57 protein-coding genes and 1 pseudogene (1 of these 58 running past the window's edge) are annotated in these 57,671 nt (G+C 38.8%); 11 read left to right on the top strand and 47 right to left on the bottom strand.

The genetic code is table 11. From position 1 onward, the window contains the following. Both AC1Q59_RS08760 and AC1Q59_RS08755 read right to left on the bottom strand, forming a co-directional pair. A protein-coding gene (locus AC1Q59_RS08760; protein ID WP_492365433.1) for a DNA-binding protein crosses the window boundary here: on the bottom strand, positions 1 to 444 show its 5' portion. Its footprint begins 126 nt before the window's first position; only the first 444 of its 570 coding nucleotides appear in the window; its start codon is at positions 442 to 444; the stop codon falls past the left edge of the window. A gap of 27 nt (positions 445 to 471) precedes the next feature. Continuing rightward, on the bottom strand, positions 472 to 2,193 hold the full coding sequence (locus AC1Q59_RS08755; protein WP_492365432.1) for a methyl-accepting chemotaxis protein: 1,722 nt from the start codon (positions 2,191 to 2,193) through the stop codon (positions 472 to 474). 266 nt (positions 2,194 to 2,459) lie between these two features. Between AC1Q59_RS08755 and AC1Q59_RS08750 the strand changes: the two genes are divergently transcribed. The 3 genes from AC1Q59_RS08750 to AC1Q59_RS08740 all read left to right on the top strand — a co-directional run bounded on the left by AC1Q59_RS08750 (position 2,460) and on the right by AC1Q59_RS08740 (position 4,826). After that, positions 2,460 to 3,119, top strand: a complete 660-nt coding sequence (locus AC1Q59_RS08750; RefSeq protein WP_492365431.1) for a response regulator — start codon at positions 2,460 to 2,462, stop codon at positions 3,117 to 3,119. A gap of 1 nt (position 3,120) precedes the next feature. Beyond that, positions 3,121 to 3,771 carry a sensor histidine kinase gene (locus AC1Q59_RS08745; protein ID WP_492365430.1) on the top strand — a complete coding sequence of 217 codons (651 nt, stop codon included), beginning with the start codon at positions 3,121 to 3,123 and terminating at the stop codon, positions 3,769 to 3,771. Between the two features lie 86 nt (positions 3,772 to 3,857). Beyond that, positions 3,858 to 4,826 (top strand): L-lactate dehydrogenase, encoded by a 969-nt coding sequence (locus tag AC1Q59_RS08740; RefSeq protein WP_492365429.1) that lies wholly within the window; start codon positions 3,858 to 3,860, stop codon positions 4,824 to 4,826. Positions 4,827 to 5,406: 580 nt separating this feature from the next. Here AC1Q59_RS08740 and AC1Q59_RS08735 read toward each other — a convergent pair. Beyond that, a complete protein-coding gene (locus AC1Q59_RS08735) occupies positions 5,407 to 6,825 on the bottom strand; it encodes a vWA domain-containing protein (protein WP_492365428.1) in 1,419 nt (472 codons plus the stop codon). 219 nt (positions 6,826 to 7,044) lie between these two features. Between AC1Q59_RS08735 and AC1Q59_RS08730 the strand changes: the two genes are divergently transcribed. Then, positions 7,045 to 7,722 (top strand): response regulator transcription factor, encoded by a 678-nt coding sequence (locus AC1Q59_RS08730; protein ID WP_492365427.1) that lies wholly within the window; start codon positions 7,045 to 7,047, stop codon positions 7,720 to 7,722. After that, a complete protein-coding gene (locus AC1Q59_RS08725) occupies positions 7,715 to 8,953 on the top strand; it encodes a sensor histidine kinase (RefSeq protein ID WP_492365426.1) in 1,239 nt (412 codons plus the stop codon). The genes AC1Q59_RS08730 and AC1Q59_RS08725 overlap by 8 nt, the downstream gene beginning before the upstream one ends. Positions 8,954 to 9,011: 58 nt before the next feature. On the opposite strand, the gene AC1Q59_RS08720 is transcribed toward AC1Q59_RS08725, so the two are convergent. From AC1Q59_RS08720 to AC1Q59_RS08645, 16 genes are all read right to left on the bottom strand, one after another. Beyond that, the gene (locus AC1Q59_RS08720) at positions 9,012 to 9,605 is read right to left on the bottom strand and encodes a ferric reductase-like transmembrane domain-containing protein (RefSeq protein WP_492365425.1); all 594 of its coding nucleotides are present in this window, start codon (positions 9,603 to 9,605) and stop codon (positions 9,012 to 9,014) included. Further along, complete coding sequence (locus tag AC1Q59_RS08715) at positions 9,592 to 10,512, bottom strand: FAD:protein FMN transferase (RefSeq protein ID WP_492365424.1); 921 nt, start codon at positions 10,510 to 10,512, stop codon at positions 9,592 to 9,594. Before AC1Q59_RS08715 ends, AC1Q59_RS08720 begins: the two co-directional genes overlap by 14 nt. 18 nt (positions 10,513 to 10,530) lie before the next feature. Next, positions 10,531 to 10,776, bottom strand: coding sequence for a hypothetical protein (locus tag AC1Q59_RS08710; RefSeq protein WP_492365423.1), 246 nt, complete (start codon positions 10,774 to 10,776; stop codon positions 10,531 to 10,533). Positions 10,777 to 10,789: 13 nt separating this feature from the next. Then, on the bottom strand, positions 10,790 to 11,434 hold the full coding sequence (locus tag AC1Q59_RS08705) for a copper amine oxidase N-terminal domain-containing protein (protein WP_492365422.1): 645 nt from the start codon (positions 11,432 to 11,434) through the stop codon (positions 10,790 to 10,792). A gap of 151 nt (positions 11,435 to 11,585) precedes the next feature. Beyond that, complete coding sequence (locus tag AC1Q59_RS08700) at positions 11,586 to 12,029, bottom strand: hypothetical protein (protein ID WP_492365421.1); 444 nt, start codon at positions 12,027 to 12,029, stop codon at positions 11,586 to 11,588. Positions 12,030 to 12,230: 201 nt separating this feature from the next. After that, positions 12,231 to 12,950, bottom strand: a complete 720-nt coding sequence (locus AC1Q59_RS08695; RefSeq protein WP_492365420.1) for a LutC/YkgG family protein — start codon at positions 12,948 to 12,950, stop codon at positions 12,231 to 12,233. Then, a complete protein-coding gene (locus tag AC1Q59_RS08690) occupies positions 12,947 to 14,374 on the bottom strand; it encodes a LutB/LldF family L-lactate oxidation iron-sulfur protein (RefSeq protein WP_492365419.1) in 1,428 nt (475 codons plus the stop codon). The genes AC1Q59_RS08695 and AC1Q59_RS08690 overlap by 4 nt, the downstream gene beginning before the upstream one ends. 1 nt (position 14,375) lies before the next feature. Next, on the bottom strand, positions 14,376 to 15,107 hold the full coding sequence (locus AC1Q59_RS08685) for a (Fe-S)-binding protein (protein ID WP_492365418.1): 732 nt from the start codon (positions 15,105 to 15,107) through the stop codon (positions 14,376 to 14,378). 264 nt (positions 15,108 to 15,371) lie between these two features. Continuing rightward, positions 15,372 to 17,003: an L-glutamate gamma-semialdehyde dehydrogenase gene (gene pruA / locus AC1Q59_RS08680; protein ID WP_492365417.1), complete on the bottom strand. Its 1,632-nt coding sequence runs from the start codon at positions 17,001 to 17,003 to the stop codon at positions 15,372 to 15,374. Positions 17,004 to 17,119: 116 nt separating this feature from the next. Continuing rightward, the gene (locus tag AC1Q59_RS08675) at positions 17,120 to 17,893 is read right to left on the bottom strand and encodes a class I SAM-dependent methyltransferase (protein WP_492365416.1); all 774 of its coding nucleotides are present in this window, start codon (positions 17,891 to 17,893) and stop codon (positions 17,120 to 17,122) included. Positions 17,894 to 18,057: 164 nt separating this feature from the next. Further along, positions 18,058 to 18,759: a GNAT family N-acetyltransferase gene (locus AC1Q59_RS08670; protein WP_492365415.1), complete on the bottom strand. Its 702-nt coding sequence runs from the start codon at positions 18,757 to 18,759 to the stop codon at positions 18,058 to 18,060. A gap of 13 nt (positions 18,760 to 18,772) precedes the next feature. Next, the gene (locus AC1Q59_RS08665) at positions 18,773 to 19,882 is read right to left on the bottom strand and encodes a mandelate racemase/muconate lactonizing enzyme family protein (protein ID WP_492365414.1); all 1,110 of its coding nucleotides are present in this window, start codon (positions 19,880 to 19,882) and stop codon (positions 18,773 to 18,775) included. A gap of 56 nt (positions 19,883 to 19,938) precedes the next feature. Continuing rightward, the gene (nhaC, locus tag AC1Q59_RS08660) at positions 19,939 to 21,345 is read right to left on the bottom strand and encodes a Na+/H+ antiporter NhaC (protein ID WP_492365731.1); all 1,407 of its coding nucleotides are present in this window, start codon (positions 21,343 to 21,345) and stop codon (positions 19,939 to 19,941) included. A 208-nt stretch (positions 21,346 to 21,553) separates the two neighbouring features. Next, complete coding sequence (locus tag AC1Q59_RS08655; RefSeq protein WP_492365413.1) at positions 21,554 to 22,651, bottom strand: amidohydrolase; 1,098 nt, start codon at positions 22,649 to 22,651, stop codon at positions 21,554 to 21,556. Positions 22,652 to 22,765: 114 nt separating this feature from the next. Then, positions 22,766 to 24,010, bottom strand: coding sequence for a Glu/Leu/Phe/Val family dehydrogenase (locus tag AC1Q59_RS08650; RefSeq protein ID WP_492365730.1), 1,245 nt, complete (start codon positions 24,008 to 24,010; stop codon positions 22,766 to 22,768). A 94-nt stretch (positions 24,011 to 24,104) separates the two neighbouring features. Beyond that, on the bottom strand, positions 24,105 to 25,304 hold the full coding sequence (locus AC1Q59_RS08645) for an ornithine--oxo-acid transaminase (RefSeq protein ID WP_492365729.1): 1,200 nt from the start codon (positions 25,302 to 25,304) through the stop codon (positions 24,105 to 24,107). A 256-nt stretch (positions 25,305 to 25,560) separates the two neighbouring features. Here AC1Q59_RS08645 and AC1Q59_RS08640 point away from each other — a divergent pair, with 256 nt between their 5' ends. Then, a complete protein-coding gene (locus AC1Q59_RS08640) occupies positions 25,561 to 26,976 on the top strand; it encodes a sigma-54 interaction domain-containing protein (protein WP_492365412.1) in 1,416 nt (471 codons plus the stop codon). Between the two features lie 146 nt (positions 26,977 to 27,122). Here the strand turns inward: AC1Q59_RS08640 and AC1Q59_RS08635 are convergent, their stop codons facing one another. From AC1Q59_RS08635 to AC1Q59_RS08620, 4 genes are all read right to left on the bottom strand, one after another. Continuing rightward, positions 27,123 to 27,248 carry an anti-repressor SinI family protein gene (locus tag AC1Q59_RS08635; RefSeq protein WP_492365411.1) on the bottom strand — a complete coding sequence of 42 codons (126 nt, stop codon included), beginning with the start codon at positions 27,246 to 27,248 and terminating at the stop codon, positions 27,123 to 27,125. Positions 27,249 to 27,271: 23 nt separating this feature from the next. Continuing rightward, positions 27,272 to 27,868, bottom strand: coding sequence for a TetR/AcrR family transcriptional regulator (locus AC1Q59_RS08630; protein WP_492365410.1), 597 nt, complete (start codon positions 27,866 to 27,868; stop codon positions 27,272 to 27,274). A 144-nt stretch (positions 27,869 to 28,012) separates the two neighbouring features. Beyond that, positions 28,013 to 28,624, bottom strand: coding sequence for an MOSC domain-containing protein (locus AC1Q59_RS08625; RefSeq protein ID WP_492365728.1), 612 nt, complete (start codon positions 28,622 to 28,624; stop codon positions 28,013 to 28,015). Between the two features lie 137 nt (positions 28,625 to 28,761). Further along, entirely contained in the window at positions 28,762 to 29,523 is a 762-nt protein-coding gene (locus AC1Q59_RS08620; RefSeq protein WP_492365409.1) for an SDR family oxidoreductase, read from the bottom strand. A 194-nt stretch (positions 29,524 to 29,717) separates the two neighbouring features. On the opposite strand from AC1Q59_RS08620, the gene AC1Q59_RS08615 reads away from it, so the two are divergent. After that, positions 29,718 to 30,002 carry a hypothetical protein gene (locus AC1Q59_RS08615; RefSeq protein ID WP_492365408.1) on the top strand — a complete coding sequence of 95 codons (285 nt, stop codon included), beginning with the start codon at positions 29,718 to 29,720 and terminating at the stop codon, positions 30,000 to 30,002. Then, positions 29,941 to 31,752: a hypothetical protein gene (locus AC1Q59_RS08610; RefSeq protein WP_492365407.1), complete on the top strand. Its 1,812-nt coding sequence runs from the start codon at positions 29,941 to 29,943 to the stop codon at positions 31,750 to 31,752. The genes AC1Q59_RS08615 and AC1Q59_RS08610 overlap by 62 nt, the downstream gene beginning before the upstream one ends. 116 nt (positions 31,753 to 31,868) lie before the next feature. Here the strand turns inward: AC1Q59_RS08610 and AC1Q59_RS08605 are convergent, their stop codons facing one another. The 5 genes from AC1Q59_RS08605 to AC1Q59_RS08585 form a co-directional block, all read right to left on the bottom strand. Next, on the bottom strand, positions 31,869 to 32,519 hold the full coding sequence (locus tag AC1Q59_RS08605; protein ID WP_492365406.1) for a FusB/FusC family EF-G-binding protein: 651 nt from the start codon (positions 32,517 to 32,519) through the stop codon (positions 31,869 to 31,871). 140 nt (positions 32,520 to 32,659) lie between these two features. After that, entirely contained in the window at positions 32,660 to 32,929 is a 270-nt protein-coding gene (locus tag AC1Q59_RS08600) for a CD3324 family protein (RefSeq protein ID WP_492365405.1), read from the bottom strand. Between the two features lie 284 nt (positions 32,930 to 33,213). Next, positions 33,214 to 33,594 carry a YkvA family protein gene (locus tag AC1Q59_RS08595; RefSeq protein WP_492365404.1) on the bottom strand — a complete coding sequence of 127 codons (381 nt, stop codon included), beginning with the start codon at positions 33,592 to 33,594 and terminating at the stop codon, positions 33,214 to 33,216. A 220-nt stretch (positions 33,595 to 33,814) separates the two neighbouring features. Next, entirely contained in the window at positions 33,815 to 33,997 is a 183-nt protein-coding gene (locus AC1Q59_RS08590; RefSeq protein WP_492365403.1) for a hypothetical protein, read from the bottom strand. 20 nt (positions 33,998 to 34,017) lie between these two features. After that, positions 34,018 to 34,914: a helix-turn-helix domain-containing protein gene (locus AC1Q59_RS08585; protein ID WP_492365402.1), complete on the bottom strand. Its 897-nt coding sequence runs from the start codon at positions 34,912 to 34,914 to the stop codon at positions 34,018 to 34,020. Positions 34,915 to 35,248: 334 nt separating this feature from the next. Here AC1Q59_RS08585 and AC1Q59_RS08580 point away from each other — a divergent pair, with 334 nt between their 5' ends. Next, positions 35,249 to 36,238, top strand: a complete 990-nt coding sequence (locus tag AC1Q59_RS08580; RefSeq protein ID WP_492365401.1) for a DUF3231 family protein — start codon at positions 35,249 to 35,251, stop codon at positions 36,236 to 36,238. 107 nt (positions 36,239 to 36,345) lie between these two features. Here the strand turns inward: AC1Q59_RS08580 and AC1Q59_RS08575 are convergent, their stop codons facing one another. From AC1Q59_RS08575 to AC1Q59_RS08525, 11 genes are all read right to left on the bottom strand, one after another. After that, entirely contained in the window at positions 36,346 to 37,014 is a 669-nt protein-coding gene (locus AC1Q59_RS08575) for an ABC transporter ATP-binding protein (RefSeq protein ID WP_492365400.1), read from the bottom strand. Beyond that, a complete protein-coding gene (locus tag AC1Q59_RS08570; RefSeq protein WP_492365399.1) occupies positions 37,014 to 38,657 on the bottom strand; it encodes an ABC transporter permease in 1,644 nt (547 codons plus the stop codon). The genes AC1Q59_RS08575 and AC1Q59_RS08570 overlap by 1 nt, the downstream gene beginning before the upstream one ends. A 4-nt stretch (positions 38,658 to 38,661) precedes the next feature. Then, positions 38,662 to 39,738, bottom strand: coding sequence for a Fe(3+) ABC transporter substrate-binding protein (locus AC1Q59_RS08565; RefSeq protein ID WP_492365398.1), 1,077 nt, complete (start codon positions 39,736 to 39,738; stop codon positions 38,662 to 38,664). Positions 39,739 to 40,004: 266 nt separating this feature from the next. After that, positions 40,005 to 40,940, bottom strand: a complete 936-nt coding sequence (locus AC1Q59_RS08560) for a phosphate ABC transporter substrate-binding protein (protein ID WP_492365397.1) — start codon at positions 40,938 to 40,940, stop codon at positions 40,005 to 40,007. A 180-nt stretch (positions 40,941 to 41,120) separates the two neighbouring features. Next, a complete protein-coding gene (locus AC1Q59_RS08555) occupies positions 41,121 to 41,846 on the bottom strand; it encodes a response regulator transcription factor (RefSeq protein ID WP_492365396.1) in 726 nt (241 codons plus the stop codon). Between the two features lie 72 nt (positions 41,847 to 41,918). Next, a complete protein-coding gene (phoU, locus tag AC1Q59_RS08550; protein ID WP_492365395.1) occupies positions 41,919 to 42,578 on the bottom strand; it encodes a phosphate signaling complex protein PhoU in 660 nt (219 codons plus the stop codon). Positions 42,579 to 42,596: 18 nt separating this feature from the next. Continuing rightward, positions 42,597 to 43,367, bottom strand: coding sequence for a phosphate ABC transporter ATP-binding protein PstB (gene pstB / locus AC1Q59_RS08545; protein WP_492365394.1), 771 nt, complete (start codon positions 43,365 to 43,367; stop codon positions 42,597 to 42,599). A 15-nt stretch (positions 43,368 to 43,382) separates the two neighbouring features. Further along, positions 43,383 to 44,183, bottom strand: a complete 801-nt coding sequence (gene pstB, locus AC1Q59_RS08540) for a phosphate ABC transporter ATP-binding protein PstB (protein ID WP_492365393.1) — start codon at positions 44,181 to 44,183, stop codon at positions 43,383 to 43,385. Positions 44,184 to 44,204: 21 nt separating this feature from the next. After that, positions 44,205 to 45,092, bottom strand: a complete 888-nt coding sequence (pstA, locus tag AC1Q59_RS08535; protein WP_492365392.1) for a phosphate ABC transporter permease PstA — start codon at positions 45,090 to 45,092, stop codon at positions 44,205 to 44,207. Continuing rightward, positions 45,093 to 46,016, bottom strand: a complete 924-nt coding sequence (pstC, locus tag AC1Q59_RS08530; RefSeq protein WP_492365391.1) for a phosphate ABC transporter permease subunit PstC — start codon at positions 46,014 to 46,016, stop codon at positions 45,093 to 45,095. A 90-nt stretch (positions 46,017 to 46,106) separates the two neighbouring features. Continuing rightward, positions 46,107 to 47,015, bottom strand: a complete 909-nt coding sequence (locus AC1Q59_RS08525) for a phosphate ABC transporter substrate-binding protein PstS family protein (RefSeq protein ID WP_492365390.1) — start codon at positions 47,013 to 47,015, stop codon at positions 46,107 to 46,109. Between the two features lie 233 nt (positions 47,016 to 47,248). Between AC1Q59_RS08525 and AC1Q59_RS08520 the strand changes: the two genes are divergently transcribed. Together AC1Q59_RS08520 and AC1Q59_RS08515 are read left to right on the top strand one after the other, a co-directional pair. Continuing rightward, positions 47,249 to 48,079, top strand: a complete 831-nt coding sequence (locus AC1Q59_RS08520; protein WP_492365389.1) for a protein-glutamine gamma-glutamyltransferase — start codon at positions 47,249 to 47,251, stop codon at positions 48,077 to 48,079. A gap of 113 nt (positions 48,080 to 48,192) precedes the next feature. Continuing rightward, complete coding sequence (locus tag AC1Q59_RS08515; protein ID WP_492365388.1) at positions 48,193 to 48,441, top strand: YjcZ family sporulation protein; 249 nt, start codon at positions 48,193 to 48,195, stop codon at positions 48,439 to 48,441. 141 nt (positions 48,442 to 48,582) lie between these two features. Here the strand turns inward: AC1Q59_RS08515 and AC1Q59_RS08510 are convergent, their stop codons facing one another. From AC1Q59_RS08510 to AC1Q59_RS08475, 8 genes and pseudogenes are all read right to left on the bottom strand, one after another. Next, complete coding sequence (locus AC1Q59_RS08510) at positions 48,583 to 50,097, bottom strand: serine hydrolase domain-containing protein (RefSeq protein ID WP_492365387.1); 1,515 nt, start codon at positions 50,095 to 50,097, stop codon at positions 48,583 to 48,585. 25 nt (positions 50,098 to 50,122) lie between these two features. Next, positions 50,123 to 51,247 (bottom strand): serine hydrolase domain-containing protein, encoded by a 1,125-nt coding sequence (locus AC1Q59_RS08505; protein WP_492365386.1) that lies wholly within the window; start codon positions 51,245 to 51,247, stop codon positions 50,123 to 50,125. A 160-nt stretch (positions 51,248 to 51,407) separates the two neighbouring features. Further along, positions 51,408 to 52,070, bottom strand: coding sequence for a response regulator transcription factor (locus AC1Q59_RS08500; protein WP_492365385.1), 663 nt, complete (start codon positions 52,068 to 52,070; stop codon positions 51,408 to 51,410). 211 nt (positions 52,071 to 52,281) lie between these two features. Next, a complete protein-coding gene (locus AC1Q59_RS08495) occupies positions 52,282 to 53,913 on the bottom strand; it encodes a sensor histidine kinase (protein WP_492365384.1) in 1,632 nt (543 codons plus the stop codon). A 210-nt stretch (positions 53,914 to 54,123) separates the two neighbouring features. Then, complete coding sequence (locus AC1Q59_RS08490; RefSeq protein WP_492365383.1) at positions 54,124 to 54,969, bottom strand: CPBP family intramembrane glutamic endopeptidase; 846 nt, start codon at positions 54,967 to 54,969, stop codon at positions 54,124 to 54,126. Between the two features lie 214 nt (positions 54,970 to 55,183). Next, positions 55,184 to 56,491, bottom strand: a complete 1,308-nt coding sequence (locus tag AC1Q59_RS08485) for an ammonium transporter (RefSeq protein WP_492365382.1) — start codon at positions 56,489 to 56,491, stop codon at positions 55,184 to 55,186. 14 nt (positions 56,492 to 56,505) lie between these two features. Further along, on the bottom strand, positions 56,506 to 56,856 hold the full coding sequence (locus tag AC1Q59_RS08480; RefSeq protein ID WP_492365381.1) for a P-II family nitrogen regulator: 351 nt from the start codon (positions 56,854 to 56,856) through the stop codon (positions 56,506 to 56,508). 561 nt (positions 56,857 to 57,417) lie between these two features. Then, a pseudogene (locus AC1Q59_RS08475) lies at positions 57,418 to 57,671 on the bottom strand (IS110 family transposase); the annotation flags it as partial.

Below are 57,671 nucleotides of genomic sequence, written 5' to 3'. Positions count from 1 at the left end.
CTCAAGGGTTGTCCAAGCTCGATAATTACTGACCTTCTTATTTTTCTTACGTTCCTCCTTTACCCATGCTGGCTCAGGAGGAAGAGAATGGGGTTCAATCGAAGAAAAATTGATTTTCTCTTTATTCCAATAAGCCCATTCCCAAAAATCAGAAATTTTTATAAAGGTAAAGAGCTTTTTATATCTTGTTTTTCTCCGATGACAACGCAAGCCGTGCCGTTCAATCCACCCAACTACCGTGTTTCGGTCAATATCTATTAATTTAGCTAACTCTCCCGCAGTAATCATTCCATTTTGCTGTTTCGTATTTGAGGTTCCTTTTTTCCTTATTAGGGCAATCTCTAATGATTTGGGAGATTTACCTAAGTCATTTGCTATTTTTTCTAATGAATATCTTCCAATATTTTCATCAATATAGCGCATGTCCTTTTCGGTATAACACATTTGATTCTTCTTTTCCTCCCTGATTAATTAGTTAATCCTAAACTTACTAATGTAATCTTGCAGCTCCTTGGCCATTGAGGCTAAAGCTTCTGATACTGATGTAATCTCTTGGGCACTGGCGGTTTGTTCCTCTGCTGCTGCCGCTACAGAGGAACTGTGCTCCGCTGTCTTGATTGCTATTTCCTCTGCTTCGGAAATCGTTTCAACAAGCTCATTGCTTCCTGCGTTGATTTCCTGGATAGAGGCATTAATAGCAGTAATCATTTCTGATACGACTTCTATATCATTTTTAATTAAGAAAAAGGATTGGCTGGCGGAGTCTACCAATTTTCTGCCCTCTTCAACCTCCCCTTCACTTTCCTTCATAACTTGCAGGGTTTGCTCTACCTTTGTTTGAATATCATTAATTAACTGGCTTACCTGATTTGTTGCCTTTTGTGACTGCTCAGAAAGCTTTCTCACTTCATCTGCTACAACAGCAAAGCCTTTTCCATGTTCACCCGCACGGGCAGCTTCAATGGCCGCATTTAAAGCAAGCAGGTTTGTCTGGTCAGATATACTTTCAATTAATGAGATAATTTGTACGATTTCCTTTGATGTTGCGCCTAGTGAAAAAGTAACGTTTGACATATCATTGCTAGCTTTTTGAATGGTATTCATTTGACTTTGTACTAGATGGAGCATTTCAAACCCTTTTGTTGCGTTTCCTGTCGTATTAGCTGCCGCATTGGACAAATCTTCAACATTGCTTGTTATTAGATGAATGCCTCGATCGATTTCCTTTACTGTCTCTGTTGCATGCTTTGTCCCGTCTAGCGAACTGGCGGAGTCTTCAGAGACCATTTGTATGGAGGAAGCAACTTGCTGGCTGGCACTGCTTGCCTGTTCAGCACTTGCACTTAATTGTTCCGAAGTCGCAGCCACCCGTTCGGCATTTAATTGTATATTTGTGACCATTTCTTTTATGTTTTGAAGCATGACATTAAACCCGGCTGCTAAATCTCCAATTTCATCCTTCTGTGTAACTTGAAGCTCTGCAACTGTTAAATCTCCATTGGAAAGCTGCAGCATTTTATTCCGCACGTTTAGAATTGGGTTAGTTATCCGTGAAACAATTAATAAAATAAAAGTTAATCCAATAATTGAAACGGCAATTATTGAGATTAATAGATATTGAAGTATTTTTGCTGCTGGGGCGTTAAAGTCCTTATAATAGGCGCTTCCGCTTATCACCCATCCCCATTTATTATGGTAGGCAGAGTATGCAATCTTTTCTTTACCCTCCCAAATGTATTCCGTATATCCCCCGCTGCTTTGATGCGATTTTTCAATAAAATCCTGAACATATCTTACCCCGTTGCTATCTTTAGCTTCGAATAGATTTTGTCCTTCTACGGTAGGATGGCCAACAACATATCCTGTGTCATCTAAAATAGTAATATAGCCATCCTTGCCAAAACGGAAGGAAGACTCAATAGTTCGTTTTCCTTCATCGGCTGCTTGGCCAATAAGTTCTTGTTTTGCTTGTTCTTGAGCTTCTTCCAGCGTAATCTTCCCATTTTCAACTTCCTTTTCTAGAAGATTTATAGTAGAGATTGCAATTGAAACCTTATCTTTGATTCCTTCTTTTCCTAAGTCATTTAGGGAATTACTGGCATTATGGTATTCTAGTAAGCCTATAACTAGACATGGGATTAATGTAAGCATCCCTGTCAACGCAATAAGCTTTGTTTTTAGTGACCTCATCATCGTTGAGCACACACTCCTAGCAAAAGTTTAAACACACTTCTTTCCTCCTATGTATAATTGCCTTCTAGTTTTCAATATTTTACCTTTTACATATTATTACTTGATTTACAATCACACTATAGGGAAAAACCCTATTTCGACAAAAAATTTACCCTATATTGACAAAATTCAGCATGTTTCGTAACAAACTTGTAAAAATCATGTCAGTTTATAGGGCAAATCGTGATTTATACTTTATTTAAATGTCTTATAATGGGGGTCTTATAGTGATTTCTGTCCTCATAGCCGATGACCACTCAATTGTTCGTTCAGGAATTAAACTAATGATTAATAAACAGCATGATATGAAGGTAATAGATGAAGCTCAAAATGGTGAAGAAGTTGTTTATAAAGCTCTTGAGAAATGCCCCGATATTGTCATCATGGATTTAAATATGCCCAAAAAAAGTGGACTTCTTGCCACTAAACAAATTAATGAAGAAAACAAACTAATAAAGATTATTGTTTTAACCATGCACGATGACAAGGAATATCTATTCCGTGTTTTACAAGCTGGGGCATCCGGTTATCTTCTGAAAAGCCATGACGAAGAAGATTTACTCGAGGCGATTCGTGCAGTCCATCACGGGGAAGCCTTCCTTTACCCAAATGCAACCAAGCTTTTATTGGAAGAATATATAAAAATACGTCCGGCTGAAGAGGACGATCGTCAAAAGCTAACAGGGCGGGAACAAGAGGTTCTTTCCTATCTGGCTAAAGGATTCACTAATCGGGAAATTGCTGATACTATGTATCTTTCTATAAAAACAATAGAAGCTTATCGGTCAAAAATCATGGATAAATTAAAGATGAATACACGTCAAGACCTTATTAAATTTGCAATAACGAGTGGTATCATTGACTATACTTCATGGGGAGAAGATTAGATTGGAAGAAAAGGTCTTTTCAAATAAGATATTTGAGATGTATGAAGAGGAAAAAAGGCATATATCGAGGGAACTGCATGATGGAGCTGGCCAATATTTATATGCCATTCTTATAACAATTAATTCCTTGGAAAAAGAAACTGCGACAGACAAAATTGATGCAGGCCTTAAAACAATAAAAATGTTAACAAAAAATGCCATGCACGAGATCAAAGATATTGCCCAGACGCTGCGCCCCAGAACATTAGATGATTTAGGCCTTATTCCCGCTCTTCGTTCCTACCTTGAAACATACAAACAAGTTTACGGTATCCCAGTTACATTTGAAATTTCCGGCGAGGTCGGAAGACTATCTCCTGAGATAGAAACATCCCTTTATCGTATTAGCCAGGAAGCCTTAACCAATTCAGCAAAATATGCCAAAGCAAGCCTCATCCAAGTTTCTATTATGATAGAAGAGGACACTATTCTCCTAATGCTCAAGGATAACGGAACAGGCTTTAACATAGAAGATTATGAAACGACCAGAACAAAAAAGGGGATTGGTTTATTTAGTATTAAGGAACGAGCTGAGGGCCTTGGAGGGTCCGCCTGTATTAATTCGGAGACCAGTTTAGGAACGACTATTAGAATTCAAATTCCAAGACATTAGCATGGATTATTCAAACAACCGTAAAAAATAACTCTTTTCTGAATTAACGTGGTAATATAATTATGTATATTGATAGGAGGTATAACATGAAAAGAAATAAATTAGCAGTTGTCGGAGTCGGCCATGTTGGCTCGTACGTGCTTGCAGATGCTATGAAATTAGGGCTTTTTGCGGAAATTGCTGTGATTGATGCTGACAAGGATGTTGCTTATGGTGAAGCTCTTGACCAAGCACACGCTACCGCTCTTACATATATGTCGAATACTTCGGTGCGTGCCGGGGATTATTCTGAATGTGCGGATGCAGATGTGATCATTTGTGCCGCTGGTCCAAGCATGACAAAAAGTGAAGCAGATAAGACACCAGACCGCGCAAAATTAGCTGCTGTCAATGCGGAGGTCATTCGTGAGGTAATGGCCGGCATTACTAAATACACAAAAGATGCCATCCTTATTATGATTACAAATCCTCTAGATACGATGTTATATATCGCAGAAAATGAATTCGACTATACCAAAGGACGCGTATTTGGAACAGGGACGATGCTTGATTCCGCACGCCTACGCAAGGTAATTGCCGATAATTATGACATCGATCCCAAAAGCGTTACTGGTTATATGATGGGCGAACATGGACATACTGCTTTTCCAGTGTTAAGCCGTTTAAGTGTACAGGGATTTGGCGAAAAAGAATTAGATCAAGTTTTTAAAGGAAAAGAACCTTTAAGCCGTGAAGGCATCAAGGATCAGGTAGTCAAAGCAGCCTTTAACGTGCTTAATGGCAAAGGCTGGACAAACGCCGGCATTGCCCAAGCTGCCGTTACATTAGCAAAAGCAGTGTTGCTTGATGAACGAAGTGTTTATCCGGTTTCCACCACACTGCACGGTCAATACGGATATGATGGAGATGTGGCATTAAGCATGCCTTGCATTATTGGAAGAAATGGCGTTGAGCAGCAGCTGGAAATTGAGCTTGATGAACAGGAGCTGGAATGGCTACATCAATCGGCAGACTATATTAAAGAAGCGATGAAGGTTGCAAATACAGGTAAGTAATATTGGGCAAACTGTTCGCTTTCGAAAGACAAACATGACCTTTCAGACAAGTCATGGCATAAAAAAAGCAGAGCGAATTTCAACCGAAATTGCGCTCTGCTTTTTTTCATGGGAATCCAGGGCGGGATTCTGACTGCTATAGGTAACTATTCCGGTTAGAGTGTCAGAATCAGGGTAGCTTTCTGACTCCCTTTGCCGATTTCCCCGATTGAGCTGCCAGAATCAGCGCTCCTTTCTGACTCCCTTTGCCGATTTCCTGATTGAGCTGTCAGAATCGGTACTCCTTTCTGACTCCCTTTGCTGATTTCCCGATTGAGCTGTCAGAATCGGTGCTCCTTTCTGACTCCCTTTGCCGATTTCCCGATTGAGCTGTCAGAATCAGCGCTCCTTTCTGACTCCCTTTGCCGATTTCCTGATTGAGCTGTCAGAATCAGCGCTCCTTTCTGACTCCCTTTGCCGATTTTCCCGATTGAGCTGTCAGAATCAGCGCTCCTTTCTGACTCCCTTGATTGCGATTTATTTTCTGAGCATAATAGCCTTTTATTAGCGCTATTGCATGAGTAAGATGGTAATGGCTGTATTAGTTCTTGTCAAGCTCCTTATACCATTTATCCTTCCACTCTTGAACTTTGGCTTCAATCTCGTCGTGGGCTTGTTTTGCTTCCTCGTCTTTTTGGTCCCTTACTGCTTTAAAGTGTTCATTGCGCAAATCGCGCATTTCCTTTGCCTTTTCCCTAACGGCTGCTCCTGCCTCATCGCTAATAAGCTTTTGATCTTCTAAAAAATAGGAAGCAGATATGATTCGATTAGCTTCCCGCTCCGAAGCATTATATAACGGACTATGAATATCTAACAGTCTTTGTTTTTGCTCCACAAATTCATGAAGCATGACACCCTGCTGGCTGATGAGCTGAAAAATGCTTGGCTGCCACTTTTTCAAAATAACATCTTCGAATTCTGACTGATCCCGGACAGTCGCATAATCTCCGCCGCCGGCCTCTGCCGCTTGCTTCAGCTGCTTTTGACCCTCGTCATCCACATCGAAGCCAATGATATTTACTTTAGCCTGAATATTACTTTCGTGCAGCTTTTTAGCTGCTTCGATAGGGCTGCCATCACAAGTTTCGATTCCATCGCTTACGATATAGACAATATTCTTATATTCATCACTGGAATAGGCTGATAGAAGTTCATTCGCCCTCTCCATCGCTCCCGCTAAAGGGGTCCAGCCGCTAGCCTGAAAAGAATTCATTGCTTTATTGAACTGCCCCTCATCATAGGATCCTAGCGGATAAAGGGTTTCAATAGCTTTGCATGATTTCTCCTTATCAGAATCCTTCCCAGTCCCTTTGTGGCCATAGGCAAGAAGTGAAACATTTATATCACCCTCAAGCTGGTCTGTAAATTGTTTAATCGTCTCTTTGGCAAGATCCATTTTCACTCCACCTGTGACACTTGCCTTCATGCTTCCGCTCGCATCCATTAAAATCACGACATTTGTTTTCTGTTTCTTAGCTAATTCGATTTCATCCTCTCCGTCTGGGAGATCTGGCATCACATAGCCATGGTCGTAAGAGATTAATTTATCATAATATGATTGATATTGTCCGGAAGCAAGCTGATAGACAAGATAATCATAGATTTGATCACTCGTTAAATCCTTGTGTTTCTCAAAATAATTCTGCAGCTCCTTGTTTGCGATCGGGGTAAACGTTTTATCGATAAATTTACTGTATTTAAAATAATCGATGGCCCCAACTGTCTCAAGCTTTGGATCTATATATTCCTCAACAAGTTTGCCCGGGCTTTGGGCAATCATTTCTTCCAGCCCTGCGGGTGCTTTTGGAATCTCTTCACTCGCCTTTTCTTCCTCTATCTTCTTTTCAGCACCTATTTCATCCTTTACATTGGAAGATGGTTTCGCCTGGTCAGCGCATCCAGTTAATAAGAGAAAACACAAAAAACAGCTAACTAGTTTAGCAGTATGGTTATTAAACACGTCTAAATTCCTCCATTAATATATACTTCACCATTGATTAAGTTCTTCTGAGATGATTTTACAGTATTTTCAATCTTCCTCTTAAGGGAAAAATAAAAACAGGAAATAAGTAATGGGATTAAAAAAGCAAATTTGAGAGGAGTAGTAACAAAGTTTCATAAAAATTTCAGATAACTTTTATAAAATACGTGGTAATTTGATTATAAGGGGGTCATGTATATGAAAATACTATTAGCTGAAGATGACCAAAGGCTCGGCAAGGTGCTTTATCATATGCTTAAGAAGCAAAGTCATCAGGCAGATTATGTGGAAAATGGCCAAGATGCGTTAGATTATGCAGCCATCACAACGTATGATGTCATTATTCTTGACTGGATGATGCCTGTAATGGATGGGCTGAAGGCCTGTGCAAACCTTCGCCAAAATGGGTTTCAAGGCGGCATTATTATGCTAACAGCTAAAGATGAGCCCGAAAACATTGTTACTGGTTTGGATCATGGAGCAGATGATTATCTTGTAAAGCCTTTTAAAATGGAGGAATTACTGGCAAGAATACGGGCTTTGTCCAGGAGAAGAGACAAACCCTTTGAACAAGAACTAACTGCTGGGAACATGCAATTAGATTTAGCATCACACAGGCTGCTTCGCAGCAATGAAAAAATTGAGTTAACCAAAAATGAATTTCAATTTCTCGAATACTTATTTCGCAATAAAGGCCGGGTGCTCACCCGTGAACAGATAATCGACCGAATTTGGGGGTATGACAGTGACGTTACCGATAATGCCCTCGATGCTCTCGTGAAGCTGGTGCGTAAAAAAATTGATCTGAAAGGGAAGCCCTCTTTTATTCAGAATGTAAGAGGAATTGGATATAAAATGAGAGATGAAGATGTTTAATCCGATACGCAGAAATTTAACCATTTTATTTACCGCTTCCTTTTTTCTATTTTTACTCGTGATATTAATCTTGATTTACACCTTAATGTTTAATGCCATGGAACAGCAGCAAAGGGAGGAACTGGAGGAACATTACTCCACACAGCAGCATGATTTAATGGAACACACGGATGATGAAAACCAAACAATCTCCTACGATCCCAATCGTTCCTACTTCTATTATGTATTCAATGTGGAAAAGGAGATTATCCATGGTGATGAACAATTCAAGGGATTTTTTAACACCCTTAAAAGCCGTTTTCCGGAAACACTTGAAAAGTCTAGGATGGCAAAGATTGAGTGGCAGCAAGAACATTTATTGCTTCTTTATAAGCCAGTAAAATCAATGGAACAACCGCTTGGTTTTATCGTCGTTGGACAATCAATCACAGACCAATACCACTTTTTTCAGAGAATCCTATGGATATTTATCATCATGCTCCTCATCGCAACTGTACTGTTATCGGTTTTAAGTTATTATTTAGCAGGAAAAGCGATGAAGCCGATCGAAGCATCTTTTACTAAGCAAAAAAGATTTGTTTCAGATGCCTCACATGAGCTGCGAACACCGTTAAGCATCTTTTTCAGTTCATTGGAGCTGCTGGAATCCGAAGACAAAGAACATCTGAGCCCACTCAACCAAGAGGTTTTGGATGACTTAAAATCAGAAGCCTTATCGATGAAGGAATTATTGGAGGATTTATTATTTTTAGCGAGGAATGACCAAAAGGAGTTTTCTTTAAAAAGGGAACATTTCTCCCTAACGGATTTAGTCTTATCAATCACAAGAAAGTTTTCCCGTATCCTTCCAGCTGCCATTCAATTGAATACTAACATTGAGCAAAACATACAAATGTATGGGGATAAAAATAGAATACAAGAGCTTATCTATATTTTATTAGATAATGCTATAAGGTATACGAAAGATGGCACGATCTCGCTTTCCCTGGAGAAAGCCGGAAATAATATGATCATTACCGTTCAGGATAGCGGTGTTGGCATCAATGAAAAGGACCTTCAGCGTATTTTCGAACGCTTTTATCGCGGCGATGCCGCTCGAGCTGGATCAGGTACAGGATTGGGACTTTCCATTGCAAAGTCTATTGTCGATTTGCACCATGGAACCATTAAGGTTAAAAGCGAAATAGGCAAAGGGACGAACTTTTACATTACATTCCCAATGGAAAAATAGAAACATTCGTCTGCTTTTCCATTGGGCTATTTTTTTCTTATAGTCGTCCGTCTTTTCTTCATCCTTTTCTAATACTCTGCAGCTTTGCTGAGGTGCGGTCTTTCTGCTGCGCTGTTTTCTTATTTTGCTCATTCAGCAAAGCCAATAGAAGGACCGCCATCACTATGATAATCGAAGCCATGTAGAACGAGTAAACACCAATGTTTGCCGAATCAGTACCCAGAAATAAACCATGTACTACCATTCCAAGCCAGGAAGGAAAGACAAGAGTATGAATCTTTTTCCACAGCGGACGTCCAAGCACTTTCATCATGACATCCGATGTAAATATAACAATTAAGAACAATAGGAAAGCGATTGTTCCAATTCCGGATAAAATCGGACTGTAGGAAGATGCAAAAGGAATGAGGATCTCCCCTAACCCATACGGCTGATAGGAGTCAATCAATAATAGCAGCATATGAACAAGAACAGTTACCAGCCCTGCCCACGCGGAAGACAGGTGAACCTGAAACAAGATGGCTTTTTTATGTTTGAAGAAGGCAAACTGACCTAACATTCCAAAGATAACGGATAAGGTAAAGAAAAGGTAGGCCAGCAATCCAAATAGGCGAATCAGAACCCATGTATTCACTAACTCAAAAAACTCCATCTGTTATCTCCTCCTTTTCAAGTTTAATTCGGTCACTTTCCCTTAATAGAATGTAACGGCATTGCGGATAATGATCTGTAAACCACTGTTCCCGTTCCTTTTCAGGAAGTAAAAAGCACATTTTTGCAAGTACTTCTCCGTCGAGCAGATGTCCGGTCACCGCTGTAGCCTGCACAACATCAGTCCTTATTGGTGAGCCTGTTCTGCCATTTAACAGATGATGTTTTCTTTCACCTGCTTGCATCCAGCTTCTGTACAGCACATTTGATGTAGCGATCGCCCCATTTTTCATTGTGATAAGCCCTATTTCTTCCCCTTCCTTAAAGGGATTGGCTATCCCAATCTTCCACTCCTTTATGCCATCTGACCACATGGTTATATCTCCGCCGCCATCAACAATTCCATACTTGGCACCTGCTGTTTTTCTTAACCATTTGGCTGCGCTTTCCATCGCATACCCTTTGGCAATCCCGCCAAGATCCACTTCCTGATTGGTGTTTTTAACGATGGTGCTGGCATCTAGAAAAAGAATGGGCTTTGACTCATTCGCCACATGTTCATGGAGCTGTGCGTTGGAGGTTCCTGGTGCTTTGGAAAAAGGAAACGATTTAACATACCCGCTTCGTTCCATTTGTTTTTTTAAGTAAGGGGAAAAGAGCCCCGCTGTTTTTTCATAGTATTCATTGGCACGATATAAAACTTCATATAAGGGAGCCGGCAGCACAATCTTTTCACCCTTTGGTATGTTGTTTAGCATAGCCAATTCATTATCATCACGGAATCGCGACCATTCTTGATTGACATATAAAAACCATTGCTTTATTTCATCTTTCCAGCTGCTTCTTTGGCTATTGGAAATTTCAATGTAGACATTTGTATTCATTACATCCATTGAAAAGGTTTCCATTATTTCACCATCCCCGCATTAAGTCCTTCTTGTCGCTCGGTCACTGCGTTCCCTTTCATACGGCTGAACTTGAGTGATTTCGAAATTCGTCCAGTCTAACGAAAGCAACTCTTTTTCCCGGTCGGACATCGATTCATCCATGACAATGCCCGGCTGTATAGGGTCTTCCCCTTTACCCAGGGTATCTATTTGTGTAAGTAAAAAGGCTGAAAAAGTCACACCAGCTGCTCCGATGATCCACTTTGCTTTCTTATCTGCTTTCATGAGTAATCCTCCTCTATTGAATTAGCTTTGAAAAAAGAAACACTTGCTGTTGTTCATCCCATTCCACCGAAAAGCCTAAACCATTTGCCACGACACTAATTGGCAAGTAAACATCACCATTAAAAAACATCGCTGCTGCCGGAATCGGCGTTTTTACTTTATCTTCATAAGATACATTTGTGTCTGCACGAAAAATAAGTTCCGTGTCATCCATGCTGATTTCGAGGATACGGCTAGCAGGGTAGAATACGGCTTTTGCACCTAAAAATTCACTTACCCTTTTGCCTGGTATAAAAATTTCTCCCTTAGATGGGATACTGTAAATAGACAGCTGTTCACCCGATACGCTATTTTGATAGGCAACATTTTTCGGCTCAGAAAATGGCAATTCCCCCTTTACTGATTCCACTGTTCTCGTCCATAAATACCAATGGGAACCGCTGCTGCCGATGTCATTCATTTGTTCATTATCATAGTAATACTCATCATCCTCGTCATCGTCATACTCCTCATCGTCATCCTCACCCCTCCAATCCTCCTTGTAATATTCATACTCCTCATAGTCGTCATCATCGTCATGACGGTCATCCGCCTTAACGGTAAAATTGACGATGTTTAATAAAAACAACACGGACAAAAGGATAAAAAACTTTTTCATGCTGCTTCCTCCCTTCTCATCTTGTAGATAACTATAAATAGGAAGTCTGAAAGAAATCTGAAATTCATTCAATAAAAAAAGCTTCTCAAAAGTTTTGGTTACTTTTGAGAAGCTCCAGTTAAGATCGTGGATATCCACTTGAATGTGGGTGTTATTTCTTTGCTTTCGTTTCATCCTTTGAAAATACAGCATTATAATTTTTGACGGAAGAGGATTCCAAAAAGGTCTTTTTCTTTTTTAGGTACTTCTGGTTCAGTACCACCACTTTTTTATTCTCTCCAGGCGTGTATTTTCGGTAAACGGTTTTGTATTTTTCAAAAGCCCAGTTTCCCAGCAAATAAAGGGGTAAGGTCATGAAAATGAGAATGACTAACTGCAGGGCCATGTTCAATTTGTTCTCAAAGACATAGTAAGTCAGGCAAGCGTTTGCTCCAAGGGAAACCATCAAGATAATAACTACATTGCAGATATGAAAAGGGAGAACATCTTCTTTTTCCCGAAACATCCGCTCAAGCTCAGACTTGAAATAAAGCGTAACAAACACTGCTATGACTATGACAATAAGGGTAATCAAATATGTAAGAATATAGTCCATTTCTACGAACCCCTCACTCTCACAAATTTCGGACTGCGTATGATAACTTCATTGTAGCATAAGTCCGTATTAGAGCGGGCTTTTGGACAGTATTAACTCATTTTCCGTAAAAGCTGTCAGAATCAGGATACCTTTCTGACAGCTTCTACTTTTTTCCCACTCCCTTGTGTCCGTATCTCCAGGGATTTACACAGGGTAATCTTACAAATCCTCAATAACAATATAAGTCATATAATTAGGTCCGTGCACGCCAACGACAAGAATCAGCTCGATATCAGCTGAGTTGCTTGGGCCGGATATGAAGTTGATGCATGGCGGCACCTTTTCTCCCTGCAATACACGCTTACGCAGGGAAGCAGCTGCCTGTGTCATCCTCGGCACAATCATGCTCTTCGGTATTAAAATAATAGACTTCTCCGGTAAAAAGTTCACTGCGCGGCCATGATTTTTATAACTAAAAAGGACAGCTGTTCCCGATTCAGCAAGCATCTGCTCGGCAATCGTAATGCCTACATTAGCCTTTTCGGCAAGCGAGACGTTTTCACGCCCTTTGGCAGGATCCCAAGTGTTGACAGGTACCTGTTCTTTAGGCAGACGTTCATTGAAAAGTTCAGTTAATCCGTAATGCCCGAAGCGCTCATCCTGCCAAGCTATGACCGGACCGCCTCCGTATGATTGAATCGTCTCATAGACAGCCCCTGGTAAGTCAGCAAGCTTAGTAACCACACAGCTTGTATTGATCAATTGACATTGTTTCTGCAGCACCTCAAGCAATTCATCCTGTGTTTTATCCTTCAATACTTGATACTGCGGTGCATATGACCACTGTGGCGGCTCAATAGCGGATGGGACTTCGCTGCGCTTAAGCTTTTGTGAAATTTTTTCTATAAAGGCCTGGCGGTTTTGAATTTGCCCTATCATGACTCGTTTCCTCCCTTTGCTCTATTTTCAAACCAGTCGCGGAAACGCTCCTTATTTGGTGCAGGGAATTCGCGTGCTTCCATCCAATTTTTCAGCGGGCCTACTCCTTTGGAGATATGGCTATCTTTAATAATTGGCTTTAATGCTTTTGATGCGATTTTCGAACCCATATTATAAAGGCCTGATGATGAAGAGCCCATTCCAAAAATGGACATAAGGAAGCGTTCAGATATTGGTGCGCGACCTTCTTTTTCCACAATGACCTGACGATGTTTGTGAAGCAATTCATGCAGCGGAATTTTCACCGGACATACGTCGGTACAGGCTCCGCATAGTGTTGAAGCGAAAGGAAGCTCCTTATATTCATCATATCCGCCAAGCAGCGGTGAAAGCACTGCTCCAACCGGACCAGAATAAATTGAACCGTACGAATGGCCGCCAACATGACGGTATACCGGACAAACATTGGCACAGGCTGCACAGCGAATACATTGTAAAATAGGCTGAAATTCGGTCCCCAATATTTCAGAACGGCCATTATCGACAATAACCAAATGAAATTCCTCTGGACCATCTGCATCCCCCTCACCGCGCGGACCGCTAAGCACCGTTACATAACTAGGCAGTTTTTGTCCGACGGCACTTCGTGTCAGCATGTTGACTAGGACTTCTAGCTCCTCAAAGGTCGGAACGAGACGCTCCATCCCCATCACAGTAATTTGTGTTTTTGGAAGAGAGGTTGATAGATCTGCATTTCCTTCATTTGTGACAATACAAACCGATCCCGTTTCAGCAACAGCAAAATTACAGCCTGTTATGCCAATATCAGCCGTTAAATAATCATTGCGCAGCATTTTACGTGCATGCTTTGTCAACTCTTCTGGGCGAGACGACCCTTCATAGCCATGATGACTATGAAAGCTTTCCTGTACCTGTTCCTTATTGCGATGCAGAGCAGGTGCAACAATATGCGACGGAAGATCATTATCAAGCTGTAAAATATATTCGCCTAAATCGGTCTCAACCACCTCAAGGCCGTCTGCCTGCAAATGATGGTTTAGATCAATCTCTTCTGTTACCATCGATTTTGACTTAACAATTTTTTTTGCATTTTTTTGTTTGGCGACACCAGCAATATACTCACGCGCTTCCTCTGCGGTCGAAGCAAAGTACACATGGCCCCCAAGCTTGGCCACATTGTCGCTCAGCTGTGTGAGGTAGTAATCCAGATTCTCAAGAACATGCTGGCGAATCTGTTCTCCAAGTAAGCGCCATGTTTCCCAGTCTCCCAATTCCTCTACAGCTTGCAATCTCTTAACCTCTAAACGGTCTTGCGCACCCGATACGGCACCGCGCATAAAAGTATTTTGAATCCCTTCATCCACACGGTTTTTAAATGGCTCACTGCCTACTTTCATTGGCATATTACTTCACCTCCGCCATGCGATTATTTAAGATTTCCGCAATATGCAGAACTTCCACCTTTGCACCCACACGCTCTGCCCGTCCGCGAATGTTCATAAGGCAGCCTTCATCCGCTCCAATTAAATATTGAGCACCTGTTTCAATGATATGCTGAACCTTTTCGTCTACCATTTGTTCAGAAATCTGTTCCATTTTAACCGAGAAGGTTCCGCCGAAGCCGCAGCATGTGTCTTTGTTTGGCAGTTCCGTATATTTTAAACCGCGCACATTCGATAGCAGGGTCATTGGAGCGCTTTTTACACCAAGCAGCCGAGTCATATGGCATGACATATGATAGGTAACATTCCCATCGAAGGCAGCACCAACATCTTCCACACGAAGTACATCTACGATAAATTGCGTAAGTTCATACGTCTTATCAGCAACCTTTTTTGCACGAGGTTCCCAAATGGGATCTCCCCGGAATACTTCTGGATACTTTTTGAACATATAGGCGCAAGAGCCTGAAGGACTAACGATATATTCAGCTTCCTCAAAAACTTCTATCATATGCTTCATGGCTTCTTTTGAGTCTTTTACAAAACCTGCGTTGTAGGCTGGCTGACCGCAGCAAATTTGTCCCTTGGGAAACTCTACTTCACATCCGAGATGCTCTAAAAGTTCAACCGTAGATTTTCCAACATTTGTACGGAACATATCCACTAAGCAGGTAGCAAAAAGGGCTACTTTCATGTTCACTCATCTCCATTTATATTTAATAAAGAAAATTTCGTTAATTTACACTAGAAAAGCAGAAAATTTCGATGCGGCAACTTGTACCATAAATATGTTTCTATAGGCATCTTTATGTGTTAAGCCGATCATACCATCTTCTATTATTGTAATCTATCACTCTTCCTTATTAAATAACTAAAAACAAAAAGGCTGCACAACCCAATTATTTAGTAATTAAAAAAGAGGTTGAAACTAAGCGTTTCAACCTCTTTTTATTTTATATTACTCTTCGTCCATAAAAGGATAGGCAATGTCTGTAGTTGGTGCAAAGTTTTCCTTGATAACACGTGGACTTGTCCAACGAACCATGTTGAAAACAGAACCTGCTTTATCGTTTGTACCAGAACCGCGAGAACCGCCAAATGGCTGCTGATTAATCATTGCGCCAGTTGGTTTGTCATTAATATAGAAGTTTCCGGCTGCGCCAGATAAGCGGCGTTCCAAGTGCAGAATAGCTTGACGATCTTGTGCAAAGATAGAACCTGTCAATGCATACATAGACGCTGTATCTAATGAATCCAGTGTTTCTTCTAATTTATTATTTTCATAAACATAGATTGTTAACACTGGTCCAAAGATTTCTTCTACCATTGTTTTGAAGTTTGGATTTGTTGTCACAATGATTGTCGGTTGAACGAAATATCCAACAGAATCATCATAAGTACCACCAGCAATAATTTCTGCCTCTTCAGAAGCTTTAGCGTAGTCGATATAGCTTGCAATTGAATCAAAAGCCGCTTTATCAATGACTGCACCCATGAAATTAGTAAAGTTGCGAACATCGCCTACTTTAAGCTTCGCTGTTTCTTCCAATAAGCCAGCTTTTACTTTTTCCCACATGCTTGCTGGAATGTAAGCCCGTGAAGCAGCAGAACATTTTTGACCTTGATATTCAAATGCACCACGAACAAGATTAGCTACGACTTTATCAGCTTGTGCAGTTTCGTGAGCAAACACAAAGTCTTTACCGCCTGTTTCCCCAACTAGACGAGGATAGGATTGATAATTAGTAATATTTTCTCCTACTGTTTTCCAGATTGTTTGGAACGTACTTGTTGATCCAGTAAAATGGAATCCAGCCATGCGAGGATCCGTTAATACTACTTCTGAAACCTGTGATCCGCGAGAAGGAACGAAGTTGATTACGCCTTTAGGTAATCCTGCTTCTTCTAAAATACGCATAAAGTAGTAGTTTGCTAGTACAGAAGTTGATGCTGGTTTCCATACAACTACATTCCCCATCATAGCAGGAGCTGATGGTAAGTTCCCGCCAATTGCTGTAAAGTTAAATGGAGAAATAGCTAATACAAAGCCATCTAATGCACGGTAATCTAAACGGTTCCATACATTCTTTATATTATCCGGCTGAATTTGATAGATTTGATTAGCATAATCAACGCCAAAACGTAAGAAATCTGCTAATTCTTGTGCAGAATCAATTTCTGCTTGAATAGCTGTTTTGGATTGGCCTAACATTGTAGCAGCATTTATTACGTCACGGTATGGACCAGAGATTAAATCAGCAGCTTTTAAGAAAACAGCAGCACGGTGCTCCCATGGCGTATTTTCCCATGCCTCTTTTGCAGCCAATGCCGCTTCCACAGCAGCACGCAATTCTTTTTCTCCAGCTACTGAATAGTTTGCTAGTACATGTTGGTGATCATGCGGCATAACTACTTGCTTCACTGTATCTGTCTTAATATCTTCACCATTAATAATCACAGGAATATCGACAACCATCTCAGATTGGCGTGCTAATTCTGCTTTTAATGTTTCTCTTTCTTTTGTACCTGGTGCATATGAATTCCCAGGCTCATTTATAGGTGTTGGGATTTTGAAAACTCCGTTACTCACTCTTTTCACATTCCTTTCTGTTTAAATATCCAGGGGCTCTATGAAGTTCTTTTATTTAGCAAAATTATTATAACATAATTTTTCTTTTACTGCGATTTCCTTAATGTTATTATTTACTACTGTCCCTGCTTAATTGCTATAACCCTAATCCTTCTATAATCCGCTTCCCAAATGCCTTCTTTAAACAACTTTGATTGTATCTGATCTTTTATCTTTTCGTATATAATCCTTTTATCCTCTAACAGTGACTCTGGGAAAAATCCCTTGGCAAAGCTATCTAGAAAACGATATAATCCATACTCACCATCTGGCAGCAGGGTTGGTCGATTAAAATGATGAGCAAATGTTACCTCAAATCCATTCTGTTCCAGCAATGTACTGTATTCCCCAATACTAGGAAAATACCAGGGGTTTCTTGTGTCTGTATCTACCCCATACTCTTCTTTAAGCACCTCTTCTATTCCGTGAATAATGGTTTGTACATTTCCTTTACCGCCAAATTCCGCAACAAAACGGCCACCTGGGATTAAAGCCTGCTCAACAGAATGGACTACTTGTTCAGCATTTTTCATCCAATGAAGGGCTGCGTTTGAAAAAACAGCATGATACTTTTCATCTGTTCTAAAGGTCTCACCATTATCATGCATGAACAAGATAGAAGAATACTTTTCACGAGCCTTGTTAATCATTTCAACGGATGCATCCATTCCCGTCACGATTGCACCAGACTTAGAGATTTCATTGGAAAGGTCCCCTGTTCCGCATCCCAAATCAAGGATTCGTTCTCCTTGCTTTGGTTCAAGCAATTCAACGACTCCCTTGCCATAATGAGATACATAGGTGAATTTATCATCGTACAATTTAGCATTCCAAGCGTTAACAGCACTCATATTTTTGCACCTCACCAATTATAAGAATATTTACATTTTATCAGATGAAATAGAGAACGCAAAAACATTTCCTGCGGTGGAAATATACATCTATATCCATAAAAGCTTGGGTATCGTCTGGTCTAATTTGGTCCACGTTTGGCGACTAACACCGACACTATCTGCTAGATACGATAATGGACCCACACGTGTCCTTCGTACTCTTCCATTTTAAATCCTTGCCAGCCCTCTGCGAGCTTTTTTTGCTGGGCACCAAAGTCGTCCATTCTTATTGCAAGTGTTTCATTCCATAATTTTTTCTCATCTTCTTCTAAATCTTTTACAAAAATATACCTCATAGCTCCGCCGTACTTTTGTTTCAATGCTTTTATCTTCATTCCTTGGATAAATTTATCCTTTAAACTCGGAATATTGAAAGGTGCAACCGTACAACACACATAACGATATCTGTGTGGATCTGTATATAAATCCTGCATTATTAGTGAGGCAAGTGTTTTTTGCAATTGATTGCCCCTATACTCAGGAAGAACATTTGAAATTTCCTGGTAGATCACTCTTGGAAGCTCTTTCTTTGATAATCCAATATCCCATCCTAAATGCTCTTCATCAATCACTGGAACGAGCAGTGCCCGAAATGCTATTAGTTCATCTCCAACAAATGCACCAATCATTAATCCGTTTCCGTCTAAAATAAATTGAAACTCCTCACTCGAGAGAGGCTGTAATACATCTTTTTCTATCAAGTGTTGAACCACTTGTTCTTGTACATGTAAAATATTTGGCAAATAGTCGGCTGTTAATTTTCGAACAGAATACGGGTATGACTTGCCATGTTTATTAAGTATTCCTTTATAAATATTGTTCACATTTCCTGTCCCCTTAACTCACAACATCTTCAAAAACAGTTAGTTCACGCAAATTCTTTTCATTTATTTCTATACCTAAGCCAGGTCTATCCGATAATCGGATATTAGGAACATCATAATGCAAATCACCAATATCCTTTGAAAATTTTAAGGGACCTGTTAATTCTACACTTGTGATGACTTTTTTGGAAAAAGCAACATGGAAACCCGCTGCAGATCCAACAGAAGATTCAACCATTGATCCTACTTGACAATCAATGCCTGCGAGCTCGGCCTGATGTGCAAGTTTTACTGCAGGATAAATACCGCCGCATTTCATCAATTTAATGTTTACTTTATCAGCAGCTCGTTTTTGAATAATTTCAAGCATTTCACGATTTCCTTTTATGCCTTCATCAATCATCAATGGTACAGCAATCTTTGACTTTATTTCAGCCATTCCATCAATGTCATCAGCCACTACTGGTTGTTCAACCCAATCTAACTGGCAATCTGACAATTGATTAAGCGCAACAAGTGTTGTTGCACTATTTTTCCATCCTTGGTTTACATCAATTCGAATCGCAATATCCTCTCCTACCCGTTCCCGGACAGCTTGAATTCGTTTTATATCTTGACGGACATTCGTTCCAACTTTCATTTTAAAAGATTGATAGCCCTTTTTCATCATTAAAGCAGCTTCATCTGCCATCTCTTCTGGATCTGCAATACTTAAAACATGGGTAATTGGAAACTCGTCATGGAAACGACCTCCAATCAGCTGAAAGACAGGCTGCTGCAGTTTTTTTCCCATAATATCAAAGCACGCTATATCTAATGCTGCCTTTGCAGTCGGCGCTCCGTAAATAGCTTTGTTCATAAGATCATGGATTTTTTCAATTTCCATCGGGTTTTGGCCCAGCATCGCCGGTCCCAGTGTATTTTTTAACACTTGGTAAATCCCTTCCCATGTCTCGCCAGTTACATGTTCATCAGCAACACCTTCTCCATATCCGACAATTCCTTCATCCGTTTCTATTTTCACAATAACTGACGGTATATGATTGTATGTGTGGTAACTTATGATAAAAGGAGCTTGAAGAGGTAAATTGATAGCATAAAGGTAAATAGCTGTAACTTTCAATTATATAACTTCCCTTCTATATAAATGAGAGGAAGCTCCAAGAGAGCTTTCCTTTTTTATGCATTTACTGTAGTGTCTTCTTCCTTCATAGCCAGCATTTCGGATTCTGTCAATTTCGTAATTGTAAAGCCAGTCATTGAATAAACAATTGAAAGCAAAGGCACGACAAGGTTCAATATCGCATATGGAGCATAATCAAATGTATGAACTCCAAGAGTACCTAAAATAAATACACCACATGTATTCCATGGTATGAAGACTGATGTTAAAGTACCCCCGTCTTCAAGAGCACGTGATAAATTTTTTGAATGAAGCCCTTTTTCCTTATAAGATTTTGCATACATGCGAGAAGGAATGACGATTGAAATATATTGTTCAGAGCAGGTTGCATTTGTCGCAAAGCATGATACAACTGTAGAAGCAACCAACCCTCTTGCTGTTTTTACAAGCTTTAATATTTGTTTAACGATGGCTTCAAGCATACCAGTGTTCTCAAGAATTCCGCCAAATGTCATTGCCACAATAGTCATAGACACCGTATACATCATGGAATCCAACCCACCGCGATTAAATAGGTTATCAACCATTTCATTTCCTGAATCAATAACAAAACCGCTTTGCAAAGCAGCAACAGCGTCTGAAACTGAGCCTCCTTGGATAAATACCTGAGATAAAAAGGCCAGGATAATTCCCACAATTAATGCCGGAATAGCTGGTACTTTTCTTGCTACTAAAAGAATAACAATTAGAGGTATTATTAACAGGAATGGAGAAATGACAAAGCTATCTTGAAGAGCGGTTATCGTTTGATCAATATTTTCAGTTTCTATATTTTCTTTGCCAAAACCTTTCCCCAAAAAGAAGTAGACAGCCAATGCAATGACAATACCCGGGATGGTTGTATAAAGCATGTGGCGAATATGTGTAAATAAATCGGTATTTGTGAGCCCAGCTGCTAGATTGGTAGTGTCTGAAAGCGGTGACATTTTATCTCCAAAATAAGAGCCCGAGATGATAGCACCAGCAACCATTGGAGCTGGAATGCCCATACTGAGCCCAATTCCCATACCAGCAACACCAATTGTCCCCATCGTTGACCATGAACTGCCGATTGCTAATGATACAATCATACAGATGACCGTAATAGATACAAGGAATAAAGTTGGTGTAATAATTTTTAGTCCATAGTAGATCATTGTGGCTACAATCCCGCCGCCAATCCATGAACCAATTGTGATACCTACGAGCATAATAATGATGACAGCCGGCAACGCAAGACGTATTCCCTTGTACATTGCCTCCTCGATTTCTTTCCATTTATACCCCGATTTTAATGCAACAAGTGCAGCAGCTACGGTCCCAACAATCAATGGAATATGTGGCCCTTGTTCCAGCACAACGACGGTTAGCGCCATTACGATAATCATAACAACAAGTGGAATAATGGCCATTTTAAAAGACATTTCTTTTTTTCTATTCAAATACCTCTACCCCCTATATATTTATGTATTAGGACTGAAGTTTCCTTCAGGTCTTAAATTGCCTAAATTTGGGAACAGCCAGCAGATTACCAATATTCTGACTAATTTACCCATCTTAATAGCCGCTTATAAAAAATTATAAACTCTATCGTCAATGGTTCGATTTATTTTTAATAAAAGCTTTATTTTCCTAAGCTCTTATCATTGCCTCCGCAAGAATGCGAGATCCAATATCGAGAGCAGATTTGTTAAATGTCATATTTGGATGGTGCAGACCAGGTGATAAATCAGCTCCAATGCCAATCATAGCAGCTTTTAATTTGGGCTGCCTTATTGTATAAAAGTGAAAATCGTCACTTCCAGATGTAATTACAGGCTGTGCTGTTGCATCTTCGCCAATTACTTGTCTTATTGCTTGGCATGCAATTTCTTCTGCTTCCGCTGATACTTCTGCTCCTGGTGTATAATCACACCAATCCCATCCGATATCAACACCATATAGTTTTATCAAACCGGCTATCCCTTCATCTATTCGTTCCTTGATTTTAGTCAGAACATCATTTCTTTGGGCACGTACATCTATTGCAAATTCCGCCAAACCCGGAATGATGTTCAAACTTCCTCCGCCAGCGATAATTTTTGTAAGTTTAGCGGAATGGGGATCAAAAGGCGATATATAGATTGATTTAATAAATTGATGCAAAGCGACAACGACGTCAATAGCATTTTGTCCCAAATGCGGTCTTGCACCATGCGCATCAGCACCTTTAACCTTTCCTTCTAAAAAAATACCCGCCCCGTGATGGATAGATGGTGCTGCTTGTCCAAAAGACAACTCCTCCAAAGGGCGCAGATGGACTCCAAATAAATGAGTAACACCTGCTAATGCTCCTCGCTCAATCATAGCATTTGCCCCATTCCCTTTTTCTTCAGCTGGCTGAAAAATAAACCTGAATTTTTTACGGTGCGGTTTGTCTCTTAGATAAAGAAGCGCTCCAAGCGCCATGGAAATGTTGGCATCATGTCCACAAGAGTGGTTCGCCTGCCAAACTCCATCAACTTCTTGCCAAAGTGCGTCGATATCCGCCCGCACAGCAATCACTTCATCCCCTTGTCCTATTTCTGCAATGAGCCCCGTGATATCTGTGAAACAGCGGAATTCAACACCTAAATCATGTAAAATATTTGCGATCATTTTAGTCGTTTCAAACTCTTTCCAGCTTACCTCCGGGTGTGTGTGAAAATGGTCGAACCATTGGAGAATTTGTTGTTCCGCATTTTGATTCACATGAAACACTCCATTCCTGTCAAGAAGCTTAGCTTGTAACTGCTCTCTTCACTTGAAAATATAAGGGCTATCCCCAAATGCCATTTTTAGCTTTTGGGATGCCCTTCTTTATATTTAAACCCAGCCTCGAAAACGTGACGCTTCAGACATCCTGCGGGCGCCAACCATATAGGCAGCTAGACGCATGTTTACTCTTCTTTGCTGAGCTGTTTCATATACATTATTGAAAGCCTGAACGAGTGCTTTGCGAAGTTTTCCATTTACTTCTTCCTCTGTCCAATAATAACCTTGATTGTTTTGAACCCATTCAAAATAAGAAACGGTTACACCGCCTGAGCTTGCTAAAACATCAGGAACTAGAAGAATTCCGCGGTCCGTCAGGATTTTTGTTGCATCAATGGTTGTCGGACCATTAGCTGCTTCCACAACGATAGAAGCTTTAATATTTGCAGCATTCTCAGCTGTAATTTGATTGGATATAGCTGCAGGCACAAGAATATCGCAATCCAATTCAAGAAGCTCTATATTGGAAATTGTATTTTCAAATAATGTTGTGATCGTTCCAAAGCTGTCTCTTTTGTCTAATAGATAATTAATATCAAGGCCATTTGGATCGTGGAGAGCTCCATAGGCATCAGATATTCCGATTACCTTAGCTCCAGCATCATGCATGAATTTTGCTAAAAAGCTGCCAGCATTTCCAAATCCTTGAACAACTACACGGGCGCCTTCAATAGAAATCCCGCGTTTCTTTGCAGCTTCTTCTATGCAAATAACAACGCCCTGGGCTGTAGCCTTATCTCTTCCCTGTGAACCGCCAAGCACAACAGGCTTCCCAGTAATGAAGCCAGGTGAATCATGCTCACGCAAACGACTGTACTCATCCATCATCCACGCCATGATTTGAGAATTTGTATAAACATCCGGAGCTGGAATATCCTTCGTTGGTCCTACAATTTGGCTAATTGCTCTTACATATCCGCGGCTCAAACGTTCTAATTCGCCCATCGACATCTTACGCGGATCACAAATAATTCCGCCTTTACCGCCGCCGTACGGCAGATCAACGATCCCGCATTTTAAACTCATCCACATCGATAATGCCTTTACTTCATCTTCATTGACTTCCGGGTGGAATCTTACTCCCCCTTTGGTCGGCCCTACAGCATCGTTATGCTGTGAACGATAGCCTGTAAATATTTTTACCTCTCCGCTATCCATTCTTACAGGAATTCTAACTGTCAGCATTCTTAACGGCTCTTTAAGAAGCTCATACATTTCATCTGTATACCCCAGTTTTCTCAAAGCTTCTTGGATGACAACTTGAGTTGATGTAAATAGATTCAATGTTTCCTCCATTTTTTGATCCGTTTTATCTGCTACCACTGCAGTCCCCATAATGGCACCTCTTTATTAATTATATTAAACTACTTTTCCGTTTGAATTAACCTTATTAACCTAAGATTTTGCTAATACGTTCAATGGCCCAATCTAATTCCTCTTTGCTGATCACTAGCGGCGGCGCAAATCGAATCACTGTATCATGTGTTTCTTTACATAATAAACCTTCTTCTTTTAATGCTTCACAATATTTACGTGCGGGCTCAGTAAGCTCTACACCAATAAATAAACCGCGGCCGCGAACTTCTTTAATGATTGGATTGTTGATTTCTTTTAACTTTTCAACAAAGTATTCACCAAGCTCAAGAGAGCGGTCTGCCAATTTTTCTTCAACAAGCACATTCATAGAGGCAACCGAAACCGCACATGCCATTGGATTTCCTCCGAATGTCGATCCGTGTGATCCTGGATTAAATACACCAAGAACCTCTTTGCTGGCAACCACGCAAGAAATTGGGAATACTCCGCCGCCTAGCGCTTTTCCCAAAATAAACATGTCAGGTTCTACCTCTTCCCAATCACAAGCAAACATTTTACCGGTACGGGCAAGTCCTGCCTGAATTTCATCAGCAATGAAAAGTACATTGTTTTCTTTACATAATTCAGAAGCTTTTTTCATGAAACCCTCTGGCGGAATCACAATCCCCGCTTCTCCTTGAATAGGCTCAATTAGAAAAGCAGCTGTATTCTCTGTAATGGCATTTTTCAAAGCTGACAAATCGCCGTATGGGATTAATTTAATTCCAGGAAGCATCGGTCCAAACCCTCGCTGATACTCGGCTTCTGAAGAAAGCGATACCGCTGTCATCGTACGGCCATGGAAATTTCCTACACACGCAATAATTTCAGCTTGGTTTTCAGCTACACCTTTTATATCATAAGCCCAGCGGCGTGCTGCTTTAATGGCGGTTTCAACTGCTTCTGCTCCTGTGTTCATTGGAAGAGCCATTTCTTTATTTGTCAATTTGCAAATCATTTCGTACCATGGTCCAAGCTGGTCATTATGAAATGCGCGGGAAGTTAATGTCACACGATCTGCTTGTTCTTTTAATGCTTGAATAATTTTCGGATGGCGATGGCCCTGGTTAACTGCTGAGTAAGCACTTAACATATCCATATATTTATTGCCTTCAGGATCTTCAACCCATACACCCTCAGCTTTGGAAATAACAATTGGCAGTGGATTATAGTTGTGTGCCCCAAATTTATCAGATTGCTCAATTAGTTCCTGTGTCTTTGATGCTTGTGCCATCATATAAAAATTCCTCCTTGTAGTAATGGATATATGTTGTTTTAGAATGAAACCAGTTAATATATTCGGTCAATTTATATCTTTTGCAATATTCATGCCAATTTTAAAACCCAAGGTTAATCCTGTTTTAAATGCTTTTAGATGCAAATTATTTTTTCAGTGCAAATGATCCTTGCGTATTAAAGAGAAAATTTGTTTTGCACCCATGCCATTCTCTATTTAAAATAGGAATAAATAATTAAAAAGGAGATTTATCATGAACGAGAATGATGTGGTGCAGCTAAATGAAATGAATAAATTTTTCCAGCAAATTCTAGGTGAAATAGATGTCGGGGTTCATGTTGTAAATAACGAGGGAAAAACTATCATTTACAATAAAAAAATGGCCGAGATTGAGGGTATGAAGTTCGAAGATGTTTTAGATAAAAGCCTGCTGGATGTTTTCTCTTTTCACAAAAATGAAGATAGCACTCTTATAGGAGTGCTTCAAAAAGGAATTAAGATTGAGAACTCAAAACAGACTTATTTTAATAACCGAGGTCAGGAAATTACCACCATTAATAATACGATACCTATAATAGATAACGGAGTTTGTATTGGAGCAATGGAAATAGCTCGTGACGTCACAAAGTTAGAGAAATTGATCAGAGAAAATATGAATAAAAAAGGCGATACTCGCTATACCTTTGACAGCATTATCGGCAGCAGCGAGCAAATACAGGAGGTAATTGAGGCAAGTAAAAGGGCGACACGTACAACCTCATCCATTCTCATCACTGGTGAGACCGGGACAGGTAAAGAGCTTTTTGCACAAAGCATTCACAATGGAAGCTCCCGCTCAGAAAAACCCTTTATTTCTCAAAACTGCGCAGCATTGCCGGACAGCCTTATTGAAGGGCTGCTTTTCGGTACCAAAAAAGGCGCATTTACCGGCGCAATCGAGCGTCCTGGATTATTTGAACAGGCAGAGGGCGGAACACTGCTGCTGGATGAGCTAAATTCTCTCAATCCAGCCTTGCAGGCAAAGCTTTTACGGGTGTTGCAGGAAAAGACGGTACGCCGAATCGGTGATACGAAAGATAGAAGAGTAGATGTCAGAGTTATAGCTGCAATTAACGAAGATCCAATAGATGCTATCTCTGAAGGAAGGCTCCGAAAGGATTTATACTACAGGCTTAGTGTCGTTTCTCTCTATATCCCCCCTCTTAGAAAGAGAAGAAGGGATATTTGGGATCTTGTTCAAATTTTCATAGAAAAATATAATCAATTATTCGGTATGCATGTAAAGGGGATTGATGATGACGTGCTGAGGGCTTTCAATCATTATGACTGGCCTGGCAATGTCCGCGAATTAGAGCATATTATTGAAGGCGCCATGAACTTGATTGACCACGAAAACAAGATATCCTATATACACCTGCCGATTCATTTTCGCCAAAAGCCGCAATTCAAAACAGATAGAAAGGCACAGGAGACAGATGAGATGCCGCCCCTTCAAACCAGCAGGCATGCTGTACCTTTGGATCAATACATGGAGGAAACTGAAATTTACTATCTTACAAAAATATTAAAACAGCATGATTTCAATATAACGCAGGCGGCGAAAACCCTTGGCTTGAGCCGGCAAAACCTTCAGTATCGTGTGAAAAAGTACAATTTAAGCAAAAATTAAACAGGGCAGCTGCACTGCCCTGTTATTATTGCCCATTTTCTTCCTTATCAGGAGAAATAGCCCTAATGAATCGAACGATATTTTTGCGTATGTCGTTATGGATGGCCCGGAGAAATTAAGTACGTTACGTCAGAATAAACCACTCCCTACTGACAACGGGAGTGGTCTAAAGATTTCTCTTGAAGAAACTTGCGAATCTCCTCCTTTGAAATTCCCATATGTTTTGCTTGGAGGATTAAGTACACCCATTCTTCTTCTAATTTTCTCTCCATTTCCATTTCTCCTTACCTCATAATTATCTTCTAGATAACATTCCATTGAGAAATAGATGAACAATCTGCGATGCAATTTCTTCGGGTTCTTTTATACCTGAAAATAATTTGGAGAGTGTGAGACGCTCAATAGTACCAACTAAAATCTCAGCTATTAAGCACATGTCTATTTCAGGCTGAAAATAACCGTTCTTCACTTCTGAAATTAAGTTTTCTTTTATTTGCAGTGCTAACTGTCTTTTAATCTCTTCTGCCTCCAAAGAATGAAAGAATCCAATGCGTGTTAAATGCTGATTCTCCCCAAAAAAAGTAAAGATTCCCGTTAATCCTTTTGTAATCCTTGATGGTAATGAGTTAAGATCAATTCCAGGCTCTAAACGACTCTCCTTAGCAAGATCAAATAGCCCTTTCCTAAACAAATTTATTAATTCCTGATATATAGCCTCTTTGCTTTTAAAGTAAAGGTAAAATGTCGGTTGCGTTAAGCCCGCCCTTTGAACGATTGTGCTAATCTTTGTTTCATAATAACCCTTATGTGCAAACTCTTCTGCAGCGATCGTGAGCAATAGAGCTCTACTCTGTTCACCATTAGCTCCTTTTTTTCTGCCCCTTTTACTCATTTAAAATCTCCTTCAAAACTGCACACCATATATTACTCATTAGTATTATCTTATAGATTTAAACAAGGAGTCAATATTAAATTATAAATTTTCAGAAATATATATATATATTCCTTTTACAGATTAACGAATTCCTATAACGAACTAGATATGGGTAATAAGTTTGTTTAATGGGATTTCCAGCATGTCCTTCCATTCATCAGCCAATTCTTCAACAGTCAGCAGTTTCTTTATCCCTTCAATATCCTTTGGTCTATGAAAATAAATTTGATTCCCATAGAGAATGGTGACCTGTTTGGGATTTGTCTCCAATCTTTTAATCTGCGAATCTTTACGAACCTTCCCTTCTTCTAAAACACGGCACAGATAACCTGTAAAACCGGTTTGTACCATTCTTTTTAAAAGAAAAGGATTACTAGTTCTTTTTGTAATCGTACTGCATGGAACTCTTCCTTGAGTAACTTGAATAACAGCTTCTCCAAGAGAGAAAATATCTCCAATGTGAACGTCCTTTTCAAGCATGTTTGTTACGGTTATGTTCTCACCAAAGTTAGATGGCGGCAAAGGTTGCCTAAATTCCTTTTCCCAGAGTAAATAGTGTTCATAAGGATACACACAGACGGCACGGTCTGGCCCCCCATGATATCGCAGGTCCGCCACTCCATCTCCAAGGAATCCCTCCTTTTTTAAGAACGCCTCTTCAGTTGTTTGTTTACATATGCCCGTATTCATTTTTTCATTGTTCCCGTATTTCATCACTCTGGGTAAACCGATGGATAAATTTCTTAACTCAATCTCTTTGCTGCTATCCACTTATATGCACATCTCCTAATAAATCTTTGCTTAAAGAAATTACAAAATAAAAAACCGCCTGCAAGGCAGCTCTTTATTTATTATAGAATAGTGTTTTTCATTTTCGTATACATGGACTTTACTGACTCATCAATTTCATCTCGGGACATCCTCAATGCTTTTTCGGCACGCGCGTAGCCAATTTCCGCTTTTCCTTCTTTAAGACCTTTAAAAATTGCATCGGCAAATTCATCTACAGGAGTACCAAAGGTATGTAAGCCCGCTCCGCCTAAATTGGTATTAACGGCAGGCGGTGCAACTTCAATCACCTCAATGGCTGTATCTTCGAGCTGATGCCTTAAGCTCATGGTAAATGAATGAACGGCCGCTTTCGTAGCCGAATAAATCGGCGCAATTGCCATCGGGGTAAAGGCTAGACCAGATGATACATTAAGGATCGCACTATAGTCTTTATTGGCAAAGTACGGTGCAAATAGCATGGAAAGATGAAAGGGAGCCTCGATGTTAGAGACTATTTCTTGACTGTAATAGCTCCAATCTTCCTTTGCATTCGTTTTAAGAACATGATATCGCTGCTGTATGCCTGCATTGTTTACTAGAACATTCACATCGGGGTGCTGGCTCGTTACCCAGTCGAACAACTCAATCCGATCAGATTCTTTGTTGACATCACAAACACGTGTAATCAGTTCAGGATATTTTCCCTTAGCTTCCTGAAGCTTTGCTTCACGCCTGCCGCAGACAATGACTTTATTGCCTGCTCTGATGAATCTCTCGGCAAAAGCAAACCCAATTCCTGCACCCCCGCCAGTAATAAGAACTGTATTTCCAGACAGTTTCATCCTATCACCTCTTTCGCTAAACATACTCTAATTCCTCATCGATCATATTTTAACCTTCTCTAATTATTTCAAACCCAGGTAAAATGTGTACTTGTCCTCCGTATATCGTTTAGGTCATCATCTGATAATCACATATGAATAATATAGAGCGTGTACACCTCTAAAACAAATGATTAGAAAGGAGTTTGATGTAATTGGTTGAAATACAACAGGGACAATCCGGCACCACACTAGATGCTACAGTAACTGCAGATGCTCATGTAAGACGCACCTTTAAATGGACAATCAATAAAACTGTCAGCCCAAGTATGATTGATCTATTTGTCGGTGACAGTGCTGCAGCCGATTATCTTATTTCAGTAACGAAGGATGAGGGAACCGACGAAATCTTTTTTAGCGGAGAGGTCTGTGTAACAAATGGGGGGGGAGGTTCAACCAACACAAGATCTTCAGATTATTGTAAGACTGACGAATCCTAGCGGGAGTACTGAATATGGTACAAATATGGTGAATGTCAGCAGTAAACCTATCCTAAATCCAGGTGAAAGCTGGTGTTATCCTTATACAGTTACTTTTGGTAATCTCACAAATGCTGTTGCAGGGGAATATAAGGTAACAGCGGATGTTACGATTACTAATCACTCAGGGCACCCTGGAACACGGTTTGGGCCAAGCCCAAGTGCCACAGCAGAGCTAGACCCATCTGCACCTACAGAAACTGTCAACGACAGTATTAATGTAGATGATTCGTATGGCGGCACCTTCCCATTCTCCAATTCAGGTTCCGCCAGCTATCAAAGAACGTTCACTTGCGGTGACAGCGGGACCTTTCCTAACACAGCTACTATCCGGGAAACAAACCAGTCCTCTTCAGCATCAGTTACGGTTAACTGTTATAAGCTGCAGGTTTCAAAAACTGCACAAACACAGTATACAACCAAATATAACTGGTCGATCGACAAAACCGCAAATTATGATAGTCTAACCTTCCAAGTTGGCCAGGAAGCTGTTAACGTGAATTACACAGTGAAGGTTACTCCTGCGCTAACAAATTCAGATTTTATTGTTTCAGGTACAATCACAGTCACTAACCCAGCTCCAATACCTGCAACGATTAATTTTGTATCTGATATCGTTACTCCTGCAGGAGGATCTGATGTTGGAGCAATTGTCACATCACCTTCCCAATTCCCTATTACGATTCAAGCAAATTCCTTCGCCGAATTCCCTTATTCTGCGATAGTTCCTGGAGCTTCTCCTGCAACAACAGGTACCAATACAGCTACGGCTTATTTGCAAAATAATACCGGCGGAACTACAAGCTTCTCAGGCAGTACAACTTTTAACTTTGCACAGGCCACCGTTACTACGATAGATGAATGTGCAACCGTTACCGATACCTTTGCAGGGAAACTTGGTGATGTTTGTGGGGACGCAGAATTTTCATTCGGCTATACAAGAGCTATTGGTCCATATTCAGCTTGTGGACCTGTTCCTCCGGTTACCAATACAGCAACAGTCACCGCACAAGATACAGGAACTCCAAGTTCAGACAGCTGGACAATTGTCATTAATGTTCCATGTAGTGGATGTACGTTAACCATTGGTTATTGGAAAACACATCTTGGCAATGGACCACAGCCAGACAGAGTGTCAAGTAAGCTGCCAATTACGTTAGGCACTGTTGGGGGAGCGGAGACAGTTATTATTACTAAGGCCAATGCTCCTGAGCCTCTTGTTGTAGATGCAACAGGTATTTTCGACTTCCAAGGAACAACTAGCACTGCTGATGCTTCCAATGGTATTAATCGATTGTATGCTCAACTATTAGCTGCTAAGCTGAATATTGCCTATGGTGCAGATCCAAAAGCAATCGCAGCTACAATTGCCTCAGCAGATGCCTTTCTAGCTGATCATGATTCTTTAAGCTGGGCAGCACTGCCAAGACAGCAACGAAACCTGGTAAATTCCTGGCAGTCTGCACTGGATGCTTACAATAATGGTGTTCTTCCTGGCGGGCCTGCACACTGCGTTGAATTCAACCCAATTGGAGATATTGTTGATGACGGGCCAGTCCCTCCTGATCAAAACTGCTGCTGCTGCCAGAGTGATAGAAGGTACAGGAAATATAAAAAAAGATACAGGGCTTATAAAAGAAGATATCTAGAATATAAAGAGAAATACGAGCAATGTATGGATGATGATGCAGGCGAGAACGAAAAGTGCTAAACAGGTGAAATGTGCCTGCTAATCTGAAGGTAAAAAGAGGGCCTTTTACAATCTTTTTGTAAAAGGCCCTCTTTTATAGGATCTGTTATTTATAATAACCAGCATATAAAGGTTCTTCACATTCCAAGTGAATTTTTTAGTAATGTTGTTAAATAGTTAACATTTGTTATTTTCTTATTGCATTCACTGCTGTCGGCACAAATAAGATTGCCGATAGCCTTGTAGTAATCTGGATTGTTAGATTTTTTCGCCTTTGTTACAGTAGAAAAATAGGCCACCTCACCAAAACTATTACAGATCGAACAAATATTTTTTTTACTAGCTGGTGTGAATTCACATTCAATGCCTGCCATTTTCCCCTCTAGCTCATAAATAATAAATTTTTTATTAGATCTTAAGTCGTTCCAGCTCAGATAGGTCAGTTTGCTGAAGTCTATATTTGATAAATCAGGCAGCTTCAGCTTTTTTTGTTTCGGAAACATTTTTTTCAGCTGCTGCTCAGTGACATTTGGGAAGGGCTGTAAACAGTCCTCCAGATGCTCAATATAGTGTTCATACTCTTTATCTGTCTTCAGTCTGGTAATATCCAGCATTTCTTGTTGTTCGGATGATGCAGCTGGAAAGAGATCCAAGATCTTAGCATTAGCCAAGCCGATTACAGCAGCCAAAACGTTAGGGGGTACATTCTTCTTGGTGCTGTCCTTAATTAAAGCAATCTGTTTTTTAATAAAATTCAGCTGTTCATTTTTAATAAATTTTTCATTCATCGCATGTTTCTCCTAGCATTTCTAACGTCTTTTACCATTATTATAAAAAATACAGCCATTTTCTAAAATGGAAAGAATGACTTAGAAACGTTTTTTACATAAGAACGGCACTGATGAAGAATGTTCACCAGTGCCGTTCGCTACTTTTTATATGAATAAACAATTTTTTTAATCGTTTCTGTTGAAAGGTAATATTCCTCAGCCAGCTGATAGATACTGCTGCCACTATGAAAGGAATTTCTAATGGTATCATTTCGGCGATCAAGCTTTCGTCTCCCGCCGTTTGATGCTCCCCATTTCTGATACTCCATTTTTGGCTTAGGAATATAAAGGGTCTCCCCTTGAACATACTTTTGAATTTCTATGATTAGCTTTTCAGGTAAAACTTTATTTGCATTAATATATTTCAATTTTGCTCGCTCCTTATTTTGAATTAGAAAAATAAGGTGCAAAGCCAAAATATTAGAAAAGCTTATTTAGCGATAAGGTTAAATGTTTCGCCCCATGCAAAGTATCGCCTTTCCAATAATAGGCTTTGCATGAGTGTAAGAAGTACCAGACAATCTAAAGTGATTCTCCATCCGTTTAGCACCCCCTTTGATTTGAATTATAGAGGAATTATCCCCTAGAAGTCTACGCGCCTGCAGTGAAAATCTACTTGGCGGTTAAATTCAACATAGAGCTTTACCACTGCCTATCTAAAGAATAATGACATAATCCAAAATAAAATTCCCGCCCATAATAATACTATAATTGTCCCTGCAACCCAATTTTTCTTTTTTCTTTTCTCCGAACTCTCTGCAATTTCACGACACTCTTGCAAGACCTCTTTAGGTATCAATTTTATGACAAGAGTGATTCCTAACGGGATAAGAATAATATCGTCCAAATACCCCAGAACAGGAATAAAATCAGGGATTAAATCAATAGGACTAAATGCGTAAGCTACAATAATAATTGACAGTAATTTTACATAAAAAGGTGTGTTGGGATGTTTGTATGCCTCCACCAAAACAAAAATATCTTGTTTTATTTTTTTGGCTCTAGACTTCAACTTAGCCGCAGCTTCCCCCATAGTCCCCCTCCATTAAAGCTATTTTCATCAAAAAATATGACAGCTTCACTAAGTATTTAAATAACTAAAAATAACTGACACTTATTCAATGTTTATGCGAGCTTCAGCAGCCATTATGATATCTTATATTCCCATGGTTGGAGCAACACCATTTCTAGAAATTTACCACTAATAAAAAAGGCACTGAACAAACAAAAGTTGTTCAGCGCCTATGCTTTGATTATGCTTTGCTGCTATCTAGAACTATTACATGACGTGAAGGCAGATCAGCGACTTCAACCGTGCTAATTGGTTCGATGCTATGACGTGATGGCAAATCAGCCACATCTTGAGTTTTTGCTGCACCATTAGCTAGTCCAATAATTCCAAGCGATAAAATACTAATACCTAAAAGCTTTTTCAATGTTTCCTACCTCCAAATAATTAAATATGTACACATTCAGCTAAAAGTTTATTATATTCTTTTTTTACTAGCTGAACGTATTCATCATTTCCTTGAATTTTAAACAAATTAATTGCTTTTTCCATGTATTCGTTTCCTTTATCTAACTGGCCCATTCTAATATAATTTTCTCCAGCCTGATAATGAAGATCAGCAAACTGATAATTAGACTCTGCTGCTATACAATTATTTATCCCTTCCTCACAATACTGAAGAGATTCTTGGTATTTTCCTACTTTTGTTAGTAACTGTGAGTACCCATAAAGAATTTTTATTTTGAGCGTTGGAGCCTTTATGTATGGCAGCTCTTTTATATGATTAAGGGCTTCCAGAAATAACGATAGGGCCGCATCAAAGTTTTGAGCATCTTTTTCGATTAAAGCCATGCTGGTTAATATATCTACTTCTATTTCGGTTAGATTACTATACTTAGGGTTAGTTAGTTTAATGGCTTTTTTTAATAATTCAATTGCCAGCTCCCGACGACCTTCTAAATAGTAAACACAAATACCTTCATGCCATATTAAATATTGCTGTTGTGATATACTGCCGAAAAGGGGATTATTTTTTTCTCTTTGAACTACTTCATAGATTGCTTGATAATTACGCTCTCTTTTATAATTATCTATTAGCTTTGCAATGGTTATTACATAATTAAAATGACTGCTAGATGTAATATCAAAGAAATAATTAATCTGCACATTTAACTTTCCAGCTATCTTCACCAGTTGTTCCATCGTTGGATATTTATGGTTTCTCTCGAAGAGCTCTATGTCCTCTGGAGTACAAATCCCCTCTGCTAATTCGTTGATTTCTATTTTTTTATACGTCCTTAAAGAGTTTAGAACTTCACCAAAATTTATACTTTCTATGCTCATTTGGAAGGCTCCTTTTCATCCTCTTTTGTTATTATAGTTCATAATTCCTGTTTATTAAACAAAATTATTAAAATATTGTATTTATATTCACATTATATTATTATCCTTCAGTCTATATGAACAGCACTTCTTTTTATTTCTAATCACAAAAGATGTTTACGGAATTAAGGCAATCCTTGTTTTAGTATATTACATTCCATCTTGTATACAATAATTCCTGTTAATAAAGTAAATATCCTTAAATGAATATTTATAAACTCTATAAAAAGGCAAAATTATCTGGTTTATTATCAGGTATTGATTGCTTTCAAAATTTTCTTTTGGAGGGATAGAAATGGTTAAAGAAATCGTAGAACTGGATGTTTCCAATCTCTGGACCCCCTATCTCAACAACACGCTGGCACGCTGCGTTAATTCCTATGCATTAAAGACGATAACTGATTCTGACATCTATTCCATTTTTGAGGAAGCACAGATGCTGTCCGATCATCTCCTTAAAATGATACTTGAGATTTTTCAAAAGAAACAGTTTCCAATTCCTCATGGGTTTACGGAGGAAGATGTCCATCTTGATGCTCCACGCTTATTTTCTGATGAATTCTGGCTGTTTTATCTTCATGGAATGAGTATTCATGGATTAACGGCCTATTCACTCGGAATGACTACATCTCACAGGCCGGATGTACGAGGGTTTTATGCAGAGGCATACAACGGGGCTTCCAAAATGTATGATACGACCTTAGACATGTTAAAATCCAAGGGACTGTTGGATCGAGCTCCTGCCATCTCCTTGCCCGAAGAAGTGGAATTTGCTAAAAAACAAAGTTTTCTTGCCGGCTGGTTCGGGGACCATCGACCCTTGAACGTTATTGAAATTAGCAGTCTTTATTTCAATTTACAGAAGAGTGCGCTTGCCAAAGGATTAATCTTAGGTTTTAGCCAAACGGCTGAATCCAAAGAAGTTCGAACACTTTTCAACCGGGTAGTAGAACAGGCGGCTGAGCATCTTTCTATTTTCCGTTCAATCCTGCATGATGACTTTGTCAGCTCATCGATTTCCTGGGATACTCATATTACCAATTCCGAGATCGCACCTTTTTCTGATAAACTGATGACATTCCACTGTGCCTTCCTGATTCAGTCCGCCATGGCCTATTACGGAACAGCTTTGGCAGGTTCCATGCGGCGCGATCTGGGACTCAAATATGCTTCTGCCATTAAAAATAATGTCAAACTTGCAGAAGACTGTGCGGAAATGATGATTGCTAATGAATGGTTTGAGAAGCCACCGCATTCCGTTGATCGTAAGGAATTATCTAATTGATATCGCTTCACTAAAAAACCATCTTATAAGGTGGTTTTTTAGTGTTCTTTAATATAGAAAAAAGCACTTCCCTTATTTCAGAAAAGCACCTATTCCTTAAATATCTATTACCTGTTAACAATACTATTTGTGTTTGATTCGCCAATTACGATACTATAATCACAAATAGCTTGAACATCATTTCGGTCATGTGTAACCATTATGCAAGTGATATTTGCCTTTTTTAAAATAATCCCCAGTTCCTCACGAATCGATTCTTTTAAATCGGCATCTAGGTTACTGAAAGGTTCATCCATTAACAACACATTCGGCTTGGGAGCAAGTGCTCTAGCAAGAGCAACCCTTTGCTGCTGTCCTCCACTTAATTCATGCGGATATCTCTTCTCAAAATTCCCCATTTGAACAAGCTCAAGCATTTCATCTAAACGCAGTTTTCTTTCATTGCGAGGCATATGAGATAACCCGAAAAGAATATTATCTCTCACAGACATATGAGGGAATAGTGCATAGTCTTGGAAAACCATCCCTACCCCTCTTTCCTCTGGATGAATAAATACATTGTCGCTTACAACGATTTTTTCGGCAATTTTAATATTACCTTTTAACGGCATTTCCAATCCAGCGATCAGCCGGAGTATGGTACTTTTTCCACTTCCGCTTTGTCCTAGAATACCCACGACTTCTCCCTTTTCCATTGAAAATGAGAAATCTTCAATAACAGGTGCCTCTTTAAAAGAATATGAAAAGGTAAGACCTTCAATTTCAACAATACTCATTATTTCACCCTCTTGCCTATCAACTGAATAATAATTACAGATAAAATACTGATTGCAATAATTAACAATGATGAAATGGATGCTTCATAGATTTGTTCATCATTTGCATATTGATAAGTCTTTGTAGCCAATGTATCAAAGTTAAAAGGTCTTAGTAATAGGGCTAATGGCAATTCCTTGCAAATCTCAACAAACGTTAAAACAAAACCACTAATGATTGAACCTTTAATTAAAGGCAGATCCACTTTAAAAAACGTTTTAGTCACGTTTTTCCCGAGCATCCTAGACGCTTCCATATACCTAATTCCAATTTTTTCAAAGCCCACTTCAACCGCGTTATATCCCGTAGCCATAAAACGGATAAAGTATCCAACAATTAACATGACTATAGATAAACTTAAAATCAGTGGTGCTTCACCTAATCCAAAAGCAGAATATAGTGGTGCAAGCCATTGATCAAGATAGATAAACATGGCAAGTACACCTATAGCAATAATCGGTCCTGGAATGGAATAACCTGATGTTACACATTTCGATAGAATAACGGATAAGTAAGAATGAGATCGGCTAACATTTGCGACAACAACAGAAAGAATAAGGATAATCCCTGTAGAAATTACAGCAATATAGACAGTTTGATAAATCAAGGTAAAGAATGTAACATCCCAAACTTTATCAAAAGTCATAAATGCCCATGTAATCAATTGAATGAATGGGATTAGAAACCCGATTAGAAATACGACTCCGCAATATATAAAAGCTGCTATTCCAGCTAGCCCTTTAAGCTTTACAGCTACTAAAGGTCTAGATTTATTACTTAAATGATAACGTCGTCCTTGTCTAAGTAATCTCTCTAAAATAAATATACCAATAATGATGATCATTAACCAGGCTGCAAGTCTCATAGCTGAGTCGACGTCGTACATTCCAAACCAAGTTTGAAAAATGGCTGTTGAAATCGTATGAATACCCAAATAACTGGTAACGCCATAATCCCCCAGCACTTCATAGAAGACCAAAACAGTACCTCCAACAATTGCCGGTCTTGAAAGAGGCAGTACTACTTTTAAAAATACGGTTACTGGTTTCCTGCCTAATAGCCTGGCACTCTCTATATAGGATGTACTTTGACTTTCAAGAAATGCCCTTGTTATCAAGTACACATATGGAAATAAAAATAATGTAAAAATAAAGACGGCGCCACCAATCCCCGAAACAGATAACCATTCCGGGTTGATTTGATAATTGAAATGATTTCTTAAAGTTGATTGAACGACCCCCGTATAACCCAGCATAGTTCGATACGTATAGGCTGCTATAAACGTCGGAATCGATAATGGCAATAGTAATGCCCACCGAAAAAAATTCTTCAATGGGAAATCATAGGCTGCAACAAGCCATGCTAATGTCACACCTAAAACAGCCGTGAAAATAGCCGTGAATGCCACCAGTATGAAGGTGTTAGTTACATAATTTTTAAGCAGGTACTGACGAATTTGCATCCAATTTTCATTTGGTTCAAGAAATAAAGAGGAGAATATAAAAAGGATAGGCAGTAGTATCACTACTGCCCCAATCAAACTTATCAGCCACCAACCGTTAAACTCTTTTTTTATTTTCCGTTTTATTAGTTCTGTTCTCATATCATTACTTCCAGCCTGTTTTATTAAAGATTTCAATCGCTTTCTTATTATGTTCTCCTAAAGTATCAAAATTTAGGTCCTGCATTTTGAAATCTCCCCAGCTCTCTAGTAATTCAGGTTTCGCTGCATTCTGGTTAACTGGAAACTCATAGTTTGTTGATGAAAGATATTCCTGGGCTTCTACGTTAGTCATGTACTCAATAAGTTTAATAGCATTTTCTTTATTTTTACTATGCTTGGTTAAACCAATCCCACTGATATTAACATGCGTACCATTTGTTTCTTGGTTAGGGAAAAAGACCCCAATACTATCTGCTACTTTTCTTTCCTCCGCATCTTCAGAGTTGGCCAGTAAACCAACATAATAGGTGTTCATGATTGCCACATCCCCAGTACCTGCAGCAATGGCTTTGGCTTGGTCACGGTCACCGCCATCCGGCTGGCGCGCAAAATTATTTACAATTCCCTGTGCCCATTCTTCCGCTTGCTCTTCACCGTTTAATTCTATAAAAGATGCCAGCAATGATTGGTTATATAAACTAGTGGAAGAACGAACTAATAATTTACCTTTCCATTTGTCACTAGTTAAATCCTCATACGTTGATAATTCCTCAGGTGAAACTCTATCCTTTGAATAAGCGATAATACGTGCTCTTGTTGCCAATCCTATCCAGTTATTATCAACATCGCGAAGGTTTTCTGGTACGTTTTGGTCAATGACATCTGATGTGACCGGTTGTAAGATATTATTTTGTTTAGCATATGCAAGTACTCCACCATCAACCGTTACAAATAAATCAGCCGCAGTGCTTTGGCCTTCACGTTTAATTCTTTCAATAAGCTCTTCTGCTTTCCCTTTAACCACATTGACTTTGATGCCAGTTTCTTCAGTAAACTTCTTATAAATTTCATCATCAGCTTCATAATGTCTTGCCGTATATATATTTACCTCTTGGTTTTCCGTTGTTTTTGATTTTGCTGCTTCCCCTTCTTCATTGTCGCTTGCAGCCCCACAGCCAGCTAAACCAACTACTAGCGCCGCACTAACCAGCAACGGCTTAAGTAACTTTGATAGACTCATATTATGTACGCTCCTTTTTAGAATGATTATAATTTAATGAAATTGATAATCATTATCAACTGATTTGTTTTTATTCTACAAACTAGGCAATCCAATGTCAACAGTATATTTTAAAAGAATCAATTTTTTTCATTCTAGAGGTGAAACGCTTTATTATTCGTATCATAAAAAAATCCACTAAATGAAATGCATCACATTAAAGATGCCATTCCATTTAGTGGAGGAGGTCAAAAACTTATTTCTAGTGAATTCAAAAGATGGTCGTTTTACTTTTCAGAAATGTTTCCTTCTACGTCACGCTCAATTTTCATCTCAGTCGCTGAAATATATCCTTGAGCTGGAACTAGGTTCTTTTGCACATCATCGCTAAGCATATACTCAATAAATGCTTTTGCTAATTCTGTAGCTTCCCCTTTGGTATACATATGCTGATATGCCCAGATCGGGTAGTCACCACTTTGTACATTCTCATCAGTTGGTTCTACACCATCAATGCTTAATGCTTGAATAGTATCATCAAGATAAGAGAATGCGTTATAACCGATTGCTCCTGGAGTTTCACCAACAAGCTGAAGTACGCGGCTTGAAGAATCCTCTGTAATGCCTTCTGCAGGTGTTGCTCCCTCTAAAGCGTATTTTACAAATGTTGCACGAGTTCCAGAAGAATCTGGACGGTTAACTAAAGTGATCTTTTCATCCGCTCCGCCAAGCTCTTTCCAGTTTGTAATTTCTCCAGTGAATACCTTGATTAAATCTTCTTTAGTAATATCTGTAATACCAACTTCAGGATTTACGATGGCTGCCATTCCAACAACCGCCACTTTATGATCGACAAGCTCGTCTGCTGGAATACCTTCCTTCTCTTCAGCAAATACATCTGAGTTTCCGATATCTACTTGGCCTTCTGACACCTGGCTAAGACCAGTACCGCTTCCTCCGCCTTGAACCTGAACTTCTGCTTCACCATTATTATTCATAAATTCTTCTGCAGCTGCAGCGGCAAGTGGCTGCAGGGCACTAGAACCAGACAATACAATTGAACCACTTACAGTTTCTTCGGACTTTGCATTTTCTCCATCTCCATTGGCATTTCCGCTATTATTACTTTCTTTGTTCCCGCTAGATGCCGAGCCACATGCTGCCAAACCCATCACAAACATAGAAATGATTGCAAATGACAAAATCTTTTTACTTAGTTTCACGAATATTTCCCCCTATTAATAGTTTGTATCTCACTCTTCATATATTAATAGAGAATTATTAATGACGTTTTAATGGTATGTAAAGAGCGCGTGAATAAATGTAAATATTGTGTAAATCATACGTATTCTTTTTAAATTCGGTTAACTCTTTTTTTATATGGTACATTCGTATTAGGAATATTAATATATATTTGCTTTTGGCACTTCAAACTTATAGCCGATCCCGTAGATGGTTGTTATAAATTCTTGTGTTTTAGTAAAAGTTTTTATTTTTTCCCGAAGATGACTTACATGGACATCAATTACTCTTGATAATCGGTCAAAGTCAGAGTTCCAGACACCATTTAAGAGTTGCTCCCTGGTCACAACTCTTCCTTTGTTTTCCATGAAATAAAGCAAAAGCTTAAATTCTTTGAGCGTCAAAGGAATTTTTTCACCCATGTAATATACCTCGTACATATCAGGATAAAGCTCGAAACCTGCTATAATCAATCTATTATCTACTCTATTATTATCATTTTTGTTATTCTCTGCATCATGCACGACCCGCCTTAAGATTGCTTTTATACGAGAAATAACTTCCCGAGGACTAAAAGGCTTCGTCATATATCCATCCGCACCAAGCTCTAATCCAACTACTTTATCAATTTCGTCATCTTTAGCAGTTAACATTAATATCGGAACTTGGTTACCTTTTTCGCGGCACACTCTGCATACTTCTAAACCATTAATCCCAGGAAGCATGATATCTAAAATTACTAAGCTGGGACTTTCTTTTTCAATCAGTTCCATGGCTTCATTCCCATTTGTTCCAACTAAAACATTAAAACCCTCTCTCGATAAATTATATTTTAGAAGGGAAACGATCGATGGTTCATCATCAACAACTAATATTTTTTTCCCCATTTCTGTCCTCCTCTCATCTAGACCGAGGTGCAAAAAGAAAAGCACCCTAACAGCAGGGGTGCCCTTTTAAGATTAAGTATTTAAATTAGATTGCTTCCCCTTTACCATATAGATTATATTCTCTGCCATGTTTGTAGCATGGTCACCTACTCTTTCAATATATCTGCATATAAAGGCTAGCTGGGTAATTTGAGCAATATTTTCAGGGTTTCTGGCCATTAAAGCTAATAATTCTTTAATTAACTTACCGTACATTTCGTCTATTTGATCATCAACTTCTGCAAGCTTAAGTGCTAGTTCTACGTCTTCTTTGTTATACGCTTCAAATGCCTGATGAAGCATTAGCTGTGCAATCTCTGCCATTTTTGGAATATCAATAATCGGTTTAATTAATTTCTCTTTCCCAATGTGAAGGGTTGATTTCGCAATATTAACCGCAAGGTCTCCAATTCTTTCTACATCAGTAGAAATTTTGAGTGCAACAATAATTTTTCTTAAGTCTGTTGCAACTGGCTGTTGCTGTGCAATCATGGAAATTACTTTGTTGTTGATATACTCATCAATCTGATTAATTTCTTGATCGTTCTTGATTACTTCTTCGGCAAGTTTTAGGTCTTGGGTTTTTAGCGCCTCCAAGGAACTCGCAATGGCCTTTTCTGCTAACTCGACCATATTTAACAAGCTGTTTTTTAGACCCTCTATTTCCTTTTCGAAACTTTTTCTCACATTCACTTTTTAATTACTCCCTTCTTAGCCAAATCGTCCTGTAATATAGTCTTCGGTACGTTTATCTGAAGGATTTGAAAATATCACTTTGGTTTCATCTAATTCAATTAGCTCACCCATTAAGAAGAAAGCAGTCTTATCAGAAACCCTTGCTGCTTGCTGCATATTGTGTGTAACAATAGCAATCGTGTATTTTTCTTTTAGTTCTAAGATCAATTCTTCTACCTTTAATGTTGAAATCGGGTCCAATGCAGATGTTGGTTCATCCATGAGAATAACATCTGGCTGTGTCGCTAATGCTCGAGCAATACAGAGCCTTTGTTGCTGTCCACCTGACAATCCCAGGGCAGGAGCATCTAAGCGGTCTTTTACTTCATCCCATAGGGCAACATCTTTTAATGATCTTTCCACAATTTCATCTAATACATTCTTTTTTCGTGTCCCATGTATTTTGGGTCCATAGACCACATTTTCATAAATTGTTTTTGGAAAGGGAACCGCTTTTTGAAAAACCATCCCGACGTTTTTGCGAAGTTCAACTAAGTCTACTTTTGAATCTAAAATATTTTTCCCGTTGTAATTGATTTGACCTAGCATTTTTACATTTGGCACAGATTGATTCATTAAATTTAAAGTTTTTATAAAGGTCGATTTTCCACAGCCCGATGGTCCAATGATTGCCGTTACTTCATTTTCATATATTGGAAAATCAATACCCTTTAATGCATGATTAGAACCATACCATAAATTTAAATCATTAATATCAAAAATAGCTTTAGTCATTGTAGCATTCATTTACGGTCCCCCATATCAGCCAAATCTTCCAGAAATATATTCTTCCGTTTTTTTCTCTGATGGATTTGTAAAGATTTTATTCGTTTGATCAAACTCAATTAGCTCACCGTTTAAGAAAAAGGCCGTTTTATCTGAAATCCTTGAAGCTTGCTGCATGTTATGTGTGACAATAATAATTGTATATTCCGATTTCAATTCCATAATCAATTCTTCGATTTTCGCATTAGAAATTGGATCAAGAGCAGATGCCGGTTCATCAAGTAAAAGGATTTCAGGCTTCATTGCTAAAGTTCTTGCGATACAAAGCCTTTGCTGCTGTCCGCCAGATAGTGACAATGCCGACTCATGCAGGCGATCTTTTACTTCATCCCATAAAGCTGCCTTTCTTAAACTTTCCTCTACAAGCTCATCTAATTCTTTCTTCTGTTTTTTTCCATAGAATTTCAGTGCATGGGTTAAGTTATTATATATGGATTTAGGAAAAGGATTTGGTTTTTGAAACACCATGCCAATTTCCTTCCGAAGGGCAACCACATTAATATTATGATCAATTAGATTGACATCTTCGTACTGAATCGTCCCTTCCACTTTTGCACCTGGAATTAAATCATTCATACGATTAATGCTTCTTAAAAACGTTGACTTACCGCACCCAGATGGGCCTATTAAAGCTGTAACAGATTGTTTTTCTATATCAAAGGAGACATGCTTCACTGCATGGTTTTCACCATAATAAATATTTAAGTCTCTAACTTTTAAGGCGATCTCTTTTTTTGTTTGTTCATTGCGCTGTTCACGTATCATGGTCGTTTGCATTTTCATCTACCCTTTCATTCCTTATTTGGTTGCAGTTAATCGCTTATGAATTACTCCACCAAGCCATCTCGCAAATAAATTAAATAAAAGGACAGAAATAATGAGCACAGCAGATGCTCCGTCAGCTACCTCTCTTGCATCAGGTATTAACCCCTCAGAGTTAACTGCCCAAATATGAACCGCAAGTGTTTCGGCAGGTCTAAATATATTGAGCGGTGAATCCGGAGAAAATGGATTCCAATTAGAAAAATTCAAACGCGGAGTTGTTAAACCCGCCGTGAATAATAAAGCAGCCGCTTCTCCAAAGACTCTTCCTGATGCCAAAATGGCACCCGTTAAAATGGTTGGAAATGCACTTGGAATCAAAATGGTTTTAATGGTATACCAATGTGTAAGTCCTAAAGCCAGTCCTGCTTCTTTTTGCTCTCTAGGAACCGAACGTATAGCATCCTCACAAACACGAACCATTACAGGTAAATTGAAAATGGTTAACGTCAGTGCTCCAGATAAAATGGAATATCCCCATCCAGTTATATTTACAAATACCAATAAACCAAACAGCCCTAATACAATGGATGGAAGGGATGCCAACACTTCAATACTGGTGCGGATGATATTTGTAAGTTTCCCTGGCTTGGCATACTCAGCCATATAAATACCGCCCCCAAGACCAAGAGGAACAGTAAAAATCATCGTAATTAATAGAATATAGAAGGAATTAAATAATTGTGGCCCAATTCCGCCGCCAGCCCTAAAAGAACTAGATGGAGAGGTTAAAAAATCTAAATTAATTTTTGCTAATCCATGAAAAAGGATGTATCCCAATAAACCTGCAAGAACTAAAGTAATAATTGCAGCGATAATTGAAAATACTGCCGTAGCAATTCTATCTGCGACTCTACTATTCATTTAGTACTTCCTCCTTGCAGATAAATAACGGATGATAACAATAAAGATAAAGGACATGATAAGTAAAATTAGTGCTAATGACCATAAAACATTGTTTTCAACACTGCCAAAAGTTGTGTGTCCCATATTCAATGTAATAATTGTCGTTAATGTTGCAGCCGGTTCTGTAAGGGAAGAAGGAATCGATCTTGCATTCCCAATAACCATTTGAACCGCTAAAGCTTCACCGAATGCTCTTGCCATTCCTAGGACAACTGCAGTTAAAAGTCCCGGCAATGCAGCTGGGATGAGAACTCTTGATATAGTTTGCCATCTAGTAGCACCAATAGCAGAGGATGCATCCCTTAAATTTTGGGGTAAAGATTGCAGAGCATCTGTCGCAATACTGGCAACAGTTGGCAGGATCATGATTGACAGCACAATCATACCTGCAAGCAAACCAAAACCTAAACCACCAACAGTATCTCTTAGAAAAGGTACTAATACAGATAATCCTATAAATCCATAAACTACTGAAGGAATTCCCACTAACAGCTCGATAATTGGAAGTAATATTTTTTTTCCCCAGGAAGGGGCAATTTCTGTCATAAAAATAGCTGCACCAATACCAAGAGGCGCTGCGATAAGGGCCGCTAAAATGGTTACGGCAAATGAACCAAATATAAAGGCTAATGCACCATAAGTAGGACCGCCTTGTGCTTCAGCACGTGTAGGCTGCCAATCTGAACTTGTTAGAAATTCCAGAGGACTTAACCCATTAATGAAAAATGCCTGCAGACCTTTCTGCCCTAGAAAAATGGTTATAGCCCCTGTCGCTAGAATAATTAATACTGCACTTAAAATGACAAGTCCCTTTCCCTTTAGTTCGGGATTGAACTTTTGTTTCTTTGTTAATCTATCTTTAACTGACTGCTGCGAATTCATTGTGTACCCCCTTGAAACAGAGCATAGCAGGGTCTATAAGATGCTTCTTATACCCCCTGCTTTTTTTACTTTCGTCGATAAACTCTTAGATCATTTCTTCGTTACATTACCTTCTGCATCTCTTTCAATCTGCATCTTTGTTGCTGGAATATAGCCTTGTGAAGGAACAAGGTCGGTTTGAATCTCATCACTTAATATAAAATCTAAAAATTCCTTTGCTAATCCTTCTGGCTCACCTTTTGTATACATGTGCTCGTATGCCCAGATAGGGTAACTTCCATTTTGTACATTCTCATCAGTTGGTTCTGTACCATCAAGTTTTAATGTTGTAACTGAATCATCAATATATGAAAATGCCAGATAGCCGATAGCACCAGGTGTTTCATTCACAAGCTTTAATACACGGCTAGAAGAGTCTTCTGTAATACCTTCAACTGGAATTGCCCCGTTTAGTCCATATTTAACAAAAGTTGCTCTAGTTCCAGAGGAATCCGGACGATTAACCAATGTGATCTCTTGATCTGCACCGCCAAGGTCTTTCCAATTTGTAATTTCTCCAGTAAATACTTTAATCAATTCATCTTGTGTGATACTATCAATACCCACTTCAGGATTAACCACTGCCGCCATACCGACAACAGCAACCTTATGATCAACTAATTCTTCTGCAGGAATTCCTTCTTTTTCTTCAGCAAAAACATCGGAGTTGCCAATATCTACTTGACCTTGTGAAACTTGGCTTAAGCCTGTCCCGCTGCCGCCGCCTTGTACTTGAACTTGGGCTGCTGTATTTGCGTTCATAAATTCTTCAGCAGCTGCTGCAGCTAACGGCTGAAGCGCACTTGAACCAGAGAGTACGATTGATCCTTCGGTACCGCTGTTTTCAGATTGGTTATTTGAACTGTTGCTAGTATTGCCATCTTGATTTCCACAAGCAGCCATTACAAAAATGAACATTGCAACAAGAGTAAACGTTAATATTTTTTTAGTAGATTTCAATTATTAGTCCTCCTAGTCAGTTATTAGTGTTAATTTACCTTTTGTACTATTTGAATATACACAGAGTTTGTAAATTACGTATAAAGCTAATGTTAAGATTTTGTAAAGATGACTGCTGCTCAACTTTTTTGTTCTTGAATATGACAGCAGATGAAAATTTAACATGATTATTAAAAATGAGAATACGATAGATATGAATGCAGATGAAAGGCATATTGGAGTGGGGGGGTTGTATGATCCAAATATCAGGGGTCCCGTTTAAACAGAATGAAAATTGGCAGCTTGGAAGTACTGAGAAAACAATTATTCAACAGATGCAGCATGCTCCAATTTCTTATTCTTATTATTCCGAGTATGAATTATTATTTGAACTTAATGTGCGAAAGAACATTATCCAAAGTGCGAAAGAAATGAACAATAGTCAAGCCGAGTTTACAACCTTTGTATATGCTCGCTGCAATCCCAGGTACTGGCAATTAACAAAAGCAGGCGGGTTCCTTTTAAGACCCGATGTGCGGCCGGCAGATGCGATTCTAGATATTTTCCGCAACGGTTCTCTCTATGCATTTGAATGTGCAACAGCTATCCCAATCATTTATTACCATGCGATATTAACTAGTATTGGCAGCCATTTATTTAATTCACTGTTTCGAAATCTATATCTTTACAGCTGGCATACAGATACAGATCTCGGTATCATTACCTTTTACTCCAATCATTTTTTACCTGGAGATGTCTTGTACGTTAATAATCCTGACTTTAGTCGAAAAACCCCATGGTTCAGAGGTGTAAATGCTGTTCTCCTTGAAGATGGAAGATTGTTTGGACATGGATTTGATATAAGGACATCAGAGGAAGTCATTCAAATTCTTAATGAAAAAAGAAAACCGGACAGTCATCAATCAGCTTATCTAACAAAATTGGTAACAAGGCCTTCTTTTAAGTATTTATTCAGGGTGGCAAGCTGGAATAGAAATGACAGAGCATACAAAATGCAGCGTCCGATTGTGCACCATAACAAAGATTCCATTTCATATGCTCACTATCTTTATTATTCAATTTGATATCTGGTCATTTCACAATCCCTGACATTTACCCATTTTTTTATAGACGGGCTCCAAATTCCCCTCCGAGAGTATTATATAGAGAAATCCTTATTCGAGGGGAAGTGTGAAAAATGTATTCTAACCTTAATGCACCACCGAATCTGGGTCCAAACATGGCTCCAAACATGGCACCAAACATGGCACCAAATGTGGCCCCAATGCCTGCCTATACAGCTCCTGCTTATGATTATGGTTGTGTATCTCCCGCTTATAGCTATGGCTGTCCTAATTATCGGAACGATTTTATCCTAATTATTGTATTGTTTATTTTACTTATCATTGTAGGTGCAAGTTTTTGCGGCGGCTATAGCAAATGCTAACATCAATGATCTTACCTTTAGGATCCACTAATGGGATTTAAAATAATAAACAAGCTAAGGGCTTGAGGACTCTCCTCAAGCCTTAATTTTTTAAAACCTGTCTCTTTATCTATCCTTAAAGATCTTTTAAGTTACTCTGAATTATAAATTTATTATTCTTTTTTCCTGTATTCTTCCGAAAATCGCCAGGAAGGCATGATAGGAGAACGCTATGATAATTGTAAACTCAAGGCTAATCAGCCCAATGGCAATATCAATTGGATAGCCATAGAAACCGATTTGTGTAATTCTCACATTTAATAGTAAATATCCGATTGGGACAGAAATAATCAAAAGAAGAAAACTTATAACCATTCTTAACAGCCAGTTCTTAACAGATAAATCTTTCCTTATTACCCTCTTATAAACTGACAAAGCAATCAGAAAAAAAAGTATTAAACTTATTAATGTTACAATCAACATAATCATTCCTGCGGTTTTAAAAAGGGGAGGTGGATAATCTGCTTTTATTGGTTCTTCTCCCATTAAAATCTGCAGCATGCCTTTTGCAATTTCCTGCTTAGGCTCTGAATTGGATTCCCCAATTATTAAAACTACGCCTAACTTTTCTTCAGGCAGCACCATTATTGCAGCAGAGGACCCGATTCCGTCACCGCCTTTATAAACGACCTGCTGGCCCCAAAGCTTACTAGCCTCGAATCCACCATTTGTATACTTCCATGGCTGGTGTTCAGTTGGAACTATTCCCGTAAAAGAGTCCATTAAAGAATCCTGACTTAGAATTGGGGATGATCCATTACCTAGAATCGAAGAAACATACCTGGCCAAATCAGTACTATTTGTATAAATTCCTCCCTCAGGGTCCTGACTTTTTCCGAACGATTGGTAATTCAACAATTTCGTATTCCGATACCCCCAGAACCAGCTATACTCTTTGGCCGTGTTTGTTGAATCTAGTGTTTTCAACTCTAAACCAAAAGCAGTATGGCTCATCCCAATTGGCTGAAACACATTTGTTTTCATATAATCATAATAACTCTCACCGCTTACCTTTTCGATAATCAATCCAAGCGTGTTAAAACAGGAATTGCAGTATTGACCTTTTTCACCAGGATTGTATTTCATTTCAACTGTATTTAATGCTCTGATAGAGTCTTCCAGTGAATTTCTATTTTTCTTTTCATCTGTAAAAATAACTCCATCTGCATCTAGACGATTTACCCCTGCTGAGTGTGTTAACAAATGCTGAATGGTTACTTCTTTTGACTTTTCCTTATCCTTATAGGTGAACCAGGGTAAATATTTTTGAACGGGATCATGAATACTTAATTTCCCTTGCTCCTGTAATTGCAGAATCGCTGCTGCCGTTAATACCTTTGTTACAGATGCCACTGCGTATATGGTTTCAGATGTTGCATGCTGTTCTAATTTTAAATCACTAAATCCGATCCCATTAGAATCAATCACTTGATCGTTCAATACTACGGCATATGAGCCTCCAACTATACCAGCTGTTTCAAATTGCTCACTTACATATGAATGCACTTTATTTAGATTTTCCTTTGAGACATCCATAGACTTGGCAGATACATTGCTGAAAAAGGAGATACTTAAAAAGGATAAAATAAATAGTGACAAACCTATTTTTCTGCTCATAAAACTTCCCCCCAATCCATTTAAACTATAAATTGTGGATAAACCACTGTCTTTTGCCAAAGATAATAGATGCGATTCCATTCATGAGCTTGGAATAGTTCCATTCAGAATCAAAATTACTGAAAATGATGATGGATAAATCTTTTTCCGGATAATGACTTACCCCTACCCTTAAACCTGGCAGGGAACCACCATGAACATATTCTTTTTCGTTAAAGGAAATAAGGCCATTTGCACTATACCAGCCATAGCCATACCCTATTCCAATCGGATTCACCTTAATGGAGGAAGAAACCATTTTTTCTTTTTGCTCAGGGGATAGGAGTTTATTACTCTCAATAGCAGACAGGTATTTTGCTATATCTGATTTCGTTGACAAAACATTACCTGAAGCAATCAGTAGTGATGGATGAATTTGTTCTGCTAATTTTCCATCCTCATACCCCTTCACCTTTACTTTTTCCATCGTTTCTTCGTTCATGACGAATGTTTGATCTAACCCCGCTTTGTCAAAAATGTTTTTTTCGATATAGGAAGCGTAATTCTCACCAGATACCTTTTCAATGATTTTACCTAGTAAATAATAATCCGAATTTATATAGGCAAATTTCTCTCCAGGTTCGGCTGTAAGCGACTTTGCTGCAAAGCTTCTTACGATTTCCTCATCTGTATGGAACTTCGTATAATTTTTTCTTATCTCTGGTGTTTCAAAAAAATCCATATATCCTGAACTGTGATTTAATAATTGATGAATGGTAATCTTTTTGCTATTCGGGAGATCTGGAAAATACTTTGCTAAGGGGTCTTTAACTGAAAGCTTGCCTTGTTCCTCCAATTGCAAAATAGCAAGAGCTGTTATTGACTTTGTAATGGAACCTATAGGAAACAAGGTATCATTGGAAAAAAGAATGTTATTTTCCTTATCAGCTTTTCCATAGGATTGATCTAAAACGATCTTTCCTTCTTGCATGACAAGAATAGTTCCACTGAAATCTTCATCCTTTACATAGTTCTCAACAAATTTTTCTGCTTTCTCCTGTTTGCTCCCCTTTAAATCAGAGTGGGTTGTGCTCGCTGCAAAAGCAGCAGCACCCCCCAACACCATTAAACATGCAAAAACAATCACCGTAATTTTAAGGACTTTTTTCATTATTCCTTCCTCCTTATTCTTCTTACCCTTACAATAAAGTTTTAAAGTCATAACCGAATAGTGAATGATGGCTATTTTTTAGGATAAAAAGTTATATTGGTTTTTTGACTTGATAAATGTTTTGGGCATAAAAAAAATTCCTCTATACCAGAGGAATTTCTTATTTTTCTTTGATTATTTTTTCATTCATTGCTTTCATGATCGCGGCCGACCGGTTTTTGACATTTAACTTTGAGTAAATATTGGAAATATAGTTCTTTACCGTGCCCAGGGACAAAAACATCCTTTCCGAGATAGCTTTATTGGAAAGACCTTGGGACAAATATTTTAATACCTTTAATTCCTGCTGATTTAATTCATATGGATTAGCAGCAGCAGATTGTTCGGGTATTCCTGTTTTATCAATGGAATTAAACAATTGAAAAACCTCTTTTGCAAGCTCTTGCGGAATCAAGGAACCGCCATGATAAACCATCTGAATACCGGCTACTAAAAACTGCGGGTCCACTGCCTTCAAAATATATCCTTCAGCCCCCACATTTAAAGCATTTACTACATAGCTAATATCTTGAAAAGTAGTTAAAATGATTACTTTTATATGAGGCATGCGCTTTTTTATTTCTTCCGTTGCCTTCACCCCATCCATTTCTGGCATTTGGATATCCATTAATACAATTTCGGGGTTTTCCTTTTCACATAATTCAATGGCTTCTTTCCCATTGGAAGCCATGCCAATAATACTGATATCTGAGATACTTTCCAAAACAATCTTCAAACTTTTCCGGATCAGTTCTTGGTCTTCTACGATAATTGTCTTAATCATCCTCCTGGCACTTCCTTTCTTCCCATAATTGACAGCTCACAATTCCTTTGGAATATTGTTCGTACTTGTTTTCTCTTAACATCTATACAGTAATAACAAAAAGTCATGTTCAATAGTGGCTGAAGGTCATAAATTTGGTCACTAGTAATTCTGGCTACAACCAATCTACAGCCTTAATTTTATTTTCCAATAATTATAGATGGATTATAAATTATCTCCCTTTAAACTGCTTTGGTACAGGAACCGTGCATGTTACCGTTGTTCCCATATTTTGTGAAGAATCAACTCTGAATGTTCCCCCGACAGTAAGCATTCTGTCAGACATGGAGCTAAGACCAAAGCCATATTGTATCTCATCAGTTCCGATTCCATTATCTTTTATCGCCAATTGAATGGCGTCATCTAAAAACTTAACAGATATATAGATTTGTGATGCATGACCATGTCTTATGGCATTGGTTAAGGATTCCTGAAGGCACCGGATTAAAGAAGATTTAACTAAATCGCCCAGTATATGCTCCTTCCCCTCAGTATTTATTTTGACCTTAATTCCTGTATGTTTTACAAAATCATCTGCCAGGTCATTGCAGCTTTCAAGAAATGTTTGCTCTTTTTCTGCTATCGGCAGCGTGTGGATGGTATTTCGGAGATCTGAAAGCCCTTTTCTGGCCAAATTTGAAAGTTCCTGAATGTATTTATTTTTTTCCTCTTCATTATGAATATACGGAAGTGCATCCAAACTGGTAATAATCGCAGTAAAGACATGCCCGACTGTGTCATGCATATCTTTTGAAAGCCTCCTTCTTTCCTCTAATATAGTTAATTCTTCAATTCTTTTAGAATATTGTTCTAATGTTCTAGAAAACACTCTTAAGTTAGAATAATTGTTCTCGATCATATTCATCTGATCGATGGCTGTCTGAATTAATTCATCTGCGTTGAGATTTTCCGTTTCTGATTGTTGGCCAGCTATTTGAGGGTCTTCACTTACTTGATGAGCAGTGGAGATGACTTTGCTAATTAAGCTTTTTATGTTGGTTACTGCTATATTTAAGCTTTCTGCTAATCTGCCTAAATCGTCTTTTCTGTTAATTTTAAGATGAATAGTAAAATTACCCTGTCCTAATTCCTTAACTGCGTTTAATATAAGTTTAAGCGGTGATAAGGTTCTTCTTAAGGCAAGTGTCTGAATAGCAATGGACAATATTAGTAAGATGGTAAAGGCAGTTGCCAGCTGCGTTAAAGCCTTTAGCTGATCCTTTCTAATTTCACTGGCACTCATATCCATTACAAACATGGCAATGACCTTTCCGTTCTCGTCCTTAATTGGAATCAAGATACTGCTCCATTCGCCGAGCATATCCCTATAAATACCTGAGTTCCTCGTTTCTCCTGTCCGCGCAATCTCTTTATACAGATTAACGAACGTAGGATGCTGTTCCACAAGGTCACCGGGTCTCATTCCAATATCCAAGTAGTTTTGATGGATAGCTAGTGCCCTTGATTCACCTTTCTCATTTACTCCAATGTCCACAATGACAATCTGAGCAATATTCGGATTTTCCTTCGTTATTTTTCCTAATTCGTTTAAAATTCTTTGATGAACATCGGAATTTAAATCATGATTGGTCCGGATTTCCTTTATATCCTTAAGGTCAAATCGGCTAAATGCCATTTGTGCCACACCGCGGGCCTGCTTATCCAAGTTTTCAAACATCAGTTTTCCCTGAATGTAGTAACTGGCAGCACTTAGGACTGTACCGATTAAGATGATGCTGATACTGGATAAGAGTATGGTACGCTGGATGATGGAAAACTGGAGGTATTCCCTTATTCTTTTCATGGTATATTCCTCTCAAATTTATTTAATACGGAAGAGAAAAACCTTTTAGCCAGCAAATTTAGTAAAAGTTAATTTTATTACCACAATTATCCTATTATTAAAGACCCAGGGTCAATATGATACAAAAAAAAAGCCAAGGGCGGTTCTCCCGGCTTAAGAAGCAGAAAGAACCAATCCCGTGGCATACTTAAAATACAGATTGTGATTTTATTATAAAATTTGAGTCTTAGATTCGGACAGAATGCTGTTCGTTTTAGTCCTTAAAAGATAAGTGCAGAATAAAAGAAGTATAATGAATGAAATAATACTCCCTTCTATCCCAAAGTTCCCGCCACTAATCATTTCCTTTCCGGGTACTAATAAGATATTTATTAAAGAACCCTTTGATTCAAAACCTGAAGTGGCCAATCCGAATAACTCTTGAACAGTATTCCAGGTCCAATGAAATCCAATTGGTATCCATAGTGATCCTGTTTTTTCACGAAGCAATCCCAATATTATCCCTGATAATAATAGATTCAAAGGAGGCACGACTGATTCAAACATAGCTGGATTTGTTCCATGAATAATGAAAAATATCCCTGCTGACCCTAAAATCCCAGCCCAGCTTCCGTAACCCTGTTTTAATAACCCTTGAATAGACCCGCGAAAAAGCGTTTCTTCGCCAAGAGAAACAAAAAATGAACTTGTTATTAAGAAGAACAAAGCGCCGAATGCAATATCGGGATTCACCCCCGCAAAATTAATTCCGCCAAAAATATAAACCAGAATAATACAACAGAACATGAATGCAGCACCTAACAGGGAACCTATAACTAACCTTGAGCAAATTTTTGACCCATTTAGCCCCAAAGGCCATTTTTCATTCCTTGTAAACCATCTATGCAGCAACAAAGGTATTATTGCCATAGAAGACGCACCCACATACTTTAAAACCACTAATGCTCCCTTATGTTCTGCAACTAACATTGATATGTTTTCCAGAACTATTACGGTCCCTACTGTCGCAATTAATACTAAAAGGACCTTCAAAATTGCATACATTCTTTTTCTCATTTTATTCTCCTCCAAATCATTTAAGGATACTGTTTATTCGAAAACAGATTCATCTTAGATAATGAATATTGTAGTCAGTAAAAGTCATAATTCTCAGTGCAAAGCAGTCACAATCTTTAAAGAAAAAGTCATAAGATCGCCAATATAGAAAAAAGGCCTCCCAACAGTTAAGAAAACTGATGAAAGGCCTTCCCTATAGTTAGCTTTTTTGCACTCAAACCACTCTTTCTTTTCTGCTGCCAGCCGGGGCAACAGAAATCCCTGTTGTTTCTTCAAAATCATACAAACCTGTAGGAATATCTGTGAATCGTTCTAATTCATTATAGGCTGGAATCCCATGGTAGGACATATCCAAACCTTCCTCTTCCTCACGTTTACTTACTCGGAAGCCAACAGTCTTTTCACAAACCTTTGCTATAAATGTTCCACAAATAATTCCCCAAACAACGACCGCTCCTGCACCTAATAATTGTATTTTTAGAAGGGACCAATCAAATGTTGTTAATAGACCTTGAGACTTATCAAACAATCCAACAGCTATCGTTCCAAACACACCATTGAAACCGTGAACCGCTACAGCCCCCACTGGGTCATCTACTTTTAAATTGTCAACAAATAAAGTCGCATAAATAACAATTAAACCGCTAGTCACCCCTATGACAATGGCACTCCATTGAGAAACAAAGGCACACCCAGCTGTGATCGCTACCAGCCCAGCTAATACTCCATTAATCGTCATGCTTGGGTCAGCTTTTCCGAACTTTTTCATTGTTAAGAATAGAGCCGCTGTACCGCCGCTTGCCCCAGCAAGCATGGTATTAAGGGCAATCGATGCAAGATCTGTATTTGATGCATCTAACGTACTTCCGGCATTAAAGGCAAACCAGCCAAACCATAAAATAAAAGCACCAGCTGAAGCTAAAGGAATATTACTGGGTGCAAAAACATTGGCACTTCCATCAGAATTAAACCTGCCTTTCCTTGCTCCTAACCGTTTAGCCATTGCAAAAGCAACAAATCCTCCTAACGCATGAATAGCGCCTGAACCCGCAAAATCTTTCATGCCTAATTTTGCTAGCCATCCATCACTGTTCCAAATCCAATGACCTGAAAGCGGATAAATCACCATACAAATAAGGGATACTGTTACAATATAGGCTTTAAAGTTCATACGTTCAGCTACTGCACCTGAAATAATCGAGACACAAGCTACTGCAAACCCCATTTGAAACAGTACAAAGGCTGCACCAGGTAATTCAATAGAAAGAGTAATTTTTTCTGGGCTGCCAAAAAGGCTGGTACCCATGATTCCAAATATATCTTTACCGTACATAATTCCAAAACCAACTACCCAAAAACCTAATGCCCCTATCGTTAAATCAACAAAAATCTTCATCGTTACATTTACAGCGTTTTTCGTTCTTACTAAACCAGATTCTAGTAAACTAAATCCACCTTCCATAAAAAGTACCATGGCTGCAGCTAATACAATCCATATGGTATTTAAATACATCATTTCCATAATCGTTAGTCCTTTCAGTTTACTAAATCATCAATAGTATCGTCTTCTTTTCCTGTCCGAATGTTATATGCTTCTAAGATAGGATAAACGTAAATTTTACCGTCGCCGTCTTCTCCAGTTTGGGCCGAATCAAAAATTTTCTTTATCGTTTGCTCAACCATATAATCGGAAAGGACAATTTCCAATTTTACTTTTGGATGGAGAGTTACTTTATAATTTTTCCCCCGATAGACCCCCTGACTTTCTTTCTGTTTTCCTCTGCCAACCACCTGGGATATGGTAAATCCTGTAATACCTAAATTTTTTAGCCCTTTAATCGTCTCGGTTAATTTTTCAGGTCTAATAATAGCTTCAATTTTTTTCATTTGGCATCACCTTTTTATTTGAATTGCTTAATCGTTTATAGAAAGTTGCTCTCATTTTTTTGACTCTTTTATATTTTTGGAATGCCTTTTGCATGAAAATTATTCTATAACACTTTTACCCATCTAACAAATATAGATATTATATAAAAACAATCTGATTTTGAGATTAATCTTCCTATAAACAAAAAATGCCTGTCACACTTCGAAAAATGTCGAATAGTCCGGCAGATTTCGGGTTGTGACAGCGTACTATGTCAAGTAGAGATTTTACTTTTTAAGGCGCACTTAACACACCTCACGTAATAATTGTAAAAAAAATACAATAAGCAACTGACAGAAAACACTATGAATGAATCTCTCATCTCGGATCTGAGTGGAATATCACCTTGCTTCAATTCTGCATGGATGCAGCCTGGTTAGTTCAAGGCTTCTATTAACGTACAATTCGCATTTACAGGACAAGGTAAATCATGCTGTCACTCGAGGTCATTTAGCCTCCGGCACCAATACCGATTTTCCCTTGACCCCAGAGGAGAGATTCATTGTTTTTTAGTTTTTAGATTAAGAAGCTAACGCTATATTTAAATAAGTACTCATTTTTGTATAAAGTAATTTCTTCTTTACCTCATTGAATATTCCGTAGTCTTTTTGTTTTGTTTCATATGTTTTTTTATGTTTTAACATTGAAAAGGCAATTCGAATAAATTTGTTTCCTAAGGCTATATAAGCTTTTCTGGAATGCTTACCGCGGTCTTTTAGCCTTTCGTAGTATGGACGCAAATCCTTATTATGCTGGGCCAGACATTTCCCTACTG

This window comes from Cytobacillus sp. MT66, from assembly GCF_058792595.1.
The sequence above is the reverse complement of the archived record's forward strand: the minus strand, read 5'-3'. Positions and strand labels throughout refer to the sequence as shown.

Coding starts and splice junctions, on each gene's coding strand:
- AC1Q59_RS08755 (WP_492365432.1), bottom strand. CDS start 2,193: ATGATGAGGTCACTAAAAACAAAGCTTATTGCGTTGACAGGGATGCTT.
- AC1Q59_RS08740 (WP_492365429.1), top strand. CDS start 3,858: ATGAAAAGAAATAAATTAGCAGTTGTCGGAGTCGGCCATGTTGGCTCG.
- AC1Q59_RS08730 (WP_492365427.1), top strand. CDS start 7,045: ATGAAAATACTATTAGCTGAAGATGACCAAAGGCTCGGCAAGGTGCTT.
- AC1Q59_RS08725 (WP_492365426.1), top strand. CDS start 7,715: ATGTTTAATCCGATACGCAGAAATTTAACCATTTTATTTACCGCTTCC.
- AC1Q59_RS08720 (WP_492365425.1), bottom strand. CDS start 9,605: ATGGAGTTTTTTGAGTTAGTGAATACATGGGTTCTGATTCGCCTATTT.
- AC1Q59_RS08715 (WP_492365424.1), bottom strand. CDS start 10,512: ATGGAAACCTTTTCAATGGATGTAATGAATACAAATGTCTACATTGAA.
- AC1Q59_RS08710 (WP_492365423.1), bottom strand. CDS start 10,776: ATGAAAGCAGATAAGAAAGCAAAGTGGATCATCGGAGCAGCTGGTGTG.
- AC1Q59_RS08705 (WP_492365422.1), bottom strand. CDS start 11,434: ATGAAAAAGTTTTTTATCCTTTTGTCCGTGTTGTTTTTATTAAACATC.
- AC1Q59_RS08700 (WP_492365421.1), bottom strand. CDS start 12,029: ATGGACTATATTCTTACATATTTGATTACCCTTATTGTCATAGTCATA.
- AC1Q59_RS08695 (WP_492365420.1), bottom strand. CDS start 12,950: ATGATAGGGCAAATTCAAAACCGCCAGGCCTTTATAGAAAAAATTTCA.
- AC1Q59_RS08690 (WP_492365419.1), bottom strand. CDS start 14,374: ATGCCAATGAAAGTAGGCAGTGAGCCATTTAAAAACCGTGTGGATGAA.
- AC1Q59_RS08685 (WP_492365418.1), bottom strand. CDS start 15,107: ATGAAAGTAGCCCTTTTTGCTACCTGCTTAGTGGATATGTTCCGTACA.
- AC1Q59_RS08675 (WP_492365416.1), bottom strand. CDS start 17,893: ATGAGTGCTGTTAACGCTTGGAATGCTAAATTGTACGATGATAAATTC.
- nhaC (WP_492365731.1), bottom strand. CDS start 21,345: ATGTCTTTTAAAATGGCCATTATTCCACTTGTTGTTATGATTATCGTA.
- AC1Q59_RS08650 (WP_492365730.1), bottom strand. CDS start 24,010: ATGGAGGAAACATTGAATCTATTTACATCAACTCAAGTTGTCATCCAA.
- AC1Q59_RS08645 (WP_492365729.1), bottom strand. CDS start 25,304: ATGGCACAAGCATCAAAGACACAGGAACTAATTGAGCAATCTGATAAA.
- AC1Q59_RS08640 (WP_492365412.1), top strand. CDS start 25,561: ATGAACGAGAATGATGTGGTGCAGCTAAATGAAATGAATAAATTTTTC.
- AC1Q59_RS08635 (WP_492365411.1), bottom strand. CDS start 27,248: ATGGAGAGAAAATTAGAAGAAGAATGGGTGTACTTAATCCTCCAAGCA.
- AC1Q59_RS08630 (WP_492365410.1), bottom strand. CDS start 27,868: ATGAGTAAAAGGGGCAGAAAAAAAGGAGCTAATGGTGAACAGAGTAGA.
- AC1Q59_RS08625 (WP_492365728.1), bottom strand. CDS start 28,624: ATGAAATACGGGAACAATGAAAAAATGAATACGGGCATATGTAAACAA.
- AC1Q59_RS08620 (WP_492365409.1), bottom strand. CDS start 29,523: ATGAAACTGTCTGGAAATACAGTTCTTATTACTGGCGGGGGTGCAGGA.
- AC1Q59_RS08610 (WP_492365407.1), top strand. CDS start 29,941: ATGGGGGGGGAGGTTCAACCAACACAAGATCTTCAGATTATTGTAAGA.
- AC1Q59_RS08605 (WP_492365406.1), bottom strand. CDS start 32,519: ATGAATGAAAAATTTATTAAAAATGAACAGCTGAATTTTATTAAAAAA.
- AC1Q59_RS08595 (WP_492365404.1), bottom strand. CDS start 33,594: ATGGGGGAAGCTGCGGCTAAGTTGAAGTCTAGAGCCAAAAAAATAAAA.
- AC1Q59_RS08585 (WP_492365402.1), bottom strand. CDS start 34,914: ATGAGCATAGAAAGTATAAATTTTGGTGAAGTTCTAAACTCTTTAAGG.
- AC1Q59_RS08580 (WP_492365401.1), top strand. CDS start 35,249: ATGGTTAAAGAAATCGTAGAACTGGATGTTTCCAATCTCTGGACCCCC.
- AC1Q59_RS08575 (WP_492365400.1), bottom strand. CDS start 37,014: ATGAGTATTGTTGAAATTGAAGGTCTTACCTTTTCATATTCTTTTAAA.
- AC1Q59_RS08570 (WP_492365399.1), bottom strand. CDS start 38,657: ATGAGAACAGAACTAATAAAACGGAAAATAAAAAAAGAGTTTAACGGT.
- AC1Q59_RS08565 (WP_492365398.1), bottom strand. CDS start 39,738: ATGAGTCTATCAAAGTTACTTAAGCCGTTGCTGGTTAGTGCGGCGCTA.
- AC1Q59_RS08555 (WP_492365396.1), bottom strand. CDS start 41,846: ATGGGGAAAAAAATATTAGTTGTTGATGATGAACCATCGATCGTTTCC.
- pstB (WP_492365394.1), bottom strand. CDS start 43,367: ATGAATGCTACAATGACTAAAGCTATTTTTGATATTAATGATTTAAAT.
- pstB (WP_492365393.1), bottom strand. CDS start 44,183: ATGCAAACGACCATGATACGTGAACAGCGCAATGAACAAACAAAAAAA.
- pstA (WP_492365392.1), bottom strand. CDS start 45,092: ATGAATAGTAGAGTCGCAGATAGAATTGCTACGGCAGTATTTTCAATT.
- pstC (WP_492365391.1), bottom strand. CDS start 46,016: ATGAATTCGCAGCAGTCAGTTAAAGATAGATTAACAAAGAAACAAAAG.
- AC1Q59_RS08520 (WP_492365389.1), top strand. CDS start 47,249: ATGATCCAAATATCAGGGGTCCCGTTTAAACAGAATGAAAATTGGCAG.
- AC1Q59_RS08515 (WP_492365388.1), top strand. CDS start 48,193: ATGTATTCTAACCTTAATGCACCACCGAATCTGGGTCCAAACATGGCT.
- AC1Q59_RS08510 (WP_492365387.1), bottom strand. CDS start 50,097: ATGAGCAGAAAAATAGGTTTGTCACTATTTATTTTATCCTTTTTAAGT.
- AC1Q59_RS08505 (WP_492365386.1), bottom strand. CDS start 51,247: ATGAAAAAAGTCCTTAAAATTACGGTGATTGTTTTTGCATGTTTAATG.
- AC1Q59_RS08500 (WP_492365385.1), bottom strand. CDS start 52,070: ATGATTAAGACAATTATCGTAGAAGACCAAGAACTGATCCGGAAAAGT.
- AC1Q59_RS08495 (WP_492365384.1), bottom strand. CDS start 53,913: ATGAAAAGAATAAGGGAATACCTCCAGTTTTCCATCATCCAGCGTACC.
- AC1Q59_RS08490 (WP_492365383.1), bottom strand. CDS start 54,969: ATGAGAAAAAGAATGTATGCAATTTTGAAGGTCCTTTTAGTATTAATT.
- AC1Q59_RS08485 (WP_492365382.1), bottom strand. CDS start 56,491: ATGGAAATGATGTATTTAAATACCATATGGATTGTATTAGCTGCAGCC.
- AC1Q59_RS08480 (WP_492365381.1), bottom strand. CDS start 56,856: ATGAAAAAAATTGAAGCTATTATTAGACCTGAAAAATTAACCGAGACG.